Annotated in this window: 54 protein-coding genes and 2 pseudogenes (2 of these 56 cut by a window edge); 14 read left to right on the top strand and 42 right to left on the bottom strand. The window is 40.7% G+C overall.

Annotation, left to right across the window (positions count from 1 at the left end; all coding sequences use genetic code 11):
• From nuoI to ndhC, 8 genes are all read right to left on the bottom strand, one after another.
• On the bottom strand, window positions 1–307 hold the 5' portion of the coding sequence (gene nuoI / locus FTU75_RS00550; RefSeq protein WP_078191099.1) for an NADH-quinone oxidoreductase subunit NuoI. 236 nt of this gene lie to the left of the window's left edge; 307 of the gene's 543 nt are visible here — the first part of the coding sequence; it begins with the start codon at window positions 305–307; its stop codon lies beyond the left edge, outside the window.
• Window positions 308–325: 18 nt separating this feature from the next.
• The gene (nuoH, locus tag FTU75_RS00545; protein ID WP_078191100.1) at window positions 326–1,342 is read right to left on the bottom strand and encodes an NADH-quinone oxidoreductase subunit NuoH; all 1,017 of its coding nucleotides are present in this window, start codon (window positions 1,340–1,342) and stop codon (window positions 326–328) included.
• Window positions 1,343–1,345: 3 nt separating this feature from the next.
• Window positions 1,346–4,024, bottom strand: a complete 2,679-nt coding sequence (gene nuoG / locus FTU75_RS00540; RefSeq protein ID WP_111884891.1) for an NADH-quinone oxidoreductase subunit NuoG — start codon at window positions 4,022–4,024, stop codon at window positions 1,346–1,348.
• A gap of 11 nt (window positions 4,025–4,035) precedes the next feature.
• The gene (nuoF, locus tag FTU75_RS00535) at window positions 4,036–5,367 is read right to left on the bottom strand and encodes an NADH-quinone oxidoreductase subunit NuoF (RefSeq protein ID WP_111884890.1); all 1,332 of its coding nucleotides are present in this window, start codon (window positions 5,365–5,367) and stop codon (window positions 4,036–4,038) included.
• Window positions 5,364–5,873, bottom strand: a complete 510-nt coding sequence (gene nuoE / locus FTU75_RS00530) for an NADH-quinone oxidoreductase subunit NuoE (protein WP_078191103.1) — start codon at window positions 5,871–5,873, stop codon at window positions 5,364–5,366. The genes nuoF and nuoE overlap by 4 nt, the downstream gene beginning before the upstream one ends.
• A gap of 14 nt (window positions 5,874–5,887) precedes the next feature.
• Entirely contained in the window at window positions 5,888–7,675 is a 1,788-nt protein-coding gene (gene nuoC / locus FTU75_RS00525) for an NADH-quinone oxidoreductase subunit C/D (protein WP_078191104.1), read from the bottom strand.
• A gap of 87 nt (window positions 7,676–7,762) precedes the next feature.
• On the bottom strand, window positions 7,763–8,440 hold the full coding sequence (locus FTU75_RS00520; RefSeq protein ID WP_078191105.1) for an NADH-quinone oxidoreductase subunit B family protein: 678 nt from the start codon (window positions 8,438–8,440) through the stop codon (window positions 7,763–7,765).
• 6 nt (window positions 8,441–8,446) lie between these two features.
• Window positions 8,447–8,995: an NADH-quinone oxidoreductase subunit A gene (gene ndhC, locus FTU75_RS00515; protein WP_078192295.1), complete on the bottom strand. Its 549-nt coding sequence runs from the start codon at window positions 8,993–8,995 to the stop codon at window positions 8,447–8,449.
• A 557-nt stretch (window positions 8,996–9,552) separates the two neighbouring features.
• Here ndhC and FTU75_RS00510 point away from each other — a divergent pair.
• Complete coding sequence (locus tag FTU75_RS00510; protein ID WP_078192296.1) at window positions 9,553–9,909, top strand: hypothetical protein; 357 nt, start codon at window positions 9,553–9,555, stop codon at window positions 9,907–9,909.
• 92 nt (window positions 9,910–10,001) lie between these two features.
• Here FTU75_RS00510 and bfmS read toward each other — a convergent pair whose 3' ends face one another.
• Window positions 10,002–11,663 (bottom strand): sensor histidine kinase BfmS, encoded by a 1,662-nt coding sequence (bfmS, locus tag FTU75_RS00505; RefSeq protein WP_180034533.1) that lies wholly within the window; start codon window positions 11,661–11,663, stop codon window positions 10,002–10,004.
• A gap of 44 nt (window positions 11,664–11,707) precedes the next feature.
• On the bottom strand, window positions 11,708–12,424 hold the full coding sequence (gene bfmR / locus FTU75_RS00500) for a response regulator transcription factor BfmR (RefSeq protein ID WP_067764711.1): 717 nt from the start codon (window positions 12,422–12,424) through the stop codon (window positions 11,708–11,710).
• 588 nt (window positions 12,425–13,012) lie between these two features.
• Here bfmR and FTU75_RS00495 point away from each other — a divergent pair.
• From FTU75_RS00495 to FTU75_RS00480, 4 genes are all read left to right on the top strand, one after another.
• On the top strand, window positions 13,013–15,844 hold the full coding sequence (locus FTU75_RS00495; protein WP_180083537.1) for a ribonucleoside-diphosphate reductase subunit alpha: 2,832 nt from the start codon (window positions 13,013–13,015) through the stop codon (window positions 15,842–15,844).
• 477 nt (window positions 15,845–16,321) lie between these two features.
• The gene (locus FTU75_RS00490; RefSeq protein WP_078191110.1) at window positions 16,322–17,605 is read left to right on the top strand and encodes a ribonucleotide-diphosphate reductase subunit beta; all 1,284 of its coding nucleotides are present in this window, start codon (window positions 16,322–16,324) and stop codon (window positions 17,603–17,605) included.
• Between the two features lie 170 nt (window positions 17,606–17,775).
• Window positions 17,776–18,384 (top strand): DUF805 domain-containing protein, encoded by a 609-nt coding sequence (locus FTU75_RS00485; protein ID WP_180078221.1) that lies wholly within the window; start codon window positions 17,776–17,778, stop codon window positions 18,382–18,384.
• Window positions 18,385–18,448: 64 nt separating this feature from the next.
• Entirely contained in the window at window positions 18,449–19,048 is a 600-nt protein-coding gene (locus FTU75_RS00480; protein ID WP_180004738.1) for a DUF805 domain-containing protein, read from the top strand.
• A gap of 40 nt (window positions 19,049–19,088) precedes the next feature.
• Here FTU75_RS00480 and FTU75_RS18295 read toward each other — a convergent pair whose 3' ends face one another.
• Window positions 19,089–19,502 (bottom strand): TM2 domain-containing protein, encoded by a 414-nt coding sequence (locus tag FTU75_RS18295; protein ID WP_228144741.1) that lies wholly within the window; start codon window positions 19,500–19,502, stop codon window positions 19,089–19,091.
• Between the two features lie 93 nt (window positions 19,503–19,595).
• Window positions 19,596–20,765, bottom strand: a complete 1,170-nt coding sequence (locus FTU75_RS00470) for a low temperature requirement protein A (RefSeq protein ID WP_180114699.1) — start codon at window positions 20,763–20,765, stop codon at window positions 19,596–19,598.
• Between the two features lie 299 nt (window positions 20,766–21,064).
• Between FTU75_RS00470 and FTU75_RS00465 the strand changes: the two genes are divergently transcribed.
• On the top strand, window positions 21,065–21,514 hold the full coding sequence (locus tag FTU75_RS00465) for a hypothetical protein (protein ID WP_180114697.1): 450 nt from the start codon (window positions 21,065–21,067) through the stop codon (window positions 21,512–21,514).
• Window positions 21,515–21,542: 28 nt separating this feature from the next.
• Here the strand turns inward: FTU75_RS00465 and FTU75_RS00460 are convergent, their stop codons facing one another.
• Window positions 21,543–22,214 carry an HAD-IA family hydrolase gene (locus tag FTU75_RS00460; RefSeq protein ID WP_180094442.1) on the bottom strand — a complete coding sequence of 224 codons (672 nt, stop codon included), beginning with the start codon at window positions 22,212–22,214 and terminating at the stop codon, window positions 21,543–21,545.
• Between the two features lie 98 nt (window positions 22,215–22,312).
• On the opposite strand from FTU75_RS00460, the gene FTU75_RS00455 reads away from it, so the two are divergent.
• Window positions 22,313–23,080 carry a hydroxymethylpyrimidine/phosphomethylpyrimidine kinase gene (locus FTU75_RS00455; RefSeq protein ID WP_078192312.1) on the top strand — a complete coding sequence of 256 codons (768 nt, stop codon included), beginning with the start codon at window positions 22,313–22,315 and terminating at the stop codon, window positions 23,078–23,080.
• A gap of 79 nt (window positions 23,081–23,159) precedes the next feature.
• Here FTU75_RS00455 and FTU75_RS00450 read toward each other — a convergent pair whose 3' ends face one another.
• The 23 genes and pseudogenes from FTU75_RS00450 to acnD all read right to left on the bottom strand — a co-directional run bounded on the left by FTU75_RS00450 (window position 23,160) and on the right by acnD (window position 43,208).
• On the bottom strand, window positions 23,160–24,212 hold the full coding sequence (locus FTU75_RS00450) for a DUF1176 domain-containing protein (RefSeq protein WP_180114695.1): 1,053 nt from the start codon (window positions 24,210–24,212) through the stop codon (window positions 23,160–23,162).
• Window positions 24,213–24,302: 90 nt separating this feature from the next.
• Window positions 24,303–26,738: an AI-2E family transporter gene (locus FTU75_RS00445; protein ID WP_257223668.1), complete on the bottom strand. Its 2,436-nt coding sequence runs from the start codon at window positions 26,736–26,738 to the stop codon at window positions 24,303–24,305.
• A gap of 137 nt (window positions 26,739–26,875) precedes the next feature.
• The gene (locus FTU75_RS00440) at window positions 26,876–27,322 is read right to left on the bottom strand and encodes a nuclear transport factor 2 family protein (RefSeq protein WP_218948040.1); all 447 of its coding nucleotides are present in this window, start codon (window positions 27,320–27,322) and stop codon (window positions 26,876–26,878) included.
• 25 nt (window positions 27,323–27,347) lie between these two features.
• The gene (locus tag FTU75_RS00435) at window positions 27,348–28,031 is read right to left on the bottom strand and encodes a DUF2939 domain-containing protein (protein ID WP_180114693.1); all 684 of its coding nucleotides are present in this window, start codon (window positions 28,029–28,031) and stop codon (window positions 27,348–27,350) included.
• Between the two features lie 238 nt (window positions 28,032–28,269).
• A pseudogene (locus FTU75_RS00430) lies at window positions 28,270–28,554 on the bottom strand (YegP family protein).
• A 270-nt stretch (window positions 28,555–28,824) separates the two neighbouring features.
• Window positions 28,825–29,187 carry a 5-carboxymethyl-2-hydroxymuconate Delta-isomerase gene (locus tag FTU75_RS00425; protein ID WP_111884824.1) on the bottom strand — a complete coding sequence of 121 codons (363 nt, stop codon included), beginning with the start codon at window positions 29,185–29,187 and terminating at the stop codon, window positions 28,825–28,827.
• A 162-nt stretch (window positions 29,188–29,349) separates the two neighbouring features.
• Window positions 29,350–29,691 (bottom strand): zinc ribbon domain-containing protein YjdM, encoded by a 342-nt coding sequence (locus tag FTU75_RS00420; protein ID WP_180083522.1) that lies wholly within the window; start codon window positions 29,689–29,691, stop codon window positions 29,350–29,352.
• Window positions 29,692–29,848: 157 nt separating this feature from the next.
• Complete coding sequence (locus FTU75_RS00415) at window positions 29,849–30,217, bottom strand: DUF488 domain-containing protein (RefSeq protein WP_180114690.1); 369 nt, start codon at window positions 30,215–30,217, stop codon at window positions 29,849–29,851.
• A 45-nt stretch (window positions 30,218–30,262) separates the two neighbouring features.
• A complete protein-coding gene (locus FTU75_RS00410; protein WP_180114688.1) occupies window positions 30,263–30,709 on the bottom strand; it encodes an SRPBCC family protein in 447 nt (148 codons plus the stop codon).
• A gap of 330 nt (window positions 30,710–31,039) precedes the next feature.
• Window positions 31,040–31,426, bottom strand: a complete 387-nt coding sequence (locus FTU75_RS00405; RefSeq protein WP_111884820.1) for a ribonuclease E inhibitor RraB — start codon at window positions 31,424–31,426, stop codon at window positions 31,040–31,042.
• 133 nt (window positions 31,427–31,559) lie between these two features.
• Window positions 31,560–32,495, bottom strand: a complete 936-nt coding sequence (locus tag FTU75_RS00400) for a hypothetical protein (protein ID WP_180113812.1) — start codon at window positions 32,493–32,495, stop codon at window positions 31,560–31,562.
• Between the two features lie 497 nt (window positions 32,496–32,992).
• The gene (locus FTU75_RS00395; RefSeq protein WP_078191125.1) at window positions 32,993–33,658 is read right to left on the bottom strand and encodes a pseudouridine synthase; all 666 of its coding nucleotides are present in this window, start codon (window positions 33,656–33,658) and stop codon (window positions 32,993–32,995) included.
• 85 nt (window positions 33,659–33,743) lie between these two features.
• The gene (locus FTU75_RS00390) at window positions 33,744–34,202 is read right to left on the bottom strand and encodes a GIY-YIG nuclease family protein (RefSeq protein WP_180078229.1); all 459 of its coding nucleotides are present in this window, start codon (window positions 34,200–34,202) and stop codon (window positions 33,744–33,746) included.
• Window positions 34,203–36,023: 1,821 nt separating this feature from the next.
• Window positions 36,024–36,281 carry a hypothetical protein gene (locus FTU75_RS00385; RefSeq protein WP_180114686.1) on the bottom strand — a complete coding sequence of 86 codons (258 nt, stop codon included), beginning with the start codon at window positions 36,279–36,281 and terminating at the stop codon, window positions 36,024–36,026.
• A 105-nt stretch (window positions 36,282–36,386) separates the two neighbouring features.
• The gene (locus FTU75_RS00380; protein WP_078192324.1) at window positions 36,387–36,596 is read right to left on the bottom strand and encodes a hypothetical protein; all 210 of its coding nucleotides are present in this window, start codon (window positions 36,594–36,596) and stop codon (window positions 36,387–36,389) included.
• A gap of 217 nt (window positions 36,597–36,813) precedes the next feature.
• On the bottom strand, window positions 36,814–37,305 hold the full coding sequence (locus FTU75_RS00375; RefSeq protein WP_078192325.1) for a DUF2569 domain-containing protein: 492 nt from the start codon (window positions 37,303–37,305) through the stop codon (window positions 36,814–36,816).
• 147 nt (window positions 37,306–37,452) lie between these two features.
• A complete protein-coding gene (locus FTU75_RS00370; protein ID WP_180078233.1) occupies window positions 37,453–38,028 on the bottom strand; it encodes a DUF4126 domain-containing protein in 576 nt (191 codons plus the stop codon).
• Window positions 38,029–38,155: 127 nt separating this feature from the next.
• On the bottom strand, window positions 38,156–38,371 hold the full coding sequence (locus FTU75_RS00365) for a hypothetical protein (RefSeq protein ID WP_111884814.1): 216 nt from the start codon (window positions 38,369–38,371) through the stop codon (window positions 38,156–38,158).
• A gap of 60 nt (window positions 38,372–38,431) precedes the next feature.
• The gene (locus tag FTU75_RS00360; protein ID WP_180114684.1) at window positions 38,432–38,851 is read right to left on the bottom strand and encodes a type II toxin-antitoxin system VapC family toxin; all 420 of its coding nucleotides are present in this window, start codon (window positions 38,849–38,851) and stop codon (window positions 38,432–38,434) included.
• Window positions 38,851–39,081 (bottom strand): antitoxin, encoded by a 231-nt coding sequence (locus FTU75_RS00355; RefSeq protein WP_180114682.1) that lies wholly within the window; start codon window positions 39,079–39,081, stop codon window positions 38,851–38,853. Before FTU75_RS00355 ends, FTU75_RS00360 begins: the two co-directional genes overlap by 1 nt.
• A 57-nt stretch (window positions 39,082–39,138) precedes the next feature.
• Window positions 39,139–39,858, bottom strand: coding sequence for a bifunctional 2-polyprenyl-6-hydroxyphenol methylase/3-demethylubiquinol 3-O-methyltransferase UbiG (locus FTU75_RS00350; RefSeq protein WP_180114680.1), 720 nt, complete (start codon window positions 39,856–39,858; stop codon window positions 39,139–39,141).
• A complete protein-coding gene (locus tag FTU75_RS00345) occupies window positions 39,855–40,526 on the bottom strand; it encodes a hypothetical protein (protein WP_218948294.1) in 672 nt (223 codons plus the stop codon). Before FTU75_RS00345 ends, FTU75_RS00350 begins: the two co-directional genes overlap by 4 nt.
• Before the next feature lie 63 nt (window positions 40,527–40,589).
• Window positions 40,590–43,208 carry a Fe/S-dependent 2-methylisocitrate dehydratase AcnD gene (acnD, locus tag FTU75_RS00340; protein ID WP_180114678.1) on the bottom strand — a complete coding sequence of 873 codons (2,619 nt, stop codon included), beginning with the start codon at window positions 43,206–43,208 and terminating at the stop codon, window positions 40,590–40,592.
• Window positions 43,209–43,799: 591 nt separating this feature from the next.
• Here acnD and FTU75_RS00335 point away from each other — a divergent pair.
• From FTU75_RS00335 to FTU75_RS00325, 3 genes are all read left to right on the top strand, one after another.
• Window positions 43,800–45,899 carry a multicopper oxidase family protein gene (locus FTU75_RS00335; protein ID WP_180114675.1) on the top strand — a complete coding sequence of 700 codons (2,100 nt, stop codon included), beginning with the start codon at window positions 43,800–43,802 and terminating at the stop codon, window positions 45,897–45,899.
• A 117-nt stretch (window positions 45,900–46,016) separates the two neighbouring features.
• The gene (locus FTU75_RS00330; RefSeq protein WP_257223667.1) at window positions 46,017–46,748 is read left to right on the top strand and encodes a folate-binding protein YgfZ; all 732 of its coding nucleotides are present in this window, start codon (window positions 46,017–46,019) and stop codon (window positions 46,746–46,748) included.
• 137 nt (window positions 46,749–46,885) lie between these two features.
• Window positions 46,886–47,407: a hypothetical protein gene (locus tag FTU75_RS00325; protein ID WP_078191139.1), complete on the top strand. Its 522-nt coding sequence runs from the start codon at window positions 46,886–46,888 to the stop codon at window positions 47,405–47,407.
• Window positions 47,408–47,496: 89 nt separating this feature from the next.
• Here FTU75_RS00325 and FTU75_RS00320 read toward each other — a convergent pair.
• A pseudogene (locus tag FTU75_RS00320) lies at window positions 47,497–48,682 on the bottom strand (sorbosone dehydrogenase family protein).
• Between the two features lie 207 nt (window positions 48,683–48,889).
• Entirely contained in the window at window positions 48,890–49,135 is a 246-nt protein-coding gene (locus tag FTU75_RS00315) for a hypothetical protein (protein WP_078191141.1), read from the bottom strand.
• A gap of 249 nt (window positions 49,136–49,384) precedes the next feature.
• Between FTU75_RS00315 and FTU75_RS00310 the strand changes: the two genes are divergently transcribed.
• Entirely contained in the window at window positions 49,385–50,191 is an 807-nt protein-coding gene (locus FTU75_RS00310; RefSeq protein ID WP_078191142.1) for a tetratricopeptide repeat protein, read from the top strand.
• A 73-nt stretch (window positions 50,192–50,264) separates the two neighbouring features.
• Here FTU75_RS00310 and FTU75_RS00305 read toward each other — a convergent pair whose 3' ends face one another.
• The 4 genes from FTU75_RS00305 to FTU75_RS00290 all read right to left on the bottom strand — a co-directional run bounded on the left by FTU75_RS00305 (window position 50,265) and on the right by FTU75_RS00290 (window position 55,853).
• A complete protein-coding gene (locus FTU75_RS00305) occupies window positions 50,265–51,194 on the bottom strand; it encodes an AEC family transporter (RefSeq protein WP_180027265.1) in 930 nt (309 codons plus the stop codon).
• 81 nt (window positions 51,195–51,275) lie between these two features.
• Window positions 51,276–52,391, bottom strand: coding sequence for an NADH:flavin oxidoreductase/NADH oxidase (locus tag FTU75_RS00300; protein WP_180114673.1), 1,116 nt, complete (start codon window positions 52,389–52,391; stop codon window positions 51,276–51,278).
• 12 nt (window positions 52,392–52,403) lie between these two features.
• Window positions 52,404–54,572 carry a TonB-dependent receptor gene (locus FTU75_RS00295; protein ID WP_180114671.1) on the bottom strand — a complete coding sequence of 723 codons (2,169 nt, stop codon included), beginning with the start codon at window positions 54,570–54,572 and terminating at the stop codon, window positions 52,404–52,406.
• 18 nt (window positions 54,573–54,590) lie between these two features.
• On the bottom strand, window positions 54,591–55,853 hold the full coding sequence (locus FTU75_RS00290; RefSeq protein ID WP_180078255.1) for a carbohydrate porin: 1,263 nt from the start codon (window positions 55,851–55,853) through the stop codon (window positions 54,591–54,593).
• A gap of 389 nt (window positions 55,854–56,242) precedes the next feature.
• Here FTU75_RS00290 and mutM point away from each other — a divergent pair, with 389 nt between their 5' ends.
• The 3 genes from mutM to FTU75_RS00275 all read left to right on the top strand — a co-directional run.
• On the top strand, window positions 56,243–57,097 hold the full coding sequence (mutM, locus tag FTU75_RS00285; protein WP_078192337.1) for a bifunctional DNA-formamidopyrimidine glycosylase/DNA-(apurinic or apyrimidinic site) lyase: 855 nt from the start codon (window positions 56,243–56,245) through the stop codon (window positions 57,095–57,097).
• Window positions 57,094–57,372: a peptidylprolyl isomerase gene (locus FTU75_RS00280; RefSeq protein WP_078192338.1), complete on the top strand. Its 279-nt coding sequence runs from the start codon at window positions 57,094–57,096 to the stop codon at window positions 57,370–57,372. Before mutM ends, FTU75_RS00280 begins: the two co-directional genes overlap by 4 nt.
• 197 nt (window positions 57,373–57,569) lie before the next feature.
• Window positions 57,570–57,671, top strand: partial view of a hypothetical protein gene (locus tag FTU75_RS00275; protein ID WP_180114669.1) — the 5' portion only. 273 nt of this gene lie beyond the right edge of the window; 102 of the gene's 375 nt are visible here — the first part of the coding sequence; its start codon is at window positions 57,570–57,572; the stop codon falls past the right edge of the window.

The raw sequence follows: 57,671 nt of genomic DNA, 5'->3' as shown, positions 1-57,671 counted from the left end.
CGCAGAAAATACAACGTGAGAAGTTGATACGGAAAAATTCCGGATACCAACGACCATCTTCTTTTTCAGCTTTTTGTAGTGAAATACAACCGACTGGACATGCAACCGCACAAAGGTTACATGCAACGCAGCGCTCTTCACCATCAGGGTCACGCGTTAACACGATACGACCACGGAAACGTGGTGGTACGATGTCTTCCGCTTTAACCTCTGGATATAAAATGGTGTCACGTTTACGTGTCGCGTGTGAGAATACCATCCACAACGAACGTACAATTGACCCAAATCCAGCTAGAAATTTAAACATTTTATTCTCCCTGCTGTCTTAGGCCTGATTCATTAGAATCACAGCACCAGTTACCAGAAGGTTAACCAACGCCAATGGCAAGCAAATTTTCCAACCAAAGTTCATGACTTGGTCATAACGTGGACGCATTAAAGAGCCACGAGCCAAGACAAACATCATGACAAAGAATGCTGTTTTAATAATGAACCAGAACGCAGCTGGAATGAATGGAATATCTAGGTTGAAAGGCGCTAACCAACCACCGAAGAATAAAGTCACGATTAATGCAGAGATCAGTACGACGTTGACGTATTCCGCAACGAAGAACATACCCCATTTCATACCGCCGTATTCGACATGGTAACCTTCCGCCAATTCTTGTTCTGCTTCTGGTTGGTCAAATGGATGACGGTGAGTTACCGCAACACCCGCAACCACAAAGATTAAGAAACCTAAGAACTGAGGAATTACAAACCAAACATCACGTTGCGCTTCTACAATTTCACGCATGTTGAATGAGCCTGCAATTGCAACCACACCCATCAATGAAATACCCAAGAACACTTCATACGAAATGGTTTGAGCTGCAGAACGTAGACCACCCAATAATGCATATTTGTTGTTTGATGACCAACCACCGAACAATACTGCGTATACCGCGATACCTGCCATTGCCATAAAGAACAATAGACCGATGCTCATGTCTGATACACCTAGATAAGGTGAAACAGGAATAACCATGAACGATAGCACCGCAGTTGCCATCGCAACTGCTGGAGCCATACGGAAAGTCAATTTATCAGCAAATTTTGGTGTCCAGTCTTCTTTGAACATGATTTTCAGCATGTCGGCAACAATCTGGAACATACCGCCCGGACCTACACGGTTCGGACCGTAACGGTCTTGCCACAAGCCAAGTAAACGACGTTCAATAAAAGACATCAACGCAGCGATCAATACCACAACCAGTAAGATCACAATTGCTTGAAGAACTGAATAGGCGATTGGCCAGTTTTCAGCCCACAGCGGCGTTTGACGGATTAATTCTTGTTCCATGAATTACACTCCTACCGCGACTGAAACAGGTTCTGCAAGCGATACTGTAGGTGCTAGACCCACTGGGTAACCGATATAACCTGTAGGTAAGTATTCAATCACTTGAACTGGAAGGACGATTTCAGCATCCCCTGCTTTCACAGCGATACGTTGACCATCTTGAACATTTAAGCGTGCTGCATCTTGTTCACCCACAGCAAACATTGCTTCAGGAATACGCGATTCCATCGCAGGTGTTTTCACTGTAAATTCACCAGAAGCGAAGATGTGATGCATCGGCACAAGACGGAAGCTCTCACCATTAACCGCAACAGGTGCAGGTGCAACGAATGTACGTGCTGGACGTTTCGCTAAACGATCGAATAAACGAACGCCTGCATCACCACCTTTTAAGTGACCACCCACGTTGTCTTGGAATTTGTTCCAAGCTTGTGGTGAGTTCCAACCTGCAGACCAAGCAAATGGTACAAGTGAAGCTGGAGTTTGGTTACCTACATAACCTTCCATAGAGAACGTCAACGCAGAGTCTTTATCGACTGGTTGTTTTGGTTCATGAATAGAAAGTGGTGCGCGCATCGCAGTACGACCTGAGTAACGACGTGGTTCACGTGCCACTTTCAGACCATGTACACGGAAGCCAGCATCTGGTGCTACATCTTGAATTGCTTCAAGTGCAGGAACGTTTTTCGCTACTGACTCAATCACGTCATCAAGAACTGTCCAAGAAATCGCTTTGCCTTTCACGCCAGTTTCAATGGCATGTAACCAGCGCCAAGATTCTTTGATCGCAAGTTCTGGTTTGTAGTAGCTTGGGTCATACACTTGGTAGAAACGTTGTGCACGGCCTTCTTGAGAGACAACAGTACCGTCACCTTCAGCAAATGAAGCAGCAGAAAGTACGATGTTGGCTTTTTTCACAGTTTCAGTTTCAGAATGATCAAGTACAATCACTTCTTTACCAGAAAGTGCAGCATTTACCTGAGCAGCTGGTAAACGACGATAAAGGTCATTTTCCACCACGATCACGGTATCGTAATCTTGTGCGAATGCTTGTTCTAAACTTTGACCACCAAAGATCGCTAAGCCCATTGAGTTCACTTCAGGAACAGTCAATGTTAAGCCCGCATTACCAAGGTTCTGTGCAACTTGTGCAGCAGCTTCCATGATTGATGCGTCTTGCAAGCTTGTACCAGAGATGATTAATGGTTTTTTCGCAGCTTTTAAAGTGTCAGCAATAGTTTGTGCAAATGCTTTTGCATCGTCATCCAAACCTAAGATCACTTCACCTTTCACAGCAGCAGCGACCGCAAAACCTAAACGTGCAATGTCGTTAGGTGATGCAACAACTTCACCGGTAGCAACATCAGCTAAACGTGTTTGAGTGGCAGCAAGGATGTAAATCGGAGATTTGGCATCTTGAGCAATACGTTGTACAGGTTCAGCCAACCACTCTTGCGTACGGCGCTCTGCAGCCATTTCTTTAGCTTTATTTTTCGCAGCTTGGCGAACAGATAGAGCCATACGTGGTGCAGTTTGAGTCAGATCTTCACCCAAAATCAACACAGCATCGTAGCTTTCAATTTCACGCATACCAGGGTTATAAACACCTTCGGTTTGCATGATAGAAGCTGCAAGCTCAACAAGTTTTTGCTCTTTTTGAGACATACCTGTTGAGAAGTTGTCTTGACCTACAAGTTCGCGAAGCGCGAAGTTTGATTCAAGTGACGCACGTGGTGAACCGATACCCAATACTTTTTTGCCTTGGATATTTTCAATTACGGTATCCAATGCTTGGTCTACAGAAACTGTAGTCACATTTGCACCAGAGCGGAATTGTGGTTGACGTGGACGATCTTCACGGTTCACATAACCTGTACCGAAACGACCTTTATCGCAAAGGAAGTATTGGTTCACGTCGCCGTTAAAGCGGTTTTCTACACGACGTAGTTCGCCATAACGTTCACCCGGAGAGATGTTACAACCTGAAGAACAGCCTTGGCATACGCTTGGCGCATACTGCATGTCCCATTTACGGTTATAGCGTTCAGAGTGTGTTTTATCTGTGAATACACCTGTTGGGCAAACTTCAGTCAAGTTACCAGAGAATTCAGATTCTAAAGTACCTGATTCTGGACGACCAAAGTAAACACGCGAAGCGTTTGCATACACACCAAAGTCCGTACCACCTGCATAATCTTTGTAGTAACGCACACAACGGTAGCACGCGATACAACGGTTCATTTCATGAGAAATGAAAGAGCCTAGCTCTTGGTTGTAATGCGTACGTTTTGTGAAGCGGTAACGACGACGGTCATGCTGAGTCATTACAGTCATATCTTGTAAATGACAGTGACCACCCTCTTCACAGACTGGGCAGTCGTGTGGGTGGTTGGTCATCAAGAATTCAACAACAGAAGCACGGAAATTTTTTGCTTCGTCATCTTCAATCGAGATGTAGGTATTGTCAGATGCAGGCGTCATACATGACATCACCAAGCGACCACGAGTATCTTCAGGGTTCGCATATTGAGTGACAGCACATTGACGGCAAGAACCGACAGAACCTAAGGATGGATGCCAACAAAAGTATGGGATATCAATGCCAAGACTCAAACATGCTTGTAGCAAGTTTTCCGAGCCGTTGACTTCATACGATTTTCCATCGACATGAATTGTAGCCATAGTCGAATTCCTTAAGCTTGTTCTACGTTGCTAGTTTGAGCTGCCGCATTTACGACTTTTGCTTCAAACTCGCCACGGAAATGTTTGAGTGCGCCCATAAGTGGTTCCATCGCACCTGGAGCGTGAGCACAGAAAGTTTTACCAATCCAAAGCTTACGAGTCAGTTCTTGTAAGTGATCGATATCTTCTTTCTTACCTGTACCGTCTTCCAGTGCTTTAAGCGCTTTAACCGCCCAAGGTAAACCATCACGGCATGGTGTACACCAACCACATGATTCACGCGCAAAGAATTCTTCTAGGTTACGGGTTGCTGAAACCATACATTGAGTTTCATCGACCACCATGAGCAAACACGTACCTAAACGTGAACCTGCTTTCATGATGCTTTCCGCATCCATAGGAAGGTCAATATGTTCAGCAGCAAGGAAGTCTGTAGAAGCACCACCCGGTAACCATGCTTTGAGTTTTAAACCATCACGCATACCACCCGCATGATCTTCAATCACTTCACGCGCAGTTGTACCAAATGGAAGCTCCCAAAGACCTGGGAATTTTACTTTGCCTGAAGCGCCATAAATTTTAGTACCTGGATCTTTCGACTTACCTTCAGATAAACCGATATACCATTCAGGACCACGAAGCATAATTGCGGGTAAGTTGTTGTAAGTCTCTACGTTGTTAACAATCGTAGGACGACCCCAAGCACCTGCAACTTGTGGGAATGGCGGTTTAGTACGAGGGTTCGCACGGCGACCTTCAAGCGAGTTAATCAATGCAGTTTCTTCACCACAGATATAACGACCCGCACCAGTATGCACGTGTAACTCGAAGTTCCAACCTGTACCTAAGATGTTTTCACCCAAGTAACCTTTGGCACGAATTTGGTCCAATGCTTCATTTAAGTATTGAGCCGCTTCGATGTATTCACCACGGATGAAGATATAACCCTGTGTTGCTTCTAATGTATAAGCAGCAATCAACATACCTTCGATCAACTGATGAGGAAGTTTTTCCATCAACAGACGGTCTTTAAAGGTACCTGGTTCCATTTCATCGGCATTACAGATGAGGTAACGAGGGCCTGAGTTATCATTTGGCGCCATAAGCGACCATTTGATCCCTGCAGGGAAGCCCGCACCACCACGACCTTTTACAGTCGCAGCTTTGATTACTTCAAGCACTTCTTTCGGTTGCATGCCAACAGCTTTCTTAAAGCCTGCATAACCTTCAAGTGCTTCGTAATCATCTGCACTGCGAACGTGTTCCTGTTTGCTCAAACGCCAAGTTAATGGGTGAGTTTCTGGGTTACCGTCGCCATAAATTGGTTTTGGTTCAGTATTCATACATACTTCTCCAATAACTGTTTAATTGAAGTCACTTCAACTAGACCGTGAGTGTCTTCGTCAATCATTAACGTCGGACCTTTGTCACAGTTACCTAGGCAGCAAATTGGCAATAAAGTAAAGCGACCATCTGCAGTCGTTTGACCAAATGAAATGCCTAATTCACGCTGGAATGCTTCAGCAAGTGTTTCCGCGCCCATCAAGAAGCAAGCAATCGAGTCACATAATAAAATTACGTGGCGACCAACTGGTTGACGGTAAATACGGTTATAGAAAGTTGCTACACCTTCTAAGTCTGCAAGGCTCATGCTAAGCAATTGAGCAATAGCATTCATCTGTGCATCATCTACCCAGCCATTACGGCGTTGTACACACTTCAGCGCATCAAGACATGCTGCGCGTGGGTACGGATAGTGACCAATGTGATGTTCGATATCGTGGATTTCTTCCGCAGTTAAAATCCCTTCAACGTTCACACGTGGTTTTTTGTCAGTCAAAATCATCATAATGCGATTACCCCTTAGCGATCCACGTCAGCCATTACGACGTCAATTGTCGCTAAATAAATGATTAAGTCAGACATTAAGCTGCCGTTAATCACAGAAGGCATTTGCTGTAAGTGCGTGAAGGTTGGTGTACGGATACGTGTACGGTAACTCATCGTTGACTTGTCTGAAGTCAAGTAGTAGTTCGACGCACCTTTTACCACTTCCGCCATTACAGAGCTTTCGCCTGCTGGCATTACAGGACCCCATGACACGCTCAAGAAGTGCGTAATCAATGTTTCGATGTCTTGTAAAGTTTTATCTTTTGGTGGTGGAACAGCCAATGGATGGTCTGCTTTGTATGCACCAGAAGGCATGTTGTCTAAACATTGTTTGATGATTTTCAGTGATTCTTCAATTTCACGGAAGTGAACAAGAACACGTGCATAAGCATCGCCTTCGTACTCTAAAGGCACATCGAAGTCGTAGTTTTCGTAGCCGCTATAAGGACGGTATTTACGAACGTCGAAATCAATACCTGTAGCACGTAGACCTGTACCTGTTACACCCCAAGCCAATGCTGATTTTGCATCATACTGAGCAACATTACGGGTACGACCGATAAACACTGAGTTTTTCAGTGCCGCAGTGTAGTACTCGTTCATACGCTTCGGCATCCAATCTAGGATTTCGCGAATGAGGTGCTGCCAGTTGTTTGGCAAGTCGTGCGCTGTACCACCGATACGGAACCATGCTGGGTGCATACGGTAACCCGTGATCGCTTCGATCGCGTCATAGATTTTTTGACGGTCAGCGAACATATAGAATACTGGGGTCATACCGCCGGCATCCTGAATCGCAGTACCAATGAACAATAAGTGGTTATTGATACGGAACAATTCAGACATCATGACACGGATACATTGTGCACGATCAGGAACGGTAATCCCTGCCATTTGCTCTACGCCAAGAACGTAAGGCATGTTTTGCGCACAACCACCTAAGTAGTCAACACGGTCTGTATATGGAATGAATGAGTGCCATGTTTGACGCTCAGCCATTTTTTCCACTCCACGGTGGTGATAGCCGATGTCAGGAACACAGTCTTTCACTTCTTCACCGTCCAACTGCAAGATTACACGGAAGGCACCGTGCGCAGATGGATGGTTAGGACCCAAGTTTAGGAACATGAAGTCTTCATCATCGTTCCCACGCTTCATACCCCAATCTTCAGGTACGAAACGAAGATGTTCTTGTTCGTAATCCTGTTTCGCTTGGTTTTGGCGATAAGGCGTGTATTCAGTCGCACGCGCAGAATATTCTTTACGTAACGGGTGACCTTCCCAATATGTTGGCAACAAGATACGACGGAGCATTGGATGCCCTTCGAAGTTGATACCGAACATGTCGTAAGCTTCACGTTCGTACCAGTTGGCATTAGGCCAAATATTCGTTGCCGTTGGAATGTTTACATCATTCTCAGCTAATGCAACCTTGATACGAATATCACTGTTACGCTCTAACGATAACAAGTGATAGAACACAGTGAAGTCAGATGCAGGCAGACCATCGCGGTGTGTACGTAAACGCTCATCAACCGCAGACAAGTCAAACAGCATCACGTATGGACGTGACACCGTACGCAAGAACATTAAAACTTCTTGTACACGTGCGCGCTCAACCCAGACTGTTGGAAAGTCTTCAAAAGTCGTTTGCACGTAGAAGTTCTCACCAAATTTGGTTTTGAGCTCTTCTACAATTGCAAATGCAGGGCGGGAATCAACTGGAGTTGATTCTGGCATAGCAATGTCAGTTTCAGCCATTGGCTTGGCTTCCTATTTAATACAAATTCAGTCAATCAAAACGACAATTACACCCAGTCCGGGTGTATCAATATTTCGTCGCAGTGATTATTTAATTTCATCCATTGAGCGTAAGTTTTTCACTGCAATACGCTGTGCGTTCTTACGGTCACGTTCTGGCATCATCTTTGGCTTATACACTGGCTTAAGATCATCACCAATCACGGCCGATAAAGGACGGCGCTCAAGTTGAATCTGGTCTTGCAATAACATCAATGCCTGAATTAAAGCTTCAGGACGTGGTGGGCAACCCGGGATATACACATCGACAGGGATGATTTTATCCACACCTTGTACAACTGAATAAATGTCGTACATACCACCAGAGTTTGCACATGCACCCATTGAGATTACCCATTTAGGCTCAAGCATTTGCTCGTACAAACGTTGAATTACAGGCGCCATTTTCATGAAGCATGTACCTGCAACAATCATCAAGTCAGCTTGACGTGGTGAAGCACGAATAACCTCGGCACCGAAACGTGACAAGTCATGCACGCCTGTTAAAGTCGTTGCATACTCTACGTAGCAGCAAGATGTACCAAAGTTGAACGGCCAAACTGAGTTTTTACGACCCCAGTTTACTGCTGTATGTGCAACATCCTCTAAACGAGTCATGAACACATTTTTATTCACTTCTTCTTCAAGCGGATCGGTAACGATTTGACGCTCTTGAAGTGGATATTGATCAGCATCCGGATTCGCACGGGTTAATGTATATTTCATCCCGTCTTACTCCTTGTCAGATGATGCAGTCGGTGACTTAGATTTCACACGACCAGATGATTGCGCTGGAATTTGACCTGTAGGGTCCATAACCAACTCTTCAATAGAGTTAAAGCGTGTGATTTCTGCGATATCCATATTTGGCGAGCCAATTTTAGGTTTAATTCCCGCCGCTTTACGCTTGTCAGAAGGTGACCAATTTAAACCACCAGAAGACAATTCATAAACCAAACCAGCAAGTAAAACTAAAATAAAGACTGCTGCAGCTGCAAAACCAACCCACCCAGTTTCACGAACAGAAGATGCCCATGCATAAAGGTAAAGTGCTTCGATATCGAACACAACGAAGAAGATCGCAACTAAATAGAATTTCGCAGACAAGCGAATACGTGCACCACCAGCACCTACTACACCTGACTCAAACTGCTCTTGCTTAGCTCGACCCCATGATTTACCCCCAAGGAGTAAAGGGACGGTCAGCATAAAGACGCAAAGGAATGTAACGCCGATCACGAAGGCAATAATTGCCCAATCGTATGGAGTAATGGCACTCATGCGGGGATAACTCCTGGCAGGCCTATTTATTAACAAAGAATGTATGTATTGGCCTTCAAATACACCAAACACAAAATTAATCCCGCCAATTGTACCTGATTGAGGAGGCTTCTTGCTAGCTTATCGATATTCGTCTTTAGGATGATTTTTTAATCATTTCAGCATTTAAATTGGGTTTACTCCCTTAAATTTAGGATTAATCGTTTAATTAGATTAGATCTTATTTTTTTATTAATTATTACATTTATGTGATTTTAACAGAAAATTATGACTGTTCAGTTTCATGAACAAATCCTTCAACTTTTAGCTCATGTATTAAATTTTCATGGCCGTATCATTTATTAAAGAAATTCCATCTTGTTTCAAATTGGTTGCCTTTTTTATCCCATCTATTAGCTTTGATCTTTCCCCTAAAATGAAAAACAAGTTGAATTAGCACAAAGAAAAAAGGCTTTTTTTAGCTTCTTGTGACTTTTTTGCAATTCTTTGACACGACCCACAAAGAGTGTGATATTTGTAGTTAAAACACAAAAAGCAATCACAACGGAGAGACAATAATGACTTTAGAATTTACGCATAAACCTGATTATTTTCTATCTGCGCAATTGGTGATTCACCATATTAAAAGCTACTTAGATAAGCATCCTGATGCTCAAAATGCCATTTTTGATTTACGTGATATCTATGAGTTGTTACGACAAGATTTAGCTTCTGCAACAACCAACCTTAACGGGATTATGAATATTGCAGATGAATATAAACTTGAAACTTTAAACGGTGATCAAAAACTTATTAGCAATTATTCTATCGATGCTAAAAACAACTCCTTACTCATCGATTTTAATGCAGATGCTCTTGCCGCATTAAAAAATGGCAAACCTATTATTGAACCCGATGCAACAATTACGGAATAAGTAGAAAACTGATATCAAAAAGCCATTCAAATTGAATGGCTTTTTATACTTATCATTCACTAAAATCAGCTTAGCTACATATCTAAGCTTACTTAATTTTCATTGGTACTCGGTTCTTTAACATCTAACTTCGGTTTATTTTTCTTAAAACGAGTTGCAGGCCATGTCATGGTGAAACGCGCCCCGCCTAATATTGGACTTTCATCAATATCAATAGTCCCGCCAAACCAATATGCAATGCGACTAACAATCGATAAGCCTAAACCATAGCCCCCTGAGGCACGAGTGCGACTATCATCTAAACGTGCAAAAGCATCAAAGATACGTTTACGATCTTCTTCTGGAATGCCGGGGCCATCATCTTCAACACAGATATAAGCCATACCTTCATCATTCACACCACCACTAATCAGCACTTTATCGTCACAATATCGCACTGCATTCCCCACCAAGTTTTGTACAACACGGTGTAAATAGCGACGCTCGGTTTCCACAACCACTCCAATTGGTGGTGCTTGCAATTCCAAGGTTTTCCCAGTCTTTAAGGCTTCAGTTTCAATCAAGACCTGATCTAAAACTTCAAACAAGCTAACATCTTCAAATTCTAAAGATGGCATGCCCTGCTCAAGTTTGGCATAAGTCATGATTTCATCAATTAAAGTATTTAGAGCCTCAATATCTTTATCAATCTGTTCGACTTGCTGCTGACGGTAGTCATAATCATCTTCATCCGCCATCATTTCTACACCAAAGCGAATACGTGCCACGGGTGTCCGCAGTTCATGCGATACCGCGCGCATCAACTCACGCTGTGCTTCAATTAAACGCTCAATATGATCTGACATGGAGTTATAGCTCGATGCTAAAGTACCAAACTCATCCGTGCTTTCGACAGGCAGACGTACAGATAAGTCCCCGCCCTTCATTTTATTTAACGCATAATTTACAGCACGCAGCTTACGTTGCATCGGCACCAATAGACCATAAACACCCAAGCTCAAGACAAACAAGCTCAGTAGCGTAATACCCGCTGCCAACTGGAAAGGCATCCAATTAAACAGTGGCACAGGCCCCATAACCAAGACTTCTGAAGTTGAGCTTGGAATTGGTGATACGATCGAAATAGTTGTGCCGCGCTCAGTCGCACTATCACGATACAAAATAATGCTGTGATCTAAACGTAGTCGGCCGATTTGCTCAGAGTCTAAAGGTAAACTTTGAACATTTTGAATTGAAATTGGATAAGAAAAATGATGTTGGATTTTTTCAAGATATTGTTTTTCTTGACCTGGGTAATACACCAAATAATCCAGTATAAATACAGGCAATGCTTTCATTTGGCGTTCTGAAATATTATCAGCTTTTATATACAGTAGATGTGCAGGGTCATCTTTTAAGCCAATAATAATATAAGCTGCTGTGGTTTGTGCGTCCCAACGCACTACAGCTTTACGCTCTTCTATACGTTTTGTTTCTGCTCGGGTTAAATCAACCTGATTAGCTTTTACATAATAAATAGGCAACTCAAGTAGATCGGATGCATCTGACACCCAATCTGACTTTTGTTGTTCATTTGGCTGACGTGCAATACCTTCACTTATAATGAAAGCCAAACCGTCAGTAAGCGATTCACGATATTCTTGCGCGCGCTGGTAGTTTATGATTTGCACCAGCAAATAGCCAAATGTAGCGACTAAAAAGACTAAAATCAGTAGCCCCGCATAAACGCGCAAAAATATACTGTGTTTAAACACGTAAAAGTGTCCTACTTTGCCAAACTAAGGGACGGTATTTTACATTAAATGCCGTTGGTTTCTTTTACGAATAAATAACCTTTACTACGTACGGTCTTAATGCGTTTCGGGTTTTCTGGATCATCACCAATTTTTGGACGAATTCGCGAGATACGCACGTCAATTGAACGGTCTTGACCATCGTATTCAATACCACGCAGACGCTCAAAAATATCTTCACGAGAAAGAATGCGACCCGCATTAGATGCCAACAACCATAAAAGGTCATATTCTGCACTGGTAAAGTCAACCAACTCATTATTAAGTGTGACAGAACGACCACCATTATCAATTACAAGATCATCAAATTCGATGCGCTGTGCAACCTCATCTTCTGGTGCTTTGTCTGTACGACGTAATAATGCACGAATACGCGCAAGTAAAACGCGAGGTTGAACAGGTTTTGCAACATAATCATCTGCACCCATTTCTAGACCCAACACTTGGTCCATGTCTTCGGTACGTGCAGTCAACATTAAAATTGGTTGATGGTAGTGTGGACGAACTTCACGACAAATGGTTAAACCATCGGCACCCGGAAGCATCACGTCGAGTAATACCATATCTGGTTGTTCAGCGATAATACGGCGAATCGCACGATTACCGTCTGGTTCTACCCCAACTTCAAGTCCGTTACGGATTAAGTATTCTTGAGTTAAACGAGCAAGACGCTCATCGTCTTCAACAATTAAAATTTTAGGTAACTTTTCTTCTTGGCTCATTGATTGCCCCTTATTTGATTGGGCGTATCCTATTTGAAATCCGATAGATACGCTTAAACATAGTTTGCAATATACACACGTTTACATTGTAAACAAGATGGCATTCACCAAACTGATACATCAATATCGTATTTTGTAATAAATTTTAACCTGCTACATTTTTGCAGCCGTATTTACCAATCATTTCCATGCCCTATTGCTCACAATACCAACAATTATAAATTTGGATACATTTTCATCGAATAAAAACTGACTGATTAATTCACAACTTTTTAGGCTTTCTGAAGTTATCCACAATGTTATCTATAAGCACTCTTTTTCGACTTTGCTATGCTATGCCCTTGTCGGATAAGGCATATATAACAAAGATAAAAAATAGGGATTTTTTGAGATGGATTTCTGCCAGAAAAGTTCAAAGCATTTAGTAAAATGTCAATATTGATATACCCTGAATTTTCCCGTATCTTGTGTTCAATAAATTTTTAAACCACTAGGTCTTGTGTTTAAACCTCAAACACTGTGGCATAAAAATTGCCCAGTTCAAACGGTCCTAACATAAAAATAGATGACAAATGGAGCTATGCTAGCATGAGCGTAACGAATTCAACCCCTGGTCAAATTCAGGTGATTAAACGCACCGGTGACGTTGCACCTTTTGATGCAGAAAAAATCTCTGTGGCGATTGGTAAAGCGTTCTTGGCCGTTGAAGGCCAGCAAAGCGCTGACTCCAGCCGTATTCATGACCGTATCTCTCAATTAACTGAGATGGTATTGAATACCTTTAACCGTCGTTTACCTTCTGGCGGTACCATTCATATTGAAGAAATTCAGGATCAGGTTGAACTTGCGCTTATGCGTACAGGTGAGCAAAAAGTTGCTCGCTCTTACGTGATTTACCGCGAACAACGTGCCGAAGCTCGTAAACAAACTGGTGCTCACCACCACCCTACGTTACAAGTAACGGGTTCAAACGGTCAGCTTAAACCGCTTGATCTTGGCGCGCTTGAGGCAAATATTGTTAAAGCAGCTGAAGGTTTAGAAGGCATCGATGTTCGAGCGATTATCGATGAGACTGTAAAAAACCTTTATAACGGCGTAAAAGAGTCAGACATCTCAACGACCATGATGATGGCTACTCGTACACGTATCGAACAAGAACCAAACTATACATATGTGACTGCGCGTTTATTGCGTAACGACCTTGTTGCTACAGGGTTAGAGTTCTTAGGTTTAGATAGTGACACGAATGAAGGCGACGCTTTAGAAACTTTCTTGAAGAAAGGTATCGAGCTTGATCTTCTTTCTCCAGAACTTCTTAACTTTGACCTTGCAAAATTGGCTGCTGCGATTCAACCAGAACGCTCAAACCAATTTACTTATTTAGGTCTACAAACTTTATTTGACCGTTACTTCATCCACTCAGATGGTGTACGTTTCGAATTACCACAATTATTCTTCATGCGTGTTTCAATGGGTCTTTCATTGAACGAAGCAAACCGTGAAGAACGTGCAATCGAATTCTATAACTTATTGTCTAGCTTCGATTACATGGCGTCTACGCCTACTCTATTTAACTCTGGTACTTTACGTCCACAGTTATCTAGCTGTTACTTAACAACGATTTCAGATGACCTTTACAACATTTATGGCGCAATGCGTGATAACGCAATGTTGTCTAAATGGGCGGGTGGTTTAGGTAATGACTGGACACCAGTTCGTGCGCTTAACTCGTACATCAAAGGTACAAATGGTAAGTCACAAGGTGTTGTACCGTTCCTTAAAGTTGCCAACGATACTGCTGTTGCAGTCAACCAAGGTGGTAAACGTAAAGGTGCAGTATGTGCATACCTTGAAACTTGGCACTTGGACATCGAAGAATTCCTAGAACTTCGTAAGAACACAGGTGATGACCGTCGTCGTACACACGACATGAACACAGCGAACTGGGTTCCTGACTTGTTTATGCAACGTGTATTCGAAGATGCTGAATGGACTCTGTTCACACCATCTGAAACACCTGATTTGCATGACCTAACAGGTGCAGAATTTGCTGAACGCTATGCTTACTATGAAGGCATTGCGAAAGAAACCAACATGCTACATAAGAAAGTCCGTGCGAAAGACTTATGGCGCAAAATGTTGTCTATGTTGTTTGAAACTGGTCACCCTTGGATCACATTCAAAGACGTATGTAACTTACGTTCACCACAACAACACGTTGGTGTAGTTCACTCTTCTAACTTGTGTACAGAAATTACGCTGAACACTAACGAAGATGAAATCGCAGTATGTAACTTAGGTTCAATCAACCTTGTACAACACGTTCAAGGCGGTGTGTTAGATCGTGAAAAGCTTGCTCGTACAGTTAAAACTGCTGTTCGAATGCTCGACAACGTAATTGACATCAACTACTACGCTGTTCCACAAGCTCGTAACTCGAACTTGAAACACCGTCCAGTGGGTATGGGTATCATGGGCTTCCAAGATGCTTTATACGAAATGAAATTGGCTTATGGTTCTGATGCTGCGGTTGAGTTCGCTGATGAATCGATGGAAGTGATTTCTTACTACGCGATTCAAACATCTAGCGACTTGGCACTTGAACGTGGTACTTACGAGACATTTAAAGGTTCACTTTGGGATCAAGGTATCTTGCCAATTGACTCTTTAGATATCGTACAAAAAGCACGTCCTGACCGTATGTTCGAAGTTGACCGTACAACACGTTTGGACTGGGATACTTTACGTACTAAAGTTCAAAAAGACGGTATGCGTAACTCAAACGTGATGGCGATTGCACCGACTGCAACCATTTCGAACATTTGTGGCGTATCACAGTCAATCGAACCAACTTTCCAAAACTTGTATGTGAAATCTAACCTTTCTGGTGAATTCACAGTGATCAACCCGTACCTAGTACGTGCGTTAAAAGATCGCGGTCTTTGGGATTCTGTGATGGTCAATGACCTGAAACACTTTGAAGGTTCAGTGCAAAAAATTGCACGTATTCCTGAAGAGCTGAAAGCAATCTTCGCGACTGCGTTCGAAGTTGAGCCACGTTGGATTGTTGATGCTGCATCACGTCGTCAAAAATGGATCGACCAAGCTCAGTCTCTTAACCTTTACATCTCTGGTGCAAACGGTAAGAAACTTGATATGACGTACAAAATGGCATGGTTACGTGGTCTAAAAACCACTTACTACCTACGTGCATTGGGTGCGACTTCTGCTGAGAAATCAACCATTAACACAGGTGCGTTAAATGCAGTTAAACCTGCAACTGTAGCAGCTCCTGTTGCCGCGGTCGCAGCACCTGAAGCAAAACCAGAAGTTCCTGCAGAGGAAGACGGTTTTGCAAATGCAGCGCCAGTGCCACAAGCATGTTCAATTGATAATCCTGATTGTGAGGCTTGTCAGTAATGAATGTCTCAGTTTTCTTTGTTATTGGCCTAGTCTTCCTTATTTTAGCAATACTATTTATGGCTGTACTTACAGCTCTAATTACCGCTATCAAAGCTGACAGTGACTAATCTGATTTTTTTTAGAAAGCCATGCTTAGTTGAACCTATGCATGGCTTTAGCACAGAAACTGAAATATTTATTTGAAGTAAAAAAAGGACACCACCATGCCACATATGACGCATAACTATCAGTTAGGGCTTATTGCTTTGGTGGTTTCCTTTATTTTGACTTTTTATGTCCCGATCGCCTATTTCTGGTTCAAGGCATATAAATCGCGTAATCAAAATAAGTAGTGGGGATATTTGCTCTACCGAACACTTTTAGAGCAGTGATCGACAAAACTTAATTTTGCTTACACAAATTGAGCGTATAGTAGGACATCTCAGCGACGCTGGATGTCTATAAAAGATATAAAGCAACGAAGAGAGAACTGTTATGTCTATCCTAAGTTGGGACGATTTCGAAGATGATGAACCGAAACAAGCTGCACAAGCTCACCAGCCTGCGCCCGTCGAACCGCAAAAAACGACTGATTCGCAAGTGGTATCTAATGCACAGCACTCATCGCCGAATTTGGCAGCTGCACAACCCGCTCGAACCAGTACAAATCGACCAACAGATCCAACCGATCCGTTGGCAAGAGCATCTAACGCTCTAGAAAATCTAGACGTTGCACCGGGCTTAGAAGAGCTAGAAATGGGTGCTCAGCGTGTTCAAGTTGATGATAAAGCGATGATCAACTGCCGCGCTGACTTAAACCAACTTGTACCGTTCAAATACGAATGGGCTTGGCAAAAATATCTAGACGGTTGTGCAAACCACTGGATGCCGCAAGAAGTGAACATGAACCATGACATCGCACTTTGGAAGTCTGAAAATGGCTTAACCGAAGATGAGCGTACCATTGTTATGCGTTCTTTAGGTTTCTTCTCGACTGCGGATTCATTGGTTGCAAACAACTTGGTTCTTGCAATCTACCGTCACATTACCAACCCTGAATGCCGTCAGTACATCTTACGTCAATCATTTGAAGAAGCGATTCACACGCACGCTTACCAATACTGTATCGAATCTTTAGGTATGGACGAAGGCGAAGTCTTCAACATGTACCGTGAAATTCCTTCAGTGGCTCGTAAAGCAGCTTGGGGTCTGAAATATACACAATCTTTAAGTGATCCTACGTTCAAAACAGGTACACCTGAAAACGACCAAATCTTGCTTCGCAACTTGATCGCGTTCTACTGCGTACTTGAAGGTATCTTCTTCTACTGTGGTTTCAGCCAAATCTTGTCTATGGGTCGTCGTAACAAGATGAATGGTGTTGCTGAGCAATTCCAATACATCTTACGTGATGAATCTATGCACTTGAACTTTGGTATCGACATGATCAACCAAATCAAGATCGAGAACCCTCACCTATGGACTGCTGAGTTCCAAGAAGAAATCATTCAAATGATTCTTGAAGGTACAATGCTTGAAATCGAATATGCACGTGACACGATGCCACGCGGTGTATTGGGTATGAATGCAGGCATGATGGAAGAATACTTGAAGTTCATCTGTAACCGTCGTTTAAGCCAATTGGGCTTGCCTGAACAATTTGCTGGCGTGAATAACCCATTCCAGTGGATGTCAGAAATGATGGACTTACGTAAAGAGAAGAACTTCTTTGAAACTCGCGTAACTGACTACCAAACTGGTGGTGCATTAAGCTGGTAATAAATTTTTCAGCGAAATATCAAAAGCGGAACCAAAGTGTTCCGCTTTTTTTATGAAGAATTTCATTCACCCAAGCAAATCTATGCATTTAATTTAATTCATATTCTGCTAATATAAAACGGTATAAAAATACATCAATTAATAAAAATCACATAATAAAAGAGGACAGAATGAAAGGTCAGATATTAGATTATTCAGTACAAACTAATTCAGGCATCATCAGTGGAGATGATCAAAACCGTTATGAGTTTACAGGTGCAGAATGGCGTGGCCAAAATACACCTAAACGCGGCGATCATGTAGATTTCGATATCAGTCCAGAAGGTCAAGCTGTTCAAGTATTCAATGCACTTGGCAGCAGCAATCATATTCAACAAATTTCACAGCAACTCGATAAAATTTCAAACCAAGACCAAGCTGAATCACAATTCAACATGATTGATTGGTTTGTCAAATGTCTAAAAAATTATGCCAACTTTACTGGACGTGCACGCCGTAAAGAATATTGGTATTTTGTATTGGTCTATCTTATCGCAATGATTATTACTCTGATTGTCGATTCAGTGCTTAGGACCAAAGGAATATTCACTGGTATTTTCATCTTAGCAATGGTTATTCCGTCCCTTTCTGTTGCAGTACGTCGTTTACATGATATTAATAAATCCGGTTGGTATTGGTTAATACAAATGATTCCACTCGTTGGACCGATTTTAGTCCTAATTTGGCTTGCAACGGAAACTAAACCTGAAGTAAACCAATGGGGACAACCTGCAAAATAAATAAAAAATCGTGGCTACTATTTATGTAGCCACCCTATCAACAGCACATTAACTCAGGAAAAATATGAAAGGACAAATACTAGATTTTTCGATTCAAACTAATACTGGGGTGATTAGTGCTGAAGATGGAAAACACTATCAATTTGCTGGTCATGAATGGCGAGGTCAAAGACCACCTACACGTGGAGAACAGGTTGATTTTGCTTTGGATGAAAGTGGGCAAGCGATTCAAGTCTATATTGCATTACGCCAACAAAGTTTTTCCACCAATACGCGAACAAACTACAGTGAAGAAGAGGAAAACTATGACTTTTTCGCGTGGTCATTCAAACCACTGAAAAAGTTTGCTGAATTTGAAGGACGTGCTCGACGTAAAGAGTTCTGGTTCTTTTGGCTATTTTGTATATTGGTCATTATACTTGCCTCTGTTTGCGATTTCGTTATTGGCAGTGAACCTTGGCTAGAAAATATTACTAATATCGTTTTACTCATTCCTAGCTTAGCTGTTGGCGCACGTCGACTACATGACACAGGACGTTCAGGTTGGTGGCAACTTTTAATGCTCACAATCATTGGGATCATCCCACTGATTATCTGGTGGGCTACAGACACCAAAGCCGAGAACAACCAATGGGGTCAACCCGCTAGAGATCTGCAACAATAAAATAAGGCGCACAATGCGCCTTATCTTTTAACACAAAAATTTAGCCATATTTACGTGCAAAATCTTCATCTGAAGTGCATAGATAAATAATAAATTCAATAAAAGCAACAATGGATGGAATAAAGGTCCAACAGAATAGTAGATACACAATCCCCCATCCAATACGACCCAAATAGAATTTATGGATACCAAATCCACCAAGGAAGAATGCTAAGAGTGCAGCAACAATTCGACTCTTTTGACCGTATTGCGTGCCTAAAGCATTCGGCACAGCGACTAAGTAAATATCGGTTGCGTAACCCATTCCACTTGTCTCAAAATCAACAAATTGTCCACGAGCAGGAACAGTTTGTCCTTTCCAATCGCTTCCAGAAAATTGATAACGATTCTGATCATCTCCGCTGATGATGCCTGTATTATTTTGAACAGAAAAATCTAGTATTTGCCCTTTCATATAATCCTCTATGTTTTATCTTTATTTGATGATTCTTGGACGTTATTTTCATCAGCAATATAACGAATTATTGATGAATATCATATCATTAACTTATCTTGCCAAATAGCATTTTGTAAACATCAATCTCAATGCATATACCACAGCCATCGCAAATATCGCATAACCTGCAGGAGTAATAAACAACGGAATACACAAAACAATCACCACGGTTAAAGGATATAAAAGTTTTCTAAAACCACTTTGATGATGCAATTCATGGAGTAAATATAAACTTGTCGTATAAATCACGAGGCTGATCGCTACAAAGTAGCTTTCTTTTTCAGAACTAATCAGTGCCTCATGCGAAACCACATCGACTGCGGCAGCTAAACCTGCACCAATCGCCGCGATACTAATAAAGACAAAGAAATGTCCATACCCCCAAGTAAATGCCATTTTGCGGCTATTTAAACGCTCTGCAATACTGGTATCAAAATAAGACCACCACATGGTGAACATCATCATCAGGCCGCCTACCATCAAAAAGATCAGTTCAGTACTAAAACGCTGATTTGTTAATGCATCGGTTATGGCAATCGAGCATCCAACAATAGATTCGCCTAAAACGATAATGGTGAGCAGTGAATATCGCTCTGCAATATGATGCGCATGCCACGGTGTACGGCTTGCAGCCTCTGCAAAAACTGGCACAGACAGTTCAGCAATTGCGAGCAAAATGAAAAGATAAACGGTGAAATGCAGCGGTGAAAAATGAAAGAGCAGCCACCCGACTTGTACCAGTATGATGCCAAAAGCATAACGTAATGCAGTTTTCCGACGGGACAGATCATGCTTTGCAACGCGAAACCACTGCGTAACTAAGCCTAGACGCATAATGGCATAACCAATCACAATTACGTCAAAATCCTGCTTTTGAAATGCGCTTGGAATACCTGCAGCAATGACCAAAGAACCAATAATCTGTACAAAAGTTAAGATTCGATAGAGCGCATCATCATTATCATATGCCGAGGCAAACCAACTAAAGTTCATCCACGCCCACCACAAAGCAAAAAACACCATGCCATACAGCGTTAAACCCTGAGCCAAATGATTTTCAACAATGGCATGATGCAGTTGCTGCCCTGCGGTTGCGATCGCGACAACAAAGATCAAGTCAAAAAGCAATTCTAAAGAGGTCGCGACACGATGATGCTCATGTGGATCACGTGGGTGCAAAGGTTTGAGCCACTGACTAGGGAATAAAAATGATTTGGACATAGCATTCAGCTTTATTATTTTCTGTCTGAATTTTTTCAAAAGCCTGAAATAGTTACAAGGTCGATTACATAAATCAGATGAGATACAGTTTTCTAGAAAAGGGATAATGGCTTTAAAAACCTACTTAAGCGTTAGATATTTCAATTATGGAAGTAAAAATTCAAAGTGACAAAACTGCGAAAGACGTTTTAAGATAAAAACTCGATAGATCAATGTGTTTTTTATATCTCAGCTATATTTTTCTCTAAATTTTAATGACATACTGCTAGTAATTAAAAAAATAATGAAACCGAAAAGTGATGTTAAAAGAAAAATTAGCGTCTTTTCCTGACGCTGTTTGGGTACAGATCCATTATGATCAAATGCAAATTTTAACGCGTGATCATCAAATTGTAGCTGAACAAAACTGCCCTCTGGCGTTTATAGAACGCGGAAGTTTTGTCCGAAACTATCATGTTGCAGAACAGTGCTTCAACCAACTCATACAACAGATCCACTTCAAGTGGTATGAGTTTGGACAGCCGGTTATTTTTATTCAGTTAAAAGAACGCTTAAGTGAAGAAGTCAGCGCACTCGAGCTACGAGCCATTCAAGAAATGGCACTAAGCGCAAATGCACATTTTGTATTTGTTTACGACAAACATGGTATGGCACTCGAAGCAGAAACCATCAAAAATGATGAGTCACCTTTGCTCAAATGGTTTTTCTGTGGGCTGATCTTGCTCATTTTGCTGATTATCTTTAAATAATCAGCATCATTCATTAGGTTCGGTGCAACTACGACACTTTCTGCTGCTGCAATTGCTCAATACTCGAAATCAAATCGTTAAAACGATCAATCACCAGAGCCGGTGCAGCCGTTTGAATTTCTTCTGCACTACCATAACCATAGCTCACAGCAATACTCGGCACTGCATTACGGCGTGCACCTAAAATATCGTATTCACGGTCTCCCACCATCACACATTCCTTCGCATCCAACTGTTCTTGCTGCAAAATGTATTCAATTAAATCGCCTTTGTTGGTGCGCTCACCGTTCAGTTCACTGCCATAGATCACAGTAAAATATTGTGCCAAATCAAAATGTTCTAAAATTTGGCGGGCATAGACCGTCGGCTTTGCTGTAGCAACATACAAGCGAAAACCTTGCTGTTGTAAAGTTGCTAGAGTGTCGGCAACCGCAGGATACACTTTATTTTCAAATAAGCCGGTCACTGCAAAGCGCTCGCGATAACCAAGTAAAGCCTGATCTGCAAGTACATTATGCACATCGACATTGAGGATTTTGGCCAAAGAGGCTTTCAAAGGTGGTCCAATGATCCAATCGATATTGGTCTCATCCGAAATGGGATGTCCAATTTTCGCCAGTCCATAGCGTGCTGAAGTGGTAATGCCAACTTTTGGATCTGTTAATGTTCCATCGAGATCGATCAATATATTCTTAATCACAGCTTTTACCTTATCCATTCACTTCTGCAAAAATACTATCGAGTGTTCGCTCAAAGTTGCCTATACTATCGTAAATTTTGTGTAATAAGGACATCATTGTGCGCCCTACTGTACTGTGCTTTTCAGGTCTTGACCCTTCAGGTGGTGCAGGACTGCAAGCGGACATTGAAGCCATTGGTCAAAGTGGTGCACATGCTGCCATTGCGTGTACAGCATTAACCGTTCAAAACTCACAACAAGTGTATTCGTTTGAAGCAACCTCTCGTGAGTTATTGTTGGCTCAAGCACATGCTGTCGTCGGTGACCTCCCTATTCGCTGTGTAAAATCAGGAATGCTAGGAACGACAGAAAATATCGCGGCTCTCGCTGAGTTTTTACGTGAACATCCCGAATATCATTATGTTCTCGACCCCGTTTTAGTTGCCAATAGTGGTGGTTCTTTGGGCGATCAAGCAACTTTGGTCAAAGCCTTTGCGGAATTGATTCCGCTTGCCACTGTGCTTACACCTAATACCGTAGAATTACGCGCACTCACAGGTGAAGACGACATATCTAAAGCTACAGCAAAACTTTTTGCGATGGGCGCTCAAGCGGTATTAGTAAAAGGTGGCCATGAAAATACGCCAGACTATATCCAAAACTCGTTGTACATTCAGGGTGAATTAGTTTCTGAAACCCGTTGTCCACGACTAGATGGGGAATATCACGGCTCAGGCTGCTCATTGGCGAGTTTTATAGCTGGGCGTTTAGCCTTAGGTGATGAGCTCAAAGCGGCTGTTCATCATGCCGAAACATGGCTATTTGGTGTGTTGAAAATCGCTGAATCACCGGTTGTGGGCGGACAAAAAATTCCAAAACGTTTTTAGTATTGTTGGTTATTCATGTTAAGCCGATAAAAACTACTTTATATGATTTAAAAGCCCTGTATATCAGGGCTTTTTGTAATTAAGAGTCGAGTTGAACCCAATATACTAAGGTTGGAATTTCCCATGCACCTCCAGCAAATCCTTTGCACTGTGTGGTTTTTGCCATATAAGTTTGGATAAAGCGCTGACCGTTCCACGACCATTCCCCTTTACTTTGACAATCGCCAATGCCTCGTCCACGTTGGTTGGAGAAAATTTGTCCTTCACTAAACCCACTTCCAGAAAAGGTCACGGATTGTTTGATTTGCTTTAAGTTACGATCCATCAGCCAATAGCCATTACCACTGTTATATGCCCCACGCCAACATGGCACTTCGACCAAGGCATTTTTTCCATTGATTGGAAACACCACGACTCGATCATCCTCTAAGAAATTTGCATCAAAGAGTTGAGGACAATCTTCTACTGTCGTTTTTTTCTTTATCAATCCAAATAATTGTTTGGCTGTGGGCGCATTGACGGCATACCGCGTTTGTAAGCCCTTACTGTAATTTTGAATATTCACTTTTGGAATACTTTTCGGTTTGAGTACATTGGCCGAACTGCTATTGGCTTTACGTAATAATGCAGAATTTGTCCCTATGCGCTTTTGAAAATCATCCATACGGAGCAAAACCGCACTAGCACCCTGCACGGACAATAACCATGTTTTGTTGTTGCCTTTCCACACAATCGGTTGATTGGCTTGCAAAGCTTGAATCAGTTTTTGAGTTTGAGCTGCACTTAACTGACCTTCCGCAGTTTTGGCATCAAGCTGCACAGTTCCCTGATTTTTACCTAAAATATAAAGTTGAAGTGGTTGATTTGCCGCACTTAAGGTTTCAGGATCGAGTTTCACTCGTGCGCTGACTTGCGCTTGTGCGCCCGCAGCACGTTGTAATAACACAGAAACAGCGGGTTGATTGCCTTCCGCTTGATAACCTGCAACGCGACATGTCCCCGTATTATCACAAGCGATTTCCCAATCCTTATGTGAAAAATAATTTCCTTGAATTTGAGCAAAACTCACACTACAACCCAATGCAGCAACGTAGCCCAATAGAAGTTGCCAGATGACATTATTTTTGTTCATGTCTTTGGCTCAAAATAATTATATTAGAACCATCTTAAAATGCTTTTCACTGAAACTCCAATTTAAATGGATCTGCTACATGATTTAAATTTATAGAGATGAATCATTCAGTTGCTGTATCTCTTCACATTTTTTTCGCTTCACATTTTCATCACTGAGCGTATTCATCAAATCTGCCGCTAGGCCTTTTAAAAGACTCATATCATCATCGGTCATTTGATTCGGCTGCCGATCTAAAACACAGAAACTTCCCAATGCCACCCCATTACGGTCTCTGAGTGCAACGCCTGCATAAAAGCGAATGCGGTTATGCATCAATTCAGGTAAATGCGCAAAGCGTGGGTCACGTTGTAAGTCTTCAATAATCAAGCGTTCATTTTGATATACCAAATGGCTGCAGATTGAGTCTTGTTTCGACTGGCGCACCTGCATCGGTTGCTCGGTAGCCTTAGCCAAAGGGCTACCTGGAGTATAGACCCAGTCTTGCTTGACCCAAGAAATTTGTGCATATTTCACATCGAAGGCTTGTCGGGCTTCTTCAATATATTGTTCAAAGATCGGTAAATTCCGCTCATCCAAAACATTCAGTTCTTCTAATGCTTTTAAGCGCTGCGCTTCAACACTAGGATCAGGCTCATCCAACCAAGATTCACCCTGCTTCAATTGAAAAGCTTCAATGGTTAATAACAAGTCATTCATATTATTGACCACGGCATCGACGGTGAAATTTTCTTTGATTGCATCTAATTGCTTTACTTCATCACAGCTCCAGAGTGCAAAAATCAGTTTTTTATCCGGAAACTGTGCCTTAAAAACATGGCTTAGTAGGCGAATTTGAGCTTCGGGTGCCGTATGGAAAATCGAAATACAGACGATCTGAATATCTGCTTGGATATAATCTATACTTTGATGCTGATTTTGTATCAGTACGTCGCTAAATGCCTGTGCCGGAATACCGCTTAAGCTTAGGCCATGCGCCAACATAGCCGATACTTGAACATCTATTTCCCAACGTGCGCCGATACATAAAACCTCAGTTTTCTGATCCTGCTGTGCCACTGGATATGCCCGTTGAAAACTATGATTAAACAGTTTTAATCCCTGATGTAAACGTAGTCGATGTTCAGCACTGGCCTCGGTGTTGTGGCCTCTCGAAAAAATCCGTATGGCTGGAATCGCGACTTTGGCATAAAACGCATTAACCCGACGTGCCTTGATTTCATCCGTCGCATCCTTCGGTAACTTTTCAGCAATAAAAGTCTGTGCGACATCCACGGCATCTTGCACATCATCAGCGACTAATCTCTGATAGAAGCGCTCATGCGGTGCCAATGCAGGCGTACTACCGATCAGGGTTTTAATAAAACCTAAGGATGGTACATAGCTCGAAAGCACCAATAAACATGCGGTTAAAGGCGTCGATAAAATCAAACCAATCGGCCCCCACACCGCCGTCCAAAACATGGCGGCAATAATAATGGCTAAGGTTGAAAGTCCGGTACTTTCCCCATATAACCAAGGCTCAATAATATTATTACTGACCAATTCCAAGAGCAAAATTAAACCCACTGTCCATAGCACCATATTCCATGTGGGATCTACCGCAAAAGCCAATGCAATGGGGAAAATCGCAGAAATCATTGGGCCGACATAGGGAACAAAGCGCATCACTATCGCCACCATTCCCCACATAATTGCTGCCGGCACCCCAATAAACCAAAGTCCCAAGGCCATCGGAATACCGTAGGTCACATTGACCATCAGCTGCATACGTAAATATTTACCGATACGATTGGCCGCTTCATCGAGTGCGTCTGTTCCGATATTTAAATTGCCGCCCAGCAGCTTAAGGAAACGGTCATGCAAATCTTTCCGATTGACCAAAATCAGAATCACAAACAAAAATACAATACCCGCTGTTGCCAAAGGATTGAGCACCCGCTCGCTCCAAGCCATGACCGCTTCAGCCGTGGTTTGTTGTTGCCCCACTACTTCAACTTGCTGAACTTTAGGATTTTTCTCTTCAGGCACCACATCATCTATTGAGTTTTCAACAGTATCTATGGTGGTTTTTGCGCCATCCCAAACACTTGGACCGCGTGCAAATTGACGAATAGAATCCATTTTCTTTTGAATCGTACCGTGATATTGCGGTAACTCTTGGCTTAATTGCCCCAGTTGATAACCCAAATAAGAGGCCGCGCCGGACAAAATCGCCAAAGCCAAACCGACCACAATAAATATCGATGGCATCTGTGGTAGTCCCCAACCTCGGAGTTTCATCACCAAAGGGTCAACTAAAAAAGCCAATAAGATTGCGAGTGCCAATGGAATAAAAATATCTTTACCAAGATATAAGGCTGCAATCAGCAAACTGCAGATGATGAATCCTGCCGTGATTCGAATCACTTTATGTAAATCTGCGGGAGGCATTTGCTTCGAGGCGTTCAGGTCTTGTAAGCCTTGCTTTTGACCTGATGGTGATGATTCAAAATCTTGCGCTAATTTATTATTTTTATGATCCATTTTCTTATCCTGAACGATGGTCATTATTTTTTAATTTAGGCTGAAGTTTTAGAACTGCATACGCATTTCATGTAATGATTTGCAAAGAAAAAAACAGAGCGACATGGCTCTGTTTTCATACTGTGTTTTGAGATGAATTAAAAGATAATTACTTTACTTTGATGAGTCACAATATCCACTGGAACAGAAATATGTTGATGAACGATCTTCCATAGAGACTGCGTTTTTTTCATCCCAATGGTGTTACGACACCACGAGATCCCTGGCGTTGGTATCCCACTCTTATCATCAATTTTGGAATAACAGTGCAGAAAGGCAATATCAGGTTCTGCATGGATGACCAGTTCCCGCCTAAACACCTTTAAACCTTCACGAAAATACTCTCTATAAAATTCCCACATTTTTTGATATGCCATTAAGCCGCGCATTTCACAACTGGCATCAAAAAAGTTCACATCTGCTGCGCAGGATTCAGCAATATTTTCAATTTTCAATTGGCAGATGACCTCATCCCAATTGGCTAAAAATTGCAGAATTTCGTCAGCGGCCTGTTGGTCACCGACTATTTTGATTTTATCTTGCATCTCTGGCACCTATTTCTTTTATTTTTTATGAAGCATTGTTCTGGAAAGCGTTTGGAAGTTGAATTTCAACGATCTTCCAGCTCCAACCTCGGCGTTGCATCCTAAATACGGTATATGTTGCTTCGCTAAGGCCTTGGAGCGGCACATACAGATCAAATCGATTCCAAGCACTATAGCTTGCTTTGGGTTTAAGTGACTGGCTTTGTTTTAAAGCGACAGTAGTTGGAGTTGCATCCTTTTTGGATGATGTTGATGTATGAGGTTGTTCTGCGACCTTATTTTCAGCATGAGTGAATAGTTCAATCCCTGAGCTAATCATGCTCGGATTGGTTAGTTGGGTTATTTCTGGTAATTGGATCGACTCTTTTAATGCTTTGCCTTGTAAAAGCAGCATGATACTGTTTGGATTGACCAGACTGTCGACCAGCGTTGCACTGAGGACTGTGCTGAGCTGCCCACCCCACGACTGAGCGAATTCGGGTAAATGCTGTAGCCCAGTTTTCTGTTGAATGAGGTCTTTAACTTGTGGTTTTAGACTCGATTTGACTGCCGCAAAATCGATATATTGAGCAATTTTTTCAGGTTGATTGTGCTCATAGGCTTGACGTATTTGGTACAGCACCCAATACGGAGACGCAATCATCCAACCCACGACGATGATCAAGATCGCAATGAGCCCATAATACAAAATATGATTCTGCTTATTCATCGTTCACCACTCTAGCCAGTGAAGTTGTGGTACTTCCTTGTACCGTTAAATAAGCCTGATCTAGATTGAATAGCATCCAACCTAACAGCGCTTATCTGAGAACCATATAGCTTTTGATCTTGTGATTTTGACGAGCCTTCAGGTTTGTTCATCTCGCTTTGGCTGTCTTAATCAGGTTGTTTCAAATTTAAGCTGTTAATTCTCTAATTTGGGTATTCGCACCATGGGTTTTAACTGACTAAATGCCTTTATCGCGCGATTGCTCACTGGCATAAAATTGGCTGATCCCAATAACATGATGGTTTGCCGCTTTCAGATTGAAATATGGTTTACCATTATTAACATTCAGTCGTTCAAAGCGACTATCATCTGCACTGTTGTTTTGTACAGACTCAATCCCGTTTTGTGATGATGCTTACACTTTATATAATTCACTCGTTAAAATGATTTCACCGTTCCATGCTTTTAATAGAAAACGAAACTGCTGATCATTAGAATGAGTGATCTGGTACCATTCCGACATATGTTACCCCATCATTTTCATTTTTTATCTATTATTCGATCAGGATTTATTATTGGAAATTGAACCTGATCTACAAAATATAAATGAACCCAGTCACATTTTTCAATGTCTTTTTTGATCAGAGTAAAGGCTTAAAATTTAATCACTAAGAAAATGATTTTTAATAAATAATTCCAATCAAAAAAACCGACCGAAGTCGGATTTCATCATTCTTTCATCATGATGTATTTGTGAATAGATATGCTTTACTCAACGCATTGAAAAAAGGCCTTAAGGACTGAGGATCTGCTTTGAATACGTCGCTTTATTCATTTCTAATATTTCCACACAAAGTTGCACTTCTATTGCTGAAGCTGTGACATGTTGTTTCAACACGTCCAATAACAACAATGAAATTTGCTTTTGCACTTCGACCGTTCTACCCGTCAATAATGAAACTTTGGCATGCATATACGCATGTTGAGCATGTTCATCCAAACCCACAACAAACTCTTCCTGAGCGACAGCGCGGCTTTTAATATCATTGATAGCACTAACATGACCCGATTCAAATAAGGCAGTGTTTAGCGCTTTAAGTAAAGGACGAGCCTCAAGCTCAAGGTTATTGGAATATTCCAAATGAATATGCGGCATAGTAAAGACTTTTCAAACCCGTAATGCGTCTATTATGCAGGCTGAAAAATAAAATCTATAGCGGATTAGTTATCTATTTCATGTTTAAGTAGACATCCTAAGCCAAGTGTTGACTTCGCTTAGGATGATTGAAGATTGCTTTAAAGCGAACAATAACGAAACTTAAACTTTTTTCACGTATTCAGATTTGAGTTTCATTGCTCCGATACCATCAATTTTACAGTCAATGTCATGGCCATCTGTTGCATCAGCTAAAAGACGGATATTTTTAACTTTTGTGCCCACTTTCACCACTGAGGATGAGCCTTTAATTTTAAGGTCTTTCACCACAGTAACCGTGTCACCATCGATCAATACATTGCCATTGGCATCTTTAATCACTATCTGTTCATCTGCAGCACTTTCGCCTTCACGCCATTCATGTGAACATTCAGGACAAATCAGTAAATCGCCATCATTGTAGGTATATTCAGAATTACATTGGGGACAATTGGGTAAAGACATAAAAGACCTCAAAAAAAGATGGACGCAAAAATCCATAAAAACTTAATATAACATTTTTATGTATTTCATAAACTTAAAAACCATAAATTTCGTATGGTTTAATCACCTTGTGAAGGTCGTAAATTTCACAACGCTACAGCACTTGAAGGTTTAAATTTTAGATCTCTAATGAGGTATTTAATATTAACGCTTTTAAGATATGCGCATGATTTTTATCCGTATGTTTGGCCGCCGTGAGTAATGTCAGAGGCTCCTCTTTTTCCCATGCGCGCAGTTGTTCTAACTCGGTTTGATGTGGCTGTATTTCTTGTAAATAGCGCTGTTTAAACTCGTCCCATCGAGAAGCCATTGCCTCATCTTGATGATACCAACGACGTAAATCTGTCGATGGCGTCAATGCCTTCGGCCACAAATCTAGCTCTGCGCTCACTTTACTGATACCACGCGGCCACAAGCGATCGACCAATATGCGTTTACCGTCATCTGGGCTTATCTCATCATAAATACGTTTAATCTGTACAGTCATTAAGCCCTCCTTCGCCTATTTGCAGTTTTTCGATCATTCGTCAGATTATTCATCCGGAATCGCTGGATTCACTAAAAAAGCCAGTAACTGTAAAGACTCCTGCCAACCCAAATAACAGGCATCAGGTGGAATAACGCTCGGCAACCCTGCCTGTACAATCGTCACTTCGGTTCCTACTGATACCGCTTTAAACTCAACAGTGACCTCGATTTCACCGGCCAACTCTGGCATATCAAATTGATCTGTATAGTGCAGTAAATGATTGGGCACGACTTCATGATAATCACCATGGAAAGCGTGTGTGGTTCCCGTTGAAAAATTTTGAAACGACATGCGGTACGAGCCACCTACACGCACATCCGAATGCTCAACATGGGCCGTAAATCCATTCGGTGCCATCCATTTAACCAAAGCATCTGGCTCCACAAAGGCACGATAAACGCGCTCTACAGGCGCACTAAAAACACGATGTAATCGAACAGTATTGCTCATGATGATGTCCTTTTGTCATTGTTTTCACTGAATCATCCACATGCATTCACCCTCGCTTTATCGTCCATTTTTATCACACTGAAACGTTCTAAATGAAACAGCTTTGAGACGTGCGAGAAAGGTCATTGCTGTTCAATACTATAGCGAATCCTACAGATTGATCCCATCACTTTAACGCAATGCAGTGTTATGTTTTGTGAGCTGCACTCATATTTATTTTAATTAAAAATATTTAAAAATCAAAATTTTACACAATTTTTATAAAATTTAAATAATAAAAAACCCAGTTGAATCACTGGGTTCTTGTTGCTAAAGATGCAATAGTGAGACTTAGCTCAATTGTGCTTCATCTTCATCCAGATCATCATCTTCATAGATATAAGCCATACAACCCCAGCCGTCATATTCGCCCGAATGTTGTTCCGCAATTTTAATAAACCACTGCTCTAAATCAACGATATCTTCATAATCAGGCTCCATATAAACATAGACCGTGATAATCCATTCCACGCGATCTGATTCTTCATCTTGGAACAAGGAAATTTTTTGCTCTTCTTTCAATAAATACAATGCACACTGTTCAGCCTGCGCTTCGTTGGAAAAGGCAATTGAATATTCGATTTCGTGCGGCACAGATAAATCATCACCATCTTGCTGCATCTGCCACAGCACATTGCCATTATCATCATCTGGAAATTGTTTAAAATCACGAGTCATTGTACTTTCCCTTATCGTTTATGAATTTTATTCTGTTGACTTAGATTAACGGATAATTGTTGCAATTTGAATTAGCTAAATCTCTTTAATCAGAAATAGAACGCCGAAGTGATCTTTCTTATAACAATTCAAATTAAACCACAACATCCATGTGGGCCTGAGTTTCTTTGAGATGTAAAACCAAAGCTGCCATTTTCAATTCTTCTAAGCGTAATTGTAGATAACTGTCGAGTACCCGTGCCTGACTAAAATGTACACCATGCGCATTGAGCAAGGTGAAATCATCCGCCAAAGCCTGCAATAACTCACCTAAGTTTTTGGTATTTAATTGGGCTAAATACAAATCAGCACGACTATTAAACACCAATGTAAATAATTGCATCGCAGCCAAACGACGTTCTTCATCAACATAATTACATTTTGCAGTCGATTGCTGCTCCATTGCATCAATCATTTTGCAACGTACCGCAGTCAAATTTTGCTTTGCCGCAGATTCATTCATGCCATCCATCAGCTGATCTAAAATACTCTGTAAAGGTAAAAAGAATGCTGACTGATAGCCCCGTATTTTGTTGTCCAAAGCACGGTTAATGTTTTCCAAATGCTGCTGATCCAGCGCTTGGCTATACAAACCCTTTAACTCGGCACGGGCTTGTTCCTGTATTTGTGATTTAGCTCTTTCTTGATATTTGCTCAAATACTGACGTACTTGTTCAATCTGTGCGCGAATATCATTCAACATGATATCGGCATTGGCTTTGGTGACTTCCACCAAACCATCAGCCTGTAAAGTTCGATACTCAACATATTGTTCAATATCCACAATATGTTGATATTTCGCTACTTTATCGACTTGGATTTTTAGCCCACTATTTTGAATACGTAATTGGCTGATTTCATAATTCAATTCATCTTGCTGAGACTCTGTTTCAGCCAGTTTTAGCCGCGTACGGTCGAAGTTTTCCTGCAGTGAACGTAGGGTTTTATCATTTTTCAATTTGCGGTTATAAACAAAAAGGAGAGCCACAATTAATAGGATGATAAGGACGATTAAAGCAATATTGATCATTTGCTAATCCTCAAAATAAGCTTCAATAATTTAAGTTTATCCCCCAAAACAAACCTAAGTTACAAAAGTTAAAATCTATAATTCATTTCATATTAGCAGAACAAATGCAAAAAACCGTATTTATCTGACCAAATACACACTTGCACACAATTCAACTAAAATACTGTTTTAAATCAATTTAATAAAAAATTTTCATATTAAAAAATAATCAATCAATATTCTTTAGAAAATATAATAAAACTTTAGAAATGGTATTTATTTACTAAAAGATACAAAGAAACTTAATATTAATCTTTGTAAATATTTCACACACTTTATAGAGATATTTAAATTATTTATATATCCCCAGAATTGGGGATATGTTGTACATCATTATTCATTTTTAAAGCAGAAAAATCTATTTAAGGCTGTAATTATTCTTAGCTTGCTAAGCTGCCTAAAAATTTCAATTCAATACAGCAGATTTTATGAACAGTGAGCATTCACATGAATATGCTTTAAAATTCTGCTGCACAATGAATATGAACAGCTTGTTGGGTTAAGGGCTGGGTAAATGCCAGATCGCAAGCATGTAACGCCATCCGTCCGAGTGAGCTTTGCTTTGCATTCGGGTGATACAGTTGATCCCCTGTAATGGGGTGCCCAATATGCATCATGTGTACACGTAGCTGATGAGAACGCCCTGTCACTGGCGTTAATAATACTCGGCTAATGTCTTTGCTTGCGTCATAGCTAATGGCTTGATACAAGGTTTTTGAGGGTTTTCCCAATTCAAAATGCACCATCTGTCGTGGGCGATTTTCCCAGTCCGTAATGAGGGGCACTTCAACACTGCCCTCACCTTCAAGTTTGCCCTGAACCAAAGCCACATATTGCTTTTGAACCGTTCGCGCTTGGAACATTTTACTCACCGCCACTTCTGCATCGCGGTGTTTCGCAAACATCAAAATGCCTGATGTTGCCATGTCTAAACGATGGGTAATTTTTGCAGCAGGATACTGCTCCAAAACACGAAGATAGGCACTGTCATGATGCTCAGGCAAACGTCCCGGAACCGACAGCAATTCCGCCGGTTTTTCGATGACAACCAAGTCTGCATCTTCATACAAAATACGTAGAGGACCTTGAGGCGGCGCATAGACAAAGTTGGGATCTAAAGGCATGGATAGACTGTGTACTGAGAGAATGTCGGCAAAATAACAACTGACTAATTCGCTGTCAATCGACTTTAACCGATCAGGTCTAACCCTAACGATTATTGCTCCCCAATTTACCAAAGGCTGGTGCTAATGAATGAGACAAATCATCCTCCAGTAACTGTAAGATGCTTGCACTTGTGGTTAAAGGATACTGATGTAGTGTGATGCGATATTTGCCCTGAAACCACTGTGACAAATGCAAGGCATAAGTTTGTTTAGGCCCAAGACCTAGATGTTGTTTTAAACGGTTCTTTATACCTGTCCGTGATGATCCAACATACAGAATGTGATTGGGTTGATTTAACTTGGCACAGGCATGGGTTTTCAATGCCTTAAATGCAGCATAGTCCTGATATGTCTGCTGTATATCGCCACCAACCTGCTCTATCACATAAATATAATGTGCGTGTAGAGCAAGATCATCAAAACTTGAAAACTCAAATATACGCTCAGCTTTAGTCTGCTGTGCCTGCAGACAATCCTGTATCAATTGATTCAGATAACCCATATCAAAATTATTTAAAATTTAGATAGTTAAGCATAACAACTTTGTGAAAAAGGACAATCCGAAGCTTAGATTAAGTTTGAGTTGTTCTGCGTGATATTCATTACATCAGCAATGATCAAAGTTTGTCTGGAATGAATGCGAAGTTTGGAATTTTGAAAAAGATGGAAGGATTTATTATTCGATTTAATTCTTAAAAATTTTTTAGGGTGTAAGAGAAAACAGTATTGTTTACTTCAACTATCATCACTTTGTAAGTCATGATCTTATAGCCTATAAACTTCTGGTTTATAGCGTCCTAAGCTGAATCGAGACCTTTTGGGTGAGTACTGTACACGTGTTTTGCACCACTGACAGCATGCTACTCTTTTCAATCTCTATCACACCCTTGAGATATATAGTAGTGGTATCGATGAGGGATTGTTTCCCTGAAAATTACTATTTTTGACTTATTTTAAAAATATTTTTCACATTTAAAGATATATTGAAAATATTTTCTTCTTGTATCATGTTTTAGCATTTTTTCCATCTGATAAATGACTTTTCCCGAGAATTTTCGCCATAGTTTATCACTCAAACCATCGGGATCATTTGAATTCTAGACAGGACTTTTAACCAATGAGAACTTGTATTGAGATGAGTTCTCCAACTGGATTAAGAGTCAATAATGCATACCGCAGCGAGATTTGAAAATTGAGGTGTGCTTGAAAAAAGTAGCAAAAAGTACAGAGGCTATTCAATGCGATGAAAATGTGATGAAAATGAAATTCCTTCAGATTTAACACTTGGCTTAGGACTATTTTTACGGGAGATGCCTGATGATCTTTAAGCTTATGGTGATTAAACTGGTGTGGTTTGTTTTATGCGGATTAAAGGAGTAATGATTCATTATTCTTTTTTATTTTGGCTTAAATTTTTGGGGTGGTATAAGAGAAAACAATATTGTTTACTTCAACTATCATCACTTTGTAAGTCATGATCTTATAGCCTATAAACTTCTGGTTTATAGCGTCCTAAGCTGAATCGAGACCTTTTGGGTGAGTACTGTACACGTGTTTTGCACCACTGACAGCATGCTACTCTTTTCAATCTCTATCACACCCTTGAGATATACTTTAACCAAAGAGGATCGGGATTAATTTCCTAAGTTTTTCTAATTTTCTGCAAATTCAGCAAATTTTTTCAGCCATTTTAGGTTTAGCAGGATATTTTATCTTTTCAGCTCATTTCAGCGTTTTTTATCTGCAGATTTGCCCAATTATAAGAAAATTTTCTTTTACAACAGACAAAACGTCCAAACACAGCGTCAAATTTAAAAATATATCGCCGCTGAACATTCATCCCTTCATTTGAATTATCTACATTGATTATGACTCACAAAACACCGCTCAGTGAGTAACTAATGATCTAGATCTATCTTTGTTCTACTTATTGAACTGATGTTACGCAGTAACATCAGAAGCGCAATTTGCTTCAAATAAATGAACGATACGTGCTAACGTCATACGCAAGTGTTTGAGACAGAGCTACTTTTAATCAAAAATGTTTTTGCGATACTGTGAATAATTTGACGGTAATGAGCGAGTTTTGCGGTGAGGAGTATTGCTCCGCAAGATGGTTTCCTTGCGAAGCTTCGCTTCTCATTTTGCCGAATGAGAAACAATGTTTCGTAAGAGTACCTCCAGCCGAAGGCTAATCCCTTTATTCAATCCCTAAATATAAGATGCCGTCGAATAGAATTAAAAATCATTTTAAAAATGCAAAACTACTTTTAAGTGTGTAACATCAGCTATTTAATGGATGATCTATTCAACGCATTATTGGTCATTGAGCTAAATAGCTTTGTACCCACTGTGCGCTAAACCACCAACCACTATATGCCGTCATACCACAGAGTAAATTGGCCAAAATTTTATTCATTCGGCTGAGGTCTGATGCATATATTTTGAGATTGATCAGATATGCAATCACGGCATATACCAGTCCAATCGCACCACCAATGATAATCAGGATCAAAGGCCATGCTGCATAGGCATGCGCCTCTGCTGGATATTTTGTAGAACGGATGGTTCCTGTGTTCATGCTGCATATCCTATAAATAACGCGATTACCTGTTTTAGTTAGCAATTTCTGCGCCATTTTTCTTGGATATACAGCATTATTTCAAAGTTAATGCATGTTGAATTTCTAGCTTTGACTACAGCATTTATCGCAACCAACAACTTTTTCTGTTGGCCAGCTCATTCGTGCACGCTTATAAGCGAGTTCGAAATTGGCAAAATAACCAATCAATATTTGCTGGTCAAACTGCGGCATGTCTACGCATCCTTGCGTACCATTGTGAATTAAATGTGAGCCATTCATTAAGGCATTTTCATCGACTATAAATTTAATCATCTACCATTCCCCCTCATTATTTTTTATAAAATTCAAAGATTAATAAATCCATATAAAAATTATGTAATTTATAATCACATACTAAAATTATGCCTTTATTGTTCAAAAATCAATCGGTATTTAAAGATTTTTTTAGCCGTCTCGTGGATAACTTAAACGCAGAATGATGTGCTCTTTTAGGACAGATAGTGAAATTGCTCGATAGTATTTTTTTCGCTTAAGCCGAGTGCTTGGAATGTTGAGTAAAGGTATTTTTCACTCGAACTGACATCAACAAATACGGCGTCCAAATCAGACAACCCATAGTACTCGTCGCTAACTGCATGATGGTCTCTGTATCAAATGCATTTTTATCAGTGAATAGCACACTCAAAATGGCACTATCACATAACTGTACCAATAAAAAACTTGCCATAAACGCAATATAGAATGTTGGAAAGTAAAGATGCTTACTAAAAAATAAGTAGACAGCACAAACTGAAAGTAAGAAAAATACAATATTTAAGATGCTTTCTATATAGAGTAAATACATCAGAGTTGGATAATAAAGTTCCGATTTTTGATCACTTATTTGACTTAACGCCTCATTTTGAAAAAGTTGATATAGGCTATAAATATCAAATGAAAGCAATAGTAGTGATAGGACAATTTTTATCCCCAACACAATAAGCCACCCGCCCAAACCTTTTAAATTCCTCTGATTGTTCATTTTTTTGTATCACTTCTTATAATTTTAATAATCTTTATCAAACGCTGAAAAACTCAGTTTCGGATTTTTATTTCTATATTTATTAAACATAACGCAGATCACTCACTCTAAAAGATGGATTCATTTTAGATTGGAATATTGACTGGTTTATAAAGGGGTATCGACCTGTACAGCTCGTTTTTGGCGTATGCGGCGAACCAACCAGATCACGATTGCAATCACTAAGATCACCACAAAAAATGGGACTAAAAAGGCCAATACTGACAAGACCGCCGCGCCAATCCATTCCCCTGTAGATAAGATCGGATTTGCAACGCCACCTGTGGTTGCGGTAGATACGCCACGCGCAGCGACGGTACTCATTTGCACTGCTGTTGCTGTACCACCACCCACGATAATTGCAGCAGCCCAACTGGCAAACTGTGACATTTCACCTGAGCTTACTGCCATTGTAGCAATGGTCCCTGCAATCATGGCTGCAGGTGTTGAAATGGTGTCGAGGGCATTGTCTACCCAAGGAATATAGTACGCAGCGATTTCACAAACCGTCGCAATTGCTAAGCCAATACAAACTGCAGGCATAGACAACCATTCGAATCCTTTCATCGGTTCGAATAGTCCTAAAATGGAAGCAACACTCATCACCAATAACGGTACAAAGACACGGAAGCCACAGGCAGCACTTAAGCCAATACCAATACACAGTCCTAATATTGTTTCCATGGGCTTCTCCGAATGGTCAAACGTACAATTTGTTTTTATATATGCTGTGTTATACGTTAGCAAAAAGCCCTATCGAGTGATAGGGCTTTTCTTTCTAAACAGCGGATAACTGTTAGTGTTTTGCAGCTTAGGCATTCTTATTGTTAAATTGATTGCCTTGGCATTTGGTACACGGTGGTAAACGATCAGTACCAATTTCTAAGTAAACGCGGTGTCCGCATTGAACACAAAAATAGAAGCCTGTTCCGGGTTTTTGACCAGCAGTAACCATTTTTGTTCTCCATGTGTTTTTAGAAATGGTAGATTCAGTATAACCCTCTTGTGATGAATGTCTATTGGTCATTTCGACAATTGATAATGGCATTTAGGCAAAGCATAATTTCGTGTGGAAATTTTGGTGGGTTTACAGCGATTTGCTGAGCCAGTTTTCTACTTGCAGTTCGTCTACACGCAGAAATTCTTTTTCATTGTTTGTGACCATGACCCAATTATTTGATCGTGCATGAGCAGCTAGCCATAAATCGTTATTGCCAATTATTTCCCCCTGAAGCGCTAACTGTTTTCGAATTTGAGCATAGTGTACGGCGGTGTGTTCATCTAACTCTATAACAGGAATGATTGAAGTTAATTCATCAATCACTTTGAAAGCTTTGTCTTTCCATTGGCTTTTTTCCGCACCAAAGCGAAGTTCACCTAAAGTAATCACTGAAATAAAAATATTGCCGTCAGGTAAATGTTTTTCAAAATGCTGACGGACAATTTCGGGTTGATGCTTGGTGATATAAATACAGATATTGGTATCTAATAAATATTGTGTTGGCATTAGAACTCTTCTCGTTCTTGAGGTAGTTCATCCACTCTTGTTTCTGCATAAAAGTCGTCTGGCATTTGCGCCAAAACTTTAAATAGTTGGTCTGCTGTAACTGGTTTTTCTCGCAGTATAACCTCATCACCACGGCGGAAGATTTCTACTTCTTTGCCTTCAAAGCGAAATTCTTTGGGTAAGCGAATAGCTTGGCTGCGACCTGTCATAAAAACTTTTGCTGTAGTCATAAAGCGACTCCATCAGTTTTGATATATACCTTATGATAGGTATTTATTGAGTATTTTTCAATCAACCAATATTTTTTCTAAGTAAAAAATACAATATCTAGGTGACTGCCATAACTCTGGGTATAAAAGTTGAATTGATTCTTCTGGAAAAACCTCTTCAAGCTCAGATATTTTGAAACCAGCCTTAGAAAATTTATTAATATAGTAGCTAATTGGTCTATGAATATACGGAACTTCAACCTCGTTTGTATTATCTTGAGAAATTTTAAAAAGAGTATTTTTTTTAATTTCTTCATGATAAGAATACTCATTTTTGCTAAAAATCTTTTTATAATCATTATAAAAAAATGGATGAGGCAATGAAATTACAAGTGTGGCGTTAGGTTTTAACCTTTTAAAACTTTCCTTCAACAAACTATCAATGTCTTCCACTACATGAAAAACTAAATGAGCTAGAATAATATCAACCTCAATCGAACTCTTTAAATCGCTTATATAAAAGTTATTTAACTCTAAATATTTACAGTTTTTTAAAGTATCTTTAGCTTTTTCATACATCCCTAAAGACGGCTCTAAAGCAATATAATGTTCAAACTTTATTAAGTTTGTTAATTCTTTTGCCAAATGTCCTGTACCACAGCCAATCTCAATAATTTTTTTTTCATTGAAGTTGGATAGTTTTTCTAAGTATTTAGGCACAAACACTTTTGAAAAAGTTAGGTCTTTATTACTTTCAATTTGGAATTTCCTGATTTCACTTAAATCACACCAACTCATTTTCTTGCTAGCTCTTTAGATTTACAAATAATATCCTTTGCCATAGCTATAATTTGTGGTCCTGAATTATGATCAAAAATAGTAATTTCATGTTCGGGATGAACACCTTTAGCAATAGCAAGTTTTTCGCATCCAGTTCTATCACCATTTATAAGAGTAAATCGTGCTTCCGGTGGCAAGTTTTCATTAGTAATGATAAATATTGCACCAGCTAAACTCGACTTAATCTGAGGACTCACTTCACTAGGTGTAATAATTTCAAGCTTAATTCCGTCTTCTATTTTTTGATTTAATATTTTTAATAAATCATCATTTTTAATAAGCCATGAAACCCTATTACTAACTATCGTTGCACTTGTCCCCATTCCTATAAACTCTTGCATAAAGGCTAAAGTTTCATCGATCTTAGAATTATTTTTAATCTGTGGAATATACTTAAAACCTTTTTTTACAAATAGTATGCTAATTCCTATTATTTCAATTAAACAAAGTGTTACTAATTCTTTTAGGTACGGTAAATTAAAAAACTGTACAACTTGATTTTCATCCGAATAAATTGTTGTCCAAGTATATATAATGCCACCTATAGCTAATAAAGCAGTAAAAACCGTAATTCCCAAGAAAAAATATAATGTAATTTTAATAATTGATTGCACTTTATATTCCATAAAAAACCCCACATAAATGTAGGGTCTTTTTACAACAATATCAATAACTTTCAGATTAAAATCTTACGCCACATTCCCTTCCAAAAAGTCCTGTGCAAAACGCTGCAACACACCACCCGCTTCATACACATGCACTTCTTCTTCAGTATCCAAACGGCAAGTCACAGGCACTTTAATGATTTCATTTTTACCATCAGCAGTTGAACGCTCAACCACCAAAGTCAGGTCAGAACGCGGTGCAATATTACCAATCACGCTATAAAGCTCAGTACCATCCAGCTTCAAAGTTTTACGGTCTGTCCCTGCTTTAAACTCAAGCGGTAACACGCCCATACCCACCAAGTTAGTACGGTGAATACGCTCAAAACCTTCCGCTACAATCACTTCTACACCTGCAAGGCGCACACCTTTAGCTGCCCAGTCACGGCTCGAACCCTGACCATAGTCTTTACCTGCAATGATGATTAACGGTTGCTTTCGGTTCATGTAGGTTTCAATCGCTTCCCACATACGCATCACTTCGCCTTCCGGCTCTACACGCGCTTTTGAACCTTGCTTGATCGTACCGTCAGAGCGAACCACCATTTCATTGAACAATTTCGGGTTGGCAAATGTCGCACGCTGTGCCGTCAAATGGTCACCGCGGTGGGTTGCATAAGAGTTAAAGTCTTCTTCAGGCACGCCCATTTTATGCAGATATTCACCCGCAGCCGAATCCATCATGATCGCATTCGATGGCGATAAATGGTCTGTGGTGATGTTGTCAGGCAAGATCGCAAGCGGACGCATATTTGCAAGTGTACGCGGTGCAGCCAAAGCCCCTTCCCAATACGGCGGACGGCGGATATAAGTACTTTGCGGACGCCAGTCGTATAGTGGGCTTGCCGCTTTTTCACGCTCACCCAAGTCAAACATTGGGATATACACTTTCTTAAACTGTTCAGGCTTCACCGCTTCTTTTACCAACGCATCAATTTCAGCATCAGACGGCCAAATGTCTTTCAGGTAAATTGGATTTCCATCTTTGTCATTACCCAATGAATCGGTTTCGATATCAAAACGAATCGTCCCTGCAATGGCATATGCAACTACGAGCGGAGGCGATGCCAAGAACGCTTGTTTTGCATAAGGATGGATACGGCCGTCAAAGTTACGGTTACCTGAAAGTACCGCAGTTGCGTACAAATCACGATCAATAATTTCTTGTTGGATTTTTGGATCTAAAGCACCTGACATACCATTACACGTGGTACATGCATACGCCACGATACCAAAGCCGAGCTTTTCTAAATCACCGAGTACACCAGCTTCTTCGAGGTATAAAGCCGCAGCCTTAGAACCCGGTGCAAAAGATGATTTCACCCAAGGTTTACGCACAAGTCCTAACTCATTAGCTTTACGTGCAAGTAAGCCTGCTGCCACGGTATTACGTGGGTTAGAAGTGTTTGTACATGAGGTGATTGCTGCAATGATGATTGCGCCATCAGGCATTAAACCTTCAGCTTCTTGCGCACGTGCTGCTTCTAAGTTACCTGCAATGCCTTTCGCTTTTAAATCAGCGGTTGATACACGTGCATGTGGATTCGATGGACCTGCAATATTACGAGTGACTTTTGATAAATCAAAACGTAGTACACGCGGGTATTCTGCCGCTGTCATATCCGACGCCCAAAGACCAATTTCTTTGGCATAGGTTTCAACCAATTTCACTTGATCCGCTTCACGGCCTGTCAATGTCAGGTAATCAATGGTGTTTTGGTCAATGTAGAACATCGCAGCCGTTGCGCCATATTCAGGGGTCATATTCGAGATCGTTGCACGGTCGCCTACAGACATACTGTCTGCACCTTCACCGAAGAACTCTAAATAAGCACCGACGACACGTTCTTTACGCAAGAATTCTGTAAGCGCTAACACGATATCAGTTGCGGTGATGCCTGCTTTACGCTGACCGACAAGCTCTACACCAATGATGTCTGGCAGACGCATCCAAGACGCACGTCCCAGCATCACGTTTTCAGCTTCGAGTCCTCCGACACCGACAGAAATCACACCCAATGCATCAGTATGCGGCGTATGTGAGTCTGTACCCACGCAAGTATCAGGGAATGCTAAACCATCACGGTTTTGAATCACTGGAGACATTTTCTCCAAGTTGATTTGATGCATGATGCCGTTGCCCGCAGGGATCACATCGACATTTTCAAATGCTGTTTTGGTCCATTCAATGAAATGGAAACGGTCTTCGTTACGGCGGTCTTCAATCGCGCGGTTTTTCTCAAATGCGTCAGGGTCAAAACCGCCAAACTCTACAGCTAGAGAATGGTCAACAATCAGCTGCGTTGGAACAACAGGATTGACTTTTGACGGGTCGCCACCTTGGTCAGCAATCGCATCACGCAAGCCTGCAAGGTCAACCAATGCGGTTTGGCCTAAGATGTCATGGCACACCACACGTGCAGGGTACCAAGGGAAATCGTGGTCTTGTTTACGGTTAATCAGTTCTTTTAACGACTGTTCTAAGATTGCAGGGTCGCATTTACGAACCAACTGCTCTGCAAGGACTTTAGATGTATATGGGAGTTTTGCGTATGCGCCTGGCTGAATATCTTCTACGGCTTGGCGTACATCGAAGTATTCTAGCTGGGTGCCTTGCAGCGGTTTACGGTAGTTGTTGTTCATAGCGTTCCTGCCCTCGGTCTTTCATTTTTTTGCGTTGTCTTTTTCATAGACTATTCATCTTTGTTCGATAGGCATACTACACTGCCGAAAACCCATTTCCCAAATCTGATATATTTCATAGAGTTAAATATAAAAACAGGGGTTTTTGAAATATTTAGTTACACTAACTTTGGAATATTCGCTCTAAATGTGAATTTTTTTGAAAAATAGCTGCAAATCCGCCTCATTCTTTAGTCTAAGGAAAATTGCACTGCATAATATTTAATCTAAATATCAACCAAATTGATTAAAAATCAGTCTTATCAATTTTAGTATTTAATAATCAAGGCATTAAATTACTTCATTAGCTCATTGCGCCTTAAAGCCATAATGTGAATCAAAACACTGTTTTATTATTTATTTCATCTTAATTCTCAATTTATCCCTATTTGCAGGGATAGCGTCGAATCACCCCTCTCTCAGATAATAAAAGCACGACATACAAGCACAGTAATTCGCTGTACTCGCCAAAATAATCACAATATTTACAAAACCTTAGCTAAATAAATCAGCGACTACTGTTCTACCGTCATTATGCTTTGGGGAAAGATCATGACAAAATTTAAAACCATCATTGGGGCTGGCTGCCTCTTAAGCTGTCTCAGCTTCATTGCCTGTGGCGACAACGACCAATCAACAATAGATTCGACGACTCAAGAAGAGGAAGTAGACTCACCGACAGTCGTCTCGAATCCACCACGTTTGAAAGCCAATGCACAAGGTGAGCATGAACTGCTAATTGCCTATAAACGCCAAGCCTTATACGACCCTGAAACGGGTGAAAATGACCTATTACAGGTCAGAGGCTATCTGACTAAACCTGAACTCTGGAACTCGAAAAATAGCGATGGCAGTGTTTCGGATGTGTTGGTTGGCCCACAAATTCGTGCGAAACAAGGTGACAATTTAAAAATTCATCTGGTCAATCATCTTCCTGTTGAATCGACGGAGACCTGTCCAAGTCCAGTGACCAATATTAACCAAGGGAACTGTTTTAACACTACAAATTTACATACACATGGTCTTTGGGTTAGCCCGCAAGGAAATAGTGACAACGTATTTTTGAGCTTAAAACCTCAGCAAGATTTTCATTACGAATTTAAGATCGAACCGAATCATCCTGCGGGAACATTTTGGTATCACTCGCATGTGCATGGTTCAACCGCGATTCAGGTCTCAAGTGGCATGGCTGGCCCTTTGATTATTGAGGGAGAGCGGAAACCTGTCATTCGTCAGGGGCAAATTCAGCAGACTGGAGATTTGGACATCTTATGGAAAAATCAAAAAACCCAGCAGTATGACCATGAAAAAATCATGCTATTCCAGCAGATTCAATACAATGAAGATTGCGACAGCAATTTAAGCCAAGTGAATGGTACACCCTGCATCTATAGCTTAGAAGATTATTCAAAACTCGATATACCCACCTCATGGGCGGATGAAAATCGTTTTACCAGTATCAATGGCAAAATGTTTGGTGAAATTAAGGTGGATCAGAACCAATACCACCGCTGGCGCATGATTCACGGCGGTATCCGTGACACCATTGCTTTGACCATCAAAGAACTGCCAGATTCTACGCTCTTTACCGCAAAGCAAACCCTGAGCGAATGTCAAAAGTATCAAAGCAAGTCGATGTCTTCAGAGTTTAAAACGCTGAAAACATTACCGTTGTATACCCTTGCACAAGACGGCTTGACCATGGGGAAAATCCAAAAGCACGGGATTGAAATTTTTCAGCCGGGTTATCGCTTTGATGCCATGCTCTCCTTCCCGACCACCAATAAATACTGTGTATACGATGCCAAGCTGAATCTAGAAGATGAAATTAATGCGCCTGAATCAAGTCCGTTACTTCGTCGCGCACCAGAAGAAAAACTCAATACACAACTCCTCGGTTGGGTCAATGTGCAAGCAACTCAACTACCGCAGCAAACACCGTTTAACTTCTTAAAAAGTCAGGCCACCCAACTAAAACTGGCACCAGAAGTGATTGCACAGCTCGAACAGGGTGATTTATCAGCCTTTATCTCTCATGCGAGTTTAATGACTGCTGAAGTCGATGAAATGCTCAAAACGATGGCGAAGCAAATCACCAACTTTGACATTCTGTTCAATACAGATGGCAGCTTTAAATTTGGTATTCGTCATGCCGAAGAAGGTACCTTGATCAGCTTTGGCGATGCCTACCATGATGAAGACCATACCCACCATAGCTATGTCCGCAAGCTTCCAATCGGGCAAACTCAAGAGTGGGAGTTAAGCAGTAATGTTGCCAGTCATCCCTTCCATATTCATGTCAATCCATTCCAAGTGGTGAAAATATTGAATGAAAATGGTGTCGATGTCAGTGCGATCGGCAGCTCAGATAAAGATGGTGCAGGAAATATTGACTCGCAATATCATGGAATGAAAGGCGTTTGGAAAGATACGCTCTTCGTCAAACAGGGCTATAAAATCTTTGTACGCAGTAAATACGAAAAATTTGAAGGCGACTTTGTGCTGCACTGCCATATTTTAGACCATGAAGATCAAGGCATGATGGAAACCGTGCGTATTTGTGGCGATCAATATGATTGTAATAGTGAACCGCCTTCGCATCATTCCACTATGGATATGACTGCAAGCGATATGCCGACACACAATCACTAAGACAGATCTCTGCTGTACAAAAGCCCATATCAATATGGGCTTTTTGTTTGCCTAACACTGCGGCTTGCTGCAAAATAACATGATTAATGATATCTAAAATTTATACTGAGGCTGGTCATGACAACGTCTATGGCATTCACATCTTTTTCTCTCAACGGTGTCGATGCACAAAAATTTCTACAAGGGCAAGTGACTTTGCATGTTGAACGCCTTGAAGAAAATGCAACACGTTATACCGCAATCTGCGACCTCAAAGGCCGTATTCATTTTGGTTTATGGCTTACCAAACACAGCGCTGAAAGTTTTGTGATTGTGACGACACAAGATCAAGCCGAAGAATTTGCCAAACATATTAAAAAATATGGTGCATTTTCTAAGATGAAACTTGAAGAAACTGGTACAGTTTTTCCAAGTTTAGTCGGTGATGACACGACTTTTGCTTCAGCGCCGACGGATATTGCAGCATGGGAAGTTCAAGCCATTCAAGCGGGTCAGGCCTATATTGACCAAGCGATTGAACATGTGTTCCAACCGCAAGAGTTACGTCTACATCAGCGTGAAGGCGTCCACTATGACAAAGGCTGTTATTTGGGTCAGGAAGTGATTGCACGTTTATGGTTTAAAGCCAAACCGAAAGCTTGGCTGCATGCGATTTCAGGTACAGGCGCTGCTCCTGCACAAGGCGAACAGCTGAATAAAGGCGTACAAGTCGTCAATAGCGCGGCTGTAGATAATGGTTATGTGGCTTTAGTGGTTGCTCGTCCAGAAGCTTTAGAAGAGTTAGATGTGACAGTTTTAGCCTTGCCTGAAGCATTGAATGGTGATGTGGCACGTCCGCAGTCAGCTTAGATAAATTCAGAAGATAGCTACATTTAGCTATCTTCTTTTACAATAAATCTAAGTTTTAAATTTTAAAATTCATCATGTTAATTTGACTATTTTTAAACTAAAATGCACTCCGAATTTTAACAATAAACTATATAACGATGCATCAGACACAATTTCAAGACCCAAAGCACAAGATCATTGCCCTTTATTACGGAATTTTTGCCCTTCTAGGCATGGTCATACTCGGCAATCAATTGCTTTCAATTCAGCTATCTCTACTTGTTTTGATTATTATTCTTGTACTGTATGCCCAACTCTTTTTCATGCTAATGGGCGCTATCAAATATTGGAAAAGAGATGTTCTAGGCTTGAAAATACTGTTTTGGATCAGCTTAAGCCTTGTCCCGATTATTATCACACCCTTAGTCATTTACTATCCAAAAGTAACAACTGGCTTTTTTCTCTTTATGCAAAGCTCTTTTGGCTTCAGTAGCACAGGCTTCGAGTTTCATGTTGCCTACGACACCCAACTCACCCTCTTAAATACATCTTTTTGGGGAATTGGAATCAATCTTATTGAATTTTTTCTATGGTTACGCTTTAAGAATATTGCAGCAAATAATCATATTTCGATTGCCCATTTCAAGAATGAAGACTTAGAACTGAAACGCTATGATTAGCCATTTTTGACCGTATATAAACTAGAATTCTGACATCTGGTCTGACCATCCCTAAGCACTCAAAGCCAAAGCCTAAAGACTTTGGCTTTTTAATCACTAATTTTTTCCCTCACATAATAAATCACCCCTGCCCGATCATCCGAAAAATAAAAAGATTTTTTATCGATCTTATAAATATCTGCAGGCCGCCCAATTACCGTTTTACCGAATAAAAAACCATCCATAAAGGTTTCAAGTTTTTGTCCTTTACGCATAATTGCAATTTGATAGCCATGACCAATCGCCTCATCGGTAGAGCCATGCAAGGCTACTAAAAATGCATTTTTAATGGCGGTATCAGTATGGGGGTCATCAAAATAATCAAAACCCAATGCAGATGAATGCGAAGGGAAATAAGCATAGGGCGATGGAACATTTTTACAGCCAGATGCACGTTTAAATTTAGGGTCCGCCAAGACATTGCCCAGCCATGAATAACATGCGAGCCAACCATAATCGACATCCTGTTTTAGCGCATAAAAAGTTTCATTTGGCTTTTTACGTCCCAAATGATCAGAACCTTGATTGGTCGCAAAATAGAAATCTACCGATCCATTTTAATCCAACTGCATTACGCAAACCTGTCGCATAAAACTTTTGCTCTGAACCATCAGGATTCATCTCGATGACTGAAGCCCGTACTTTTTCTTTCTCTACACAGGCATTACAACTCGAACCGACAGATACATAAACTTTTCCATTTCCACCAATAGCAATCGTCCGTGTCAGGTGCCAACCGCCGTATTTATAACTCAAACCATAATCTGGAAATGTCGCTAAAACTTCAGCCTTACTCGAAGGCTGAGTTTCTACTTTGTTGAATTTTTGCCGTGTCAGTCGATGCGTTTCCGCCAAATAGAGCCAATCCTGTCCTTGAGCATCGGTATAAAACTGAACTGAATTTGGATTTCTCAAACCAGTCAAATAAGGAATGATTTTGCCAAATTTACCTGTGTCAGCATTCCAATCATCCAATATATACACAGTACCTTTTTTATTATCTATTAGATCATACATATCCGTGACAAACATTCTGCGATCAGGCGCTTGCGAAAAAAAGCGTACCCGTTTGAGACCTTCAGCAGCAGGAATGATCTCGAAATTTGCAGGCAAATTTAATGAAAACTGCTTGCCATTTTTTAAATGGATTGGATGCGGTACAAGTTTGGGTTGTTGAGCCCAACTGGTCATTGAACAGACGAAACCAAGGATCAAGATGGCGCTTATTTTTATCATATTTAAATACATCTCAATGAATCATGTATATCTATATTCATCATAGATACCTTGTATCTATTTTATTCAATTTTTATTTTTATAAAATATTATACTTTTGAAAATTAAAGTTTTTTTAAATCACATACGCTGTTGCAGTACACAACAAACAAAAATAAGGAGGAATTTATTCCCCCTCACTTCTTCGTTTTTAAATTATGATTTTAATCAAAATCCATGAAATAACTTATTCATATCTTTGCATACATATTCTTTAAAATGATAGGCGCGCGCATGTTTAGCATCAAATTTAGCTTCCAAATCGCCTTTTTTGAAAATATAAACACGATCCTCTTTACTGACTAAAAACTCTGCACCCAGTTTCATCAAAAGCGCATCAATTTTATCTTCATCTGCAATCGATTCATCTGCATTAATTTTATCGTAATTGCGTTTAATGCCTTTAATAAACATCGCGCTGCCTCAGAGAAAATAACAATGCGCGATTAAATCAGAGTCCTGCTTTTTTGCAAAGGCTTTTGATGCAATAAAGTCATGGCATTTAAAGTGCTAACGGCAATCAACATTATTTTATAAAAACGCTTTAAATCACAATTCCTCACTTTACATTTACGTAAATCTACCTATGATGTAAAAACCGACAAAAATAACCACCAAAACACATAAACGGAATTATGTGCATGATTTACAAAAGGTTTTAAGATGAAAAAAATCCTACTTGCAAGCATTTTGGCAATGAGCACTCAATTCGCTTTTGCTGAAACTAAAACAGATGCCGTCGATCCTGAATTTGCTAAAGTGGAAGCCATGGTCAAGGCCAAAGATATGAATGGCGCCTACCAAACACTGAGCAAGCTTGCAGCAAAAGGTAATGCTCAGGCCATTTATAATTTGGGCTATCTTACTCAAACAGGTCAAGGCGTAGCGAAGGATGAGAAAAAAGCCATCCAACTCTATGAACAGGCTGCAGCCAAAGGTTACCCAGTTGCTAACTATGTTTTAGGTAAAAATTATGCAACGGGCACACTGGGCTTAAAACAAGACACCAATAAGGCCAAACAATATTTAGAACGCGCATCTTCGGCTGGTTTTGATGATGCCTCCATCGACTATGCCATTTTACTTTTTGCAGAAAATAAACCTGAGTCAGATAAATTGGCGCTCAGTAAACTTGATCCGCTGATTAAAAAAGGCAACTACCCTGCGATTCATGCCAAAGCACTTTATGACATCAGTGCTGGCTTTAAAGCTAAAAATGAAAAGCCTATTCAACAAGGTCTAAATAGCATTCAAGAGTTAGCGAAAAAAGGTTATGTCCCTGCATTGATGGCAGTGGGCAATATGTTTGTAAATGGCAATATCATCCCGCAAAATTTGCCTGAAGCTAAAAAAATATTTAGCGCATTAGCCAAAGAAAATATTCCGCAAGCTAAAGAATCTTTGGCAACCGTGGATAAAATGATTGCTGAACAAGCCAAAGCGCCAAAAGCCAATGCGAAAAAGAGTTAATTGAGCATTAAAAAAAGCCCTGCACATGCAGGGCTTTTTTCATGGGTTTAAGCAAATCTTGAGCTGATCAAAATCACGCCCACCACAAACTGATTAATACGCCTGTTACGACAAATCCCAAGATGGTACTCATCAACAAAGGCGTTAAGGTCTTTTCATTTAAGCCATAAACTTGCCCAAGCATGGCAAAAATCGTCGGCATCGGCAATGCGGCAATAATCGTCCCTGCATATAACATCTCTTGGCTGACATCGGTCAAATAACGTAAGCCTAAATAAGTCAGTAAAGGCATCACCAAGTTGCTTGAAATCACCAAATAGAAGCTCTGAGCATTCACATACTTTAAGCTCATACCGACAATCCCTCCACCAATTGCAAACAGTGCCAGTGGTGAAGCCGTTTGACCTAACATCGCTAGTACATCATTGATTTGATGAGGCAAACGAATTTGGAAAATTGCAAACCCAATCCCTAGCATTACCCCTGCAAAGAGTGGATTTTTTAACAGGGTCATTAAGGTATTTTTGATGATATCGCCAATATTGGCTTTTTGCTGTGAACTTCCTAATTGTGCAAGGACCAGCACCGTTGGAATCAGCAGCACACTTTCAATGATGACGATTAATGAGGTATAGGTCATCGCATTTTGACCGACCAATAAGCTTAGGACTGCAGTGCCAATTAAGCCTGTATTTGACATGCCAGCGCCTAATGACAGTACCGCTGTTTGCGACATATTATTTTTAAAATGTGTCGACAATAGCCAATAGGCCATGCCATACAGTAAAAAAGTGACTCCGGTATAAACAAAGAAATAGCCGGGATACCAAATTTGATGCAAATCTTTAGAAGCTAATGACTGAAAAAACAAAGCCGGCAGTGCAATCTTAATCACAAATGCACCAATGGTTCCAACTTGTTCTTTGCTCAATAAACTACATTTTACAGACAGATATCCCAAGGCCAAAAGAAAAAAGATTGGACCAATCACCTCAAAGACCATACGAAATACCCTGTGTAATAGACTCTTCTATCCACACCCTCAACCTGAGAGTGTAGATAGGACCGCTATAAATTTTGAAAATTAGAAAGCCGTAAATTGACTTCTTTGTGCATGTGGCTGACAGCGTAAATACTGCGGAGAAATTTTTAGGTTTTCACCGAGTTCAGCAGCGGCATGCCATGGCCAACGCGGGTCATATTGAATTGCACGAGCAAGACCAATCGCATCTGCCATGCCATATTGTAAGATGCCTTCGGCTTGCATTGCTTCGGTAATTAAACCCACAGCAATTACGGGAACCTGAACGGCTTGCTTAATGGCTTCAGCAAAAGGCACTTGATAACTGGCTTGTAATTGAATTTTTTGCGCAACATCTAAGCCGCCACTAGAAACATGAATATAGGCTGTGCCTAGTTGTGCAAGCGCTTTTGACAAACCAACAGCCGAGTCTAGATCCCAACTCGGTGCTTCAGTATATTCCATCCAATCAGTTGCAGAAATACGTACCCCAATTGGATAATCTTCAGGAACGGCATTTTTCATGGCTTGGAACACTTCAAGCGTCAGCCGAATGCGATTTTCCAGACTGCCACCATATTCATCGCTACGCTGATTCGACAATGGCGACATAAATTGATGCAGCAAATAACCATGTGCGGCATGTAGCTCAATTAAGTCAAAGCCTGCATCTACCGCTCGTTTTGCTGAATCGGCAAAGTCTTGAATGATCTGCTGGATTTCATCTCGACTTAAAGCATGGGGTGCATGATCTGTGGGATTAAAGGGCAAATTACTGGCTGACACGGTTTGCCATCCTTGAGGATGATTTGGAGGTAATTGTCCACGTCCTGCCCACGGTTTATCTGTCGATGCCTTACGACCCGCATGTGCCAGTTGGATAGCAAATGGCATAGGTGAAAGTGATTTCACCTTAGCCAATAGTGCCTTCATCTGTGCGCGTTGCATATCATTCCAAAGGCCGAGGTCTGCATAGCTAATGCGCCCCTCTGCCTGTACAGCTGTTGCCTCGACGATACAAAGTCCGGCACCTGACAAGGCATAATTCGCCCATTGTTGTTCATGCCAATAGCTTAACTCCCCTTGCTCATTGGCAGAATATTGACACATAGGTGCAATCACGATTCGATTAGTCAGCCCCAATGTTCCAAACTGAATTGGTTGAAATAACAACGCCACATTACTCTCCTTTTAGAAGGCTTTGGTCACACTTAATCCTGCACTCCAATTCAAACCATCAGCAGGCTCATAATAACGATAGACGCCTTGTGATCCTGATGTATTGACGATAACTGAACCCACATAGTCTTCATCAAAAAGATTATCTATTCGTGCATAGCTACGTACTTTCCAATCATTGTTTTTCCACAAATAGCCAACATTAACAGACGTCACGCTATAGCTTGGAGCTGTTTCTGAATTAGCATCATTGGCATAAATCTTGTCCATATAACGCACTTCAACACCCGCATTAAAACCAGCTTCAGGTTGCCATCCTAGCGCAGCATAAGCTTGGTTCTTTGCAATACCTGGGATGTAATTCCCCTTTTCAATTGCTAAACCATCAGAATTTGAATAGGGAGAATCAAATTTTGCATCAATATAGCTATAGCTCGCTTGTGCTGTTAAATCGTTCCAAAGTTTATGTTGCCAAGAAAACTCAATACCTTTTCTCAATGTTTGATCGGCATTTTTATAAACTGTGCGACCTGCATCACTCAGGTATGAAACAATATCATCATGCGTTTTTGTATAAAAACCTGCCAAAGTGAATAAACCATAATCATTTTGCGCCTTAAAGCCTAACTCATAGTTATCACTTGAAGATGGATCTAAATCATTATTTATTCCGCCGATGATTTGACTCGGTTCAACTGGATCTAAACGGTAGGCACTTTCTGTAAAGGTCGGTGTTTCAAAACCTTTCGCAAAACTGATATAACTCGTCAAATCAGGAGTAATTTCCCAAGATAATGCCGCTGATGGTAAAAATTTATCATACTTATTTTTACCACTATCATCACCATTAGCTAAATAGCGATCTTTAGATTCATAACGAACATTGCTATAACGCAAGCCAGTGTCTAATCGAACTGTAGGTAAAAATTGCCATGAAGCTTGTAAATAAGGATCTATATTCCAAAGGGTATTATTTTCTTCTCGGCGTAAATTTCCCTTATGACCAAAATCATAATCTGTTGCAGAAGTATTAACAGAAGTTCTTTTGAAATTTTCATAACCACGTCGTTCTTCATCCATTTGATCAACAGCCAAGCCTAAGCTAAAACGTGTATTTGGCAATAAATCCTTACCTGTCCAACGGAAATCTGCTCCATAATAATCCCTATCAAAATCAATCACCCCACCTGCATGCTCGGGATTTCTTTGCACAGTATTTGGAATACCTTGATACTGAGTGACTTCACGATGTCCTATATAACCCATTACATAAATTTCATGACGATCATTGATTGGTTTAGTCCAAGTTAAACCTGTTTGTGTTTGTTGAATCTCTTTACGTACATCATATTTCAAAACATTTGCTTGAACTTGCTTAGGATTTTCTTTCCATTCTTGTTGACTCAACCCTTGTGGATCATCGGCATTAATATCCACATGATTCACAATCCAATTGACCTTGGAACCATCATCCAAATCCCACGTCAGTTTTGCATTGCTGAGTACCTTATTTGCAGCACTATGATCACGGTAGCCATCGGTTTCAAAATAAGAAGAACTCACGACATAGCTAGGCTCATTGGCCCGTTCTGAGCCACCTTGCAGTACAATATCAGCACGACTTTTATGATGACTTCCGCCCGAATAACCAAGTTCGATCGAGTCTTTTCCTGTGCCTTGCTTGGTCGTTGTTAAGATCGCCCCACCAGATGAGTTACCGTATAAAGAGGAAAATGGCCCGCCCAGTACCTCGATATGATTTAAGCTACTCATATCGATATTTGACGTCTGTCCCTGACCATCCGGCATGGTCGCAGGGATTCCATCAACATATAAACGGATACCACGCACACCAAATGTTGAACGTGCGCCAAAGCCTCGCATAGACAGTTGCAAGTCTTGTGCATAGTTTTCACGGTTATTCAGTTGTAGTCCGGGCACACCTTTTAAGGTTTCAGACAGATTCACACCCGTATTGTTGTTATTTTCAGCCTGCTGTACACGGTATACCGATGCCGGTGTTTTTAACCATGTGGTATTGGTTCGTGGTGCTTCAATGGTAATCTCAGGAAGTAAAACAGGTTCCGTAGAACCTGTTTCTGCATACAACTGTTGGCTAATACATGCCGTCAGGCAAAGTAAATGTGTCTTAAATGATGTGACGTTAAATTTACTTTGCATAGAGCACCTATTTTAACATTAGAATATTACCTTAGAGCTTAAACCAATTAGGAAAGCATCATCAACCCGATTTGTTGAGCCTGGGTTAATCACATATTGTAAACTTGGACGAATCATCAACCATTTTGTCGGGTTATGGCTATAGTTCAACTCGACATTATATTCTGCACTTGCATCAAATTTCTCAGCAGAAAGTCGATCATTGACATGCACACGGTTCACGCCCAAGCCAACCATATCGTTAGGCAAACGATCGGCCAATCCAATGTATTTCAAACCCAACTGCTGTGAGTTATCAACTTTTGTGGTGACACGATCATGCCAAGTAAAATTGGCAAAGCTATGCAAACCACGTTTGCCTTCACCTGTAGACGTTAACTGTTGCTCAATCGCAACCCAACCACCAAAGGTACGATCTTCTGCTTCACCCGAAATAATGTCTTTTTGATTTTTGACATTATCTGCGGTGTTGTACATCGCACCAAAGCGGTAGCTCCCCGGTAAGCCATTTACAAATGATTTTGGTGTCCAAACCAATTCTACTGGAATAGTTACGCCATCAGCATGATCTGTATCTAGACTCCAACCTTGACCTTCTGCTTTGGCATTACCATTGTCAGGGTTAAATTCATAAACACCGACTTGTGCCGCAAGTTCTGGCGTTGCTTGGTATTTCACACGTCCACCCCATTGTGAAACTGGAGTATTCATCCACATAGAACCTTGCCATTTACCCATTTGCGCTGCACAAAATGCGGTGCTGGCAAAGTCACATGCCATCACGTTAAAGTCCATACCTAGACCTAAACGACCTGCTTTTACACTAATGCCTTGTTCTTTGAAATTCTTTTCAATCGAAAGCTCGGTTAAGCGGCTGTCTTGGTTACCACGGCCAAAATTGGCTTGTGCATTTGCCAATTGAGGAACATCCCCTTGCAAATCACGAACTGAGGTACTTTGACCTTGACGAGCAGTCATTACAGCACGCACAGTCACGCCATCCCAACCTGCGAGTTTTTCCATATCAAGCTGTGTACCTAACCACAATTGGCTGGCTACCGTTGCTGAATGTCCCGGATTACGACCGCCATCGGCAAGATAGGCAGCATCAGCAGCAATATTGGCCTCAAACTTCACACCTTGTTGTGCAAGTTCGGTACGTTTACCATCCCAATCCCCGAGCATGTACTGACCTTTAGTGTCGAATGCTTCTGTGGCGTGAACATGTGTCATGGCTGCTGCAACAAATGCAGGTAGAAGAGCTAGACTGTATTTTTTCATGGTAAAACCTAAATCTGGAGAGAGTCTCTAGACAAGCCACAAGGCTTGAAATCTAATGTCACAAAAATTACATAATTTTTCACGTTCTATCTCAGCATTATTTTTATCATTCACCAAACTTTAATTTATCAATAAGTGACTTTAAATAAATCTATTGTTATGCAATATTTTTAGTAATTATTTTTCAATATCTTATATATCTATTAATTCAATTGTTTAACTTCTGATCGCTTTTTCAAACTCATTATTGTGACTTGTTGGTTTATTATTCTCACAATTAATAATCAATAACCTATTCATACACTCCCTTAGGCCGCGATGAAACTTGCATTATGTAGGGCTAGACCCAATAGTATGCATAACTTGAATGATCCATTGCTTCGACCTTTATGCCTGAATTACCAGAAGTAGAAACCACTAAAACCAGTTTATTGCCATTATTGAATGAAAAGGTTCTCAAAGTTGAGGTTTTTCAGTCGAGCCTGCGTTGGCCTATTCCTGACGACATTCAAAAACTCGTCGGTCAAAAGCTGCTTCAGCTCAGCCGTCGATCAAAATATATTTTGGCTGAATTTGAACATGACTGCATGCTGTGGCATTTGGGCATGTCTGGCAGTTTTCGGATTTGTGAAGGTGATGAAGCATTACGAAAGCATGATCATCTGGTGATTCATTTTGAAGATATGCAATTACGCTATCACGATCCACGACGTTTTGGCTGTATTTTATGGTTAGATGCATCGTCTCAAAGCAAACTGATTGACACGCTTGGCCCTGAACCGCTGAGTGATGACTTTAATGCTGAATACTTATTCCAAAAATTTAAAAATAAGCAGACCAGTATCAAAGTATCGATCATGGACAATCATATTGTGGTTGGTGTCGGCAATATCTATGCAACGGAAAGCTTATTTAACTTAGGCATACACCCTGCGCAGCCTGCATCAAGTTTGAGTTTTGAACAAGTTGAAAAAATGGTCATCGAAATCAAACGTATTTTAAAACAGGCAATTGATTTAGGCGGTTCGACGTTACGTGATTACACCAATGCGATGGGCGAAAATGGTTATTTCCAACAAACTCTGCTCGCCTACGGACGTGCCGGTGAAATGTGCATCAACTGTGAAACCATCTTGCAAAATATCAAACTAGGGCAACGTGCATCGGTGTTTTGCCCAGAGTGTCAGCCTTTAAAAAAGGTTAAAATGCTGACTAAGAAAACCGTGAAAGGAAATAAAGCATGAAGTCTGCGATTGTTCGCCACATATTAGTCAAAGATAAAGAACTATGTGAGCAACTGAAAAAGAAAATCAAAGGCGGTGCGGACTTTGCCAAAATTGCGAAGCAGCATTCGACATGCCCTTCGGGTAAAAAAGGCGGCGAGCTTGGCGACATTAAAAAAGGCCAGTTGGTTGGCCCAATTGATAAAGCGGTATTTACCCTACCTGAACGTGAACTGCATGGTCCGATCAAAAGCCAATTTGGCTGGCATTTATTAGAAATTAAGTTTCGGATGTAACATAGCACCCACATTGAACATGCTATAACGAGTATATCGCGAATATGTGCTTTTCATCTTAAAGCACATAATCCCAGTATTTTTTTCAATCGTTCAGAACATTGGCTGGCGGTTTTCAATCATATAATATAAATCATAGCAACCAGATAACATTGCACTAAATCAATTCTACTTAATAATAAACAAAGGACATTCCATTGGGCTATTACAACTATTTTCGTCTTGGCACTGTCGATACAACAGATTTTACAATCATTCGAGGTGAACGAAAGCATGCACTTATCCAAGCATTATATGAT

The organism is Acinetobacter sp. YH12140, assembly GCF_013418475.1.
Classification (GTDB): domain Bacteria; phylum Pseudomonadota; class Gammaproteobacteria; order Pseudomonadales; family Moraxellaceae; genus Acinetobacter; species Acinetobacter amyesii.
This window is presented reverse-complemented; position numbering and strand designations above follow the sequence as displayed.

Coding starts and splice junctions, on each gene's coding strand:
- nuoH (WP_078191100.1), bottom strand. CDS start 1,342: ATGGAACAAGAATTAATCCGTCAAACGCCGCTGTGGGCTGAAAACTGG.
- nuoG (WP_111884891.1), bottom strand. CDS start 4,024: ATGGCTACAATTCATGTCGATGGAAAATCGTATGAAGTCAACGGCTCG.
- nuoF (WP_111884890.1), bottom strand. CDS start 5,367: ATGAATACTGAACCAAAACCAATTTATGGCGACGGTAACCCAGAAACT.
- nuoE (WP_078191103.1), bottom strand. CDS start 5,873: ATGATGATTTTGACTGACAAAAAACCACGTGTGAACGTTGAAGGGATT.
- nuoC (WP_078191104.1), bottom strand. CDS start 7,675: ATGGCTGAAACTGACATTGCTATGCCAGAATCAACTCCAGTTGATTCC.
- FTU75_RS00520 (WP_078191105.1), bottom strand. CDS start 8,440: ATGAAATATACATTAACCCGTGCGAATCCGGATGCTGATCAATATCCA.
- ndhC (WP_078192295.1), bottom strand. CDS start 8,995: ATGAGTGCCATTACTCCATACGATTGGGCAATTATTGCCTTCGTGATC.
- FTU75_RS00510 (WP_078192296.1), top strand. CDS start 9,553: ATGACTTTAGAATTTACGCATAAACCTGATTATTTTCTATCTGCGCAA.
- bfmR (WP_067764711.1), bottom strand. CDS start 12,424: ATGAGCCAAGAAGAAAAGTTACCTAAAATTTTAATTGTTGAAGACGAT.
- FTU75_RS00495 (WP_180083537.1), top strand. CDS start 13,013: ATGAGCGTAACGAATTCAACCCCTGGTCAAATTCAGGTGATTAAACGC.
- FTU75_RS00490 (WP_078191110.1), top strand. CDS start 16,322: ATGTCTATCCTAAGTTGGGACGATTTCGAAGATGATGAACCGAAACAA.
- FTU75_RS00485 (WP_180078221.1), top strand. CDS start 17,776: ATGAAAGGTCAGATATTAGATTATTCAGTACAAACTAATTCAGGCATC.
- FTU75_RS00480 (WP_180004738.1), top strand. CDS start 18,449: ATGAAAGGACAAATACTAGATTTTTCGATTCAAACTAATACTGGGGTG.
- FTU75_RS18295 (WP_228144741.1), bottom strand. CDS start 19,502: ATGAAAGGGCAAATACTAGATTTTTCTGTTCAAAATAATACAGGCATC.
- FTU75_RS00470 (WP_180114699.1), bottom strand. CDS start 20,765: ATGTCCAAATCATTTTTATTCCCTAGTCAGTGGCTCAAACCTTTGCAC.
- FTU75_RS00465 (WP_180114697.1), top strand. CDS start 21,065: ATGTTAAAAGAAAAATTAGCGTCTTTTCCTGACGCTGTTTGGGTACAG.
- FTU75_RS00450 (WP_180114695.1), bottom strand. CDS start 24,212: ATGAACAAAAATAATGTCATCTGGCAACTTCTATTGGGCTACGTTGCT.
- FTU75_RS00445 (WP_257223668.1), bottom strand. CDS start 26,738: ATGGATCATAAAAATAATAAATTAGCGCAAGATTTTGAATCATCACCA.
- FTU75_RS00440 (WP_218948040.1), bottom strand. CDS start 27,322: ATGCAAGATAAAATCAAAATAGTCGGTGACCAACAGGCCGCTGACGAA.
- FTU75_RS00435 (WP_180114693.1), bottom strand. CDS start 28,031: ATGAATAAGCAGAATCATATTTTGTATTATGGGCTCATTGCGATCTTG.
- FTU75_RS00425 (WP_111884824.1), bottom strand. CDS start 29,187: ATGCCGCATATTCATTTGGAATATTCCAATAACCTTGAGCTTGAGGCT.
- FTU75_RS00420 (WP_180083522.1), bottom strand. CDS start 29,691: ATGTCTTTACCCAATTGTCCCCAATGTAATTCTGAATATACCTACAAT.
- FTU75_RS00415 (WP_180114690.1), bottom strand. CDS start 30,217: ATGACTGTACAGATTAAACGTATTTATGATGAGATAAGCCCAGATGAC.
- FTU75_RS00410 (WP_180114688.1), bottom strand. CDS start 30,709: ATGAGCAATACTGTTCGATTACATCGTGTTTTTAGTGCGCCTGTAGAG.
- FTU75_RS00405 (WP_111884820.1), bottom strand. CDS start 31,426: ATGACTCGTGATTTTAAACAATTTCCAGATGATGATAATGGCAATGTG.
- FTU75_RS00400 (WP_180113812.1), bottom strand. CDS start 32,495: ATGATCAATATTGCTTTAATCGTCCTTATCATCCTATTAATTGTGGCT.
- FTU75_RS00395 (WP_078191125.1), bottom strand. CDS start 33,658: ATGCCTTTAGATCCCAACTTTGTCTATGCGCCGCCTCAAGGTCCTCTA.
- FTU75_RS00390 (WP_180078229.1), bottom strand. CDS start 34,202: ATGGGTTATCTGAATCAATTGATACAGGATTGTCTGCAGGCACAGCAG.
- FTU75_RS00385 (WP_180114686.1), bottom strand. CDS start 36,281: ATGAACACAGGAACCATCCGTTCTACAAAATATCCAGCAGAGGCGCAT.
- FTU75_RS00380 (WP_078192324.1), bottom strand. CDS start 36,596: ATGATTAAATTTATAGTCGATGAAAATGCCTTAATGAATGGCTCACAT.
- FTU75_RS00375 (WP_078192325.1), bottom strand. CDS start 37,305: ATGAACAATCAGAGGAATTTAAAAGGTTTGGGCGGGTGGCTTATTGTG.
- FTU75_RS00370 (WP_180078233.1), bottom strand. CDS start 38,028: ATGGAAACAATATTAGGACTGTGTATTGGTATTGGCTTAAGTGCTGCC.
- FTU75_RS00365 (WP_111884814.1), bottom strand. CDS start 38,371: ATGACCAATAGACATTCATCACAAGAGGGTTATACTGAATCTACCATT.
- FTU75_RS00360 (WP_180114684.1), bottom strand. CDS start 38,851: ATGCCAACACAATATTTATTAGATACCAATATCTGTATTTATATCACC.
- FTU75_RS00355 (WP_180114682.1), bottom strand. CDS start 39,081: ATGACTACAGCAAAAGTTTTTATGACAGGTCGCAGCCAAGCTATTCGC.
- FTU75_RS00350 (WP_180114680.1), bottom strand. CDS start 39,858: ATGAGTTGGTGTGATTTAAGTGAAATCAGGAAATTCCAAATTGAAAGT.
- FTU75_RS00345 (WP_218948294.1), bottom strand. CDS start 40,526: ATGGAATATAAAGTGCAATCAATTATTAAAATTACATTATATTTTTTC.
- acnD (WP_180114678.1), bottom strand. CDS start 43,208: ATGAACAACAACTACCGTAAACCGCTGCAAGGCACCCAGCTAGAATAC.
- FTU75_RS00335 (WP_180114675.1), top strand. CDS start 43,800: ATGACAAAATTTAAAACCATCATTGGGGCTGGCTGCCTCTTAAGCTGT.
- FTU75_RS00330 (WP_257223667.1), top strand. CDS start 46,017: ATGACAACGTCTATGGCATTCACATCTTTTTCTCTCAACGGTGTCGAT.
- FTU75_RS00325 (WP_078191139.1), top strand. CDS start 46,886: ATGCATCAGACACAATTTCAAGACCCAAAGCACAAGATCATTGCCCTT.
- FTU75_RS00315 (WP_078191141.1), bottom strand. CDS start 49,135: ATGTTTATTAAAGGCATTAAACGCAATTACGATAAAATTAATGCAGAT.
- FTU75_RS00310 (WP_078191142.1), top strand. CDS start 49,385: ATGAAAAAAATCCTACTTGCAAGCATTTTGGCAATGAGCACTCAATTC.
- FTU75_RS00305 (WP_180027265.1), bottom strand. CDS start 51,194: ATGGTCTTTGAGGTGATTGGTCCAATCTTTTTTCTTTTGGCCTTGGGA.
- FTU75_RS00295 (WP_180114671.1), bottom strand. CDS start 54,572: ATGCAAAGTAAATTTAACGTCACATCATTTAAGACACATTTACTTTGC.
- FTU75_RS00290 (WP_180078255.1), bottom strand. CDS start 55,853: ATGAAAAAATACAGTCTAGCTCTTCTACCTGCATTTGTTGCAGCAGCC.
- mutM (WP_078192337.1), top strand. CDS start 56,243: ATGCCTGAATTACCAGAAGTAGAAACCACTAAAACCAGTTTATTGCCA.
- FTU75_RS00280 (WP_078192338.1), top strand. CDS start 57,094: ATGAAGTCTGCGATTGTTCGCCACATATTAGTCAAAGATAAAGAACTA.